Source organism: Mycetohabitans endofungorum (assembly GCF_002927045.1).
Taxonomy (GTDB): domain Bacteria; phylum Pseudomonadota; class Gammaproteobacteria; order Burkholderiales; family Burkholderiaceae; genus Mycetohabitans; species Mycetohabitans endofungorum.
The window spans coordinates 1-55827 of sequence record NZ_PRDW01000013.1 but is presented as its reverse complement, the minus strand read 5'-3'; the positions used below and the strand labels follow the sequence as shown (position 1 = coordinate 55827).

The following is a 55827-nucleotide window of genomic DNA, read 5'->3' as shown; positions in this document are numbered from 1 at the left end:
GCTGCGCAACCTGACGCGATTCCTTGAGGAGGGCGACAGGACGAAGATCACGTTGCGTTTCCGTGGGCGTGAGATGGCGCACCAGGAAATCGGCATGCGGATGCTGGATCGTCTGCGCCAAGATCTAGACGAATACGGTCAGGTCGAGCAAATGCCGAAGATGGAAGGCCGCCAGATGGTGATGGTGCTGGCGCCGAAAAAGAAGAAGTGATGGGCGTGCGTTGCGCGCGCGGCACGCTGCCGCTTGCGATGCGACGCGCGATGCAGGTTTCGAAGGCGGCCGGTACGGCGTCTTCCGAAAAGACGGCGCGTGACGCGATCGCAACGCGCGCCGATGACAAGTGGTCCCTGGGTTTCACAAGGGCGGAGCGTTCAGCCGCACACCCGTGGCCATAAAAAACTGGAGTGGTAGCAATGCCTAAGATGAAGACCAAGAAAAGCGCGTCCAAGCGCTTTGTCGTGCGTCCGGGCGGTACCGTCAAGCGCGGTCAGGCCTTCAAGCGTCACATCCTGACGAAGAAAACGACGAAGAACAAGCGCCAGCTGCGTGGCAGCACGGATGTCCACGCGTCGGACGTCAATTCCGTTCGCGCGATGATGCCTTTCGCGTAACCCTGAATCGAACTCATAGGAGAGAAACATGCCTCGAGTCAAACGTGGGGTTACCGCACGGGCCCGTCACAAGAAGATCATCAACCTTGCGAAGGGTTATCGCGGCCGTCGCAATAATGTGTTCCGCATCGCGAAGCAGGCGGTTATGCGTGCCGGTCAGTACGCATACCGCGATCGCCGCAACAAGAAGCGCGTGTTCCGCCGCTTGTGGATTGCGCGTATCAATGCAGCGGCGCGGCAACACGATATCACCTACAGCGTGTTCATGAACGGCTTGAAAAAGGCGTCGATCGAACTCGATCGCAAGGTGCTTGCCGACATGGCCGTGTTCGACAAGGCTGCTTTTGCCGCCATCGTGGCGCAGGTGAAAGCCGCCGTTGCCCGCTGAGCGCAAGGACAGTCGGTGCCGGGTCGGTCGTATCGCGCCCATGGGGCCGTACGCCGACCCGCAGACTTGAACGGGGGCTCTTGCTGGAGCCCCCGTTTTTTTGTTGGCCGCAAGCTTTTTTGATCCACTGACAGACGTTGAAATGATGGGATCTTCCGATCTTGAGCAGATCGTCGCCGACGCGCAGCGCGCCTTTGCGGATGCTGCGGACACCGTGACGCTCGAAAACGAAAAGGCGCGCTTCCTCGGCAAGGCCGGTGCGTTAACCGAATTGCTGAAGGGCTTAGGCAAGCTGGACCCGCAGGTGCGCAAGAGCGAGGGTGCTCGCATCAACGTCGCGAAACAGCAGGTCGAGGCGGCATTGAACGCGCGTCGACAGGCACTCGCCGATGCGTTGATGAATCAGCGGCTGGCGGCCGAGGCGATCGACGTGACGCTGCCCGGGCGCGGCACGGGCGTGGGCAGTCTGCATCCGGTGATGCAGACGTGGGAGCGCGTCGAGCAGATTTTTCATTCGATTGGCTTCGACGTGGCCGACGGTCCGGAGATCGAAACCGACTGGTACAACTTTACCGCGCTGAACAGCCCCGAGAACCATCCGGCGCGCTCGATGCAGGACACGTTTTATCTCGACGCGAAGGACGCGCAAGGCAGGCCGTTGTTGCTGCGCACGCATACGAGTCCGATGCAAGTGCGGTATGCGCGGATGAACAAGCCGCCGATCAAGGTCATCGTCCCCGGGCGCACCTATCGTGTCGACAGCGATGCGACGCATTCGCCGATGTTTAACCAGGTCGAGGGGCTGTGGATCGACGAGAACATTAGCTTTGCAGACTTGAAGGGCGTCTACACGGACTTCCTGAAGAAGTTTTTCGAGCGCAACGATATCCTCGTGCGTTTTCGTCCATCGTATTTCCCGTTTACCGAACCGTCCGCCGAGATCGACATGAGGTTCGAGCACGGCAGAAACGCCGGGCGCTGGCTCGAAATTTCCGGCTCGGGGCAGGTGCATCCGAACGTGGTACGCAACATGGGGCTCGACCCGCAGCGCTATATTGGCTTTGCTTTTGGCAGCGGACTTGAGCGACTGACGATGCTGCGCTACGGCGTGGACGACTTGCGCGCGTTTTTCGAGAACGATCTGCGTTTCCTGCGCCAGTTTGCGTGACCCGACTTTCCTTATCGATACCCCATGCAATTTGCTGAATCCTGGTTAAGAAGCTTTGTTGATCCGCAATTGTCGACTGAGGCGCTGTCGCATGCGCTGACGATGGCGGGTCTCGAGGTCGAGGCGTTGGCGCCGGTGGCGCCGCCGACATCGAAGATCGTTGTCGGCAAGGTGCTCGAGGTCGTCAAGCATCCGAATGCCGATAAGCTGAACGTGTGTCAGGTTGACGTGGGCATGGGACAGACGTTGACGATCGTGTGCGGTGCGCCGAATGTGGCACCCGGCATCAAGGTGCCGACCGCGCTGGTCGGCGCGACGCTGCCGCCCGCGGAAGCGGGCGGTGCGCCGTTCAAGATTAAGCTGTCGAAGCTGCGCGGCGTCGAAAGCCAGGGCATGCTGTGTTCGGCTCGCGAACTGAAGTTGTCAGACGACCACAGCGGACTGTTGGTGTTGCCGGACGATACGCTGATCGGACGCGACATCCGCGACGTGCTGCAGCTCGACGACATGATTTTCGACATCAAGCTGACGCCGAACAAGGCCGATTGCTTATCGGTGTTCGGTATCGCACGCGAGACGGCTGCAATTACCGGTGCGCCACTCAACGCGCCGTCCTACCACCCTGTTCCGGTCACCTGCGACGCGCGGTTGCCGGTGCGTATCGAGGCGCCGCAGCTTTGCGGACGGTTCTCCGGCCGCGTGATCCGCAATGTCGATGCGCGGGCCAGCACGCCTGCATGGATGGTTCAGCGGCTCGAGCGAGTGGGTCAGCGCAGCATTTCGGCGCTCGTCGACATTTCGAACTATGTGATGCTCGAGCTCGGGCGTCCATCACACATATTCGACCTGGATAAGATTAACGGCGGCTTGCACGTGCGCTGGGGCAAGCGCGGTGAGACGCTGAAGCTGCTCAACGGTAATACGATCGAGCTGGACGAAACGGTCGGCGTGATCGCGGATGATCAGGGACGTGTCGAAAGCCTGGCCGGTATCATGGGCGGTGACAGTACCGCGGTGACGCTCGATACGCGGCATATCTATTTGGAAGCGGCATTTTGGTGGCCGGACAGCATCCGTGGCCGCGCCCGCCAATACAACTTCTCGACCGATGCTGCGCATCGCTTCGAGCGAGGCGTGGACTACGCGACCACTGTTGAGCACATCGAGTACCTGACGCACTTGATCACGACGATTTGCGGTGGCGACGCTGGCCCGGTGGACGACCATATCGTCAACCTACCGCAGCGCAAGCCCGTCTCGATGCGGGTGTCGCGGGCAAACCGGATCATTGGCGTGCCGATCGATGCGAACGAGATTGCCAGCATCTTCACGCGTTTGAATCTGTCGTTCGAGCGTGCGGCGGACGGCGACACGTTCATTGTGACGCCGCCAACCTACCGTTTCGACATCGACATCGAGGAGGACTTGATCGAGGAGGTCGCTCGCATCCACGGATTCGAAAAGATCCCGGCGCGTCCGCCGATGGCGACGAGCGAGATGCGGGTGACGAACGAGACGCGGCGCTCGATCCATGCGTTGCGTCGTGCGCTAGCGGCACGCGACTACGCGGAAACGGTCAATTTCAGCTTTGTCGATGTCGAGTGGGAACGGGATTTCGCCGGTAACGAGCGGCCCGTCGCGCTACTCAACCCGATCGCGAGCCAGCTGTCGGTGATGCGTTCGACATTATTCGGCAGCTTGGTCGGCGTGTTGCAGCATAACCTGAATCGGCGTGCGGAGCGCGTGCGCGTGTTCGAGGCTGGGCGGGTCTTTCGCGCGGACCCGGCGGTGAAGGAAGGCGAATTGACGGTAGAAGGCTTTGCCCAACCTAAGATGATCGGTGCGCTGGCCTATGGTCCGGTCGTCGACGAACAATGGGGGGTATCGGCGCGACATGTTGATTTCTTTGATGTGAAGGGCGACGTGCAGGCGCTGTTTGCACCGACGGTGCCTCGCTTCACACGGGCCTCGCATCCGGCGTTGCACCCGGGGCGCAGTGCGCGGATCGAAATCGATGGTCGCATTGTCGGTTGGATCGGCGAGTTGCATCCGCGTTGGATGCGAAAATACGATCTTCCGCATGCACCAGTACTGTTCGAGGTCGAGGCTGATGCGGTGGCCGGGCGTGCATTGCCGGGCGTGACTGAGATCTCGAAATTCCCGCCGGTGCGTCGTGACATTGCGTTGGTCGTGCCGCAGCATGTCGAAGTCCAATCGATCATCGATGAGTTTGCGCAGGCTCGGGGCGACAACGATGCACTTCGGTTCATGCAAAAAATGGTGCTATTTGACGAATTTCGGCCGAAATTCGACGCGAAGCAAACCGGTTCTGGTGCTGTTTCGGGGGGGCTCTCGGCTGACGAGAAAAGCCTTGCGTTCCGAGTAACCTTGCAAGATACTGGCGGGACCCTTCAGGACGAGACGGTTGAGCTCGCCGTCAAAACCCTGGTGGAACGCTTGGCTCGAGTCTTTGGTGCGAGGTTGCGCGGCTAAATCGAATCCGATTTGCCCGAAAGAAATCAGAGGCTACTCTTATATGATAAGCATCCAATGAACTCGAGTGAATTCGAAGCACTTCTGTCTGCGCAACGCAGTGCGATGAGTCGCGATAATCCGGCCTACAGCAATCCGGTTTCATCCGAGACGCCGACGTTGACAAAAGCCGAGTTGGCCGAGTTGTTGTTCGATCAGGTCGGTCTGAACAAGCGCGAGGCAAAAGACATGGTCGAAGCGTTCTTTGAGGCAATCCGCGATGCGCTCGAAAACGGTGAGAGCGTCAAGCTATCGGGGTTCGGCAACTTCCAGTTGCGCGACAAGCCGCAACGTCCGGGACGCAATCCGAAGACCGGCGAGGCTATCCCAATCGCGGCACGGCGCGTGGTGACTTTCCATGCGAGCCAAAAGCTGAAGGCGCAGGTCGAGTCCGGCGCTGCGAACCTGCAGTCACGCTGAACGTAGCCACGTCAAGGTCCGCTCGTGCTTAGCCCCCCGACGCATTCAAGACCGACATGACGAGCGTGTGACGATGGACAAAGTCACGTTGCCCCCGATACCCGCGAAGCGGTATTTCACGATCGGTGAAGTCAGCGAACTGTGCGGCGTCAAACCGCACGTGCTCAGATATTGGGAGCAGGAATTCACGCAGTTGAGGCCGGTCAAGCGCCGCGGAAACCGGCGCTATTATCAGCATCATGAAGTACTGTTGATCAGGCGGATCCGGGAGCTGTTGTATGAGCAAGGATTCACGATCAACGGTGCGCGCAACCGGCTCGATTCACACGGTGCGCTGTTGCCGGACGAGCCGGGCGGTGCAGTCCCGCTGCCGGGCGAGGCGGGCGTGCCGCCAGCGGATCCTCGGCTTGTTGCCGTCGATGTGGATGCACTGCGCGACGAAATCCGACAGGTGATCGTTCTACTGACGGACGGTAAGCGATCGTGACCTGTCGTTCTTTGCTTACTGATTCACGCGATATGCGTGTCTCTGATTCGTCGTGGTTCGGGGCGGCTACCATGCCCTTAGATCGCTTCCGAAATTCATTCACGAAGCGCGCTAACCGTTCGTGACGCGGCTTGGCCAGGCGCTGAGACCTTCCGGCGTTTTAAAATGGGCGGAGAGCTTTAATAGCTTCGTGTGAAAGTGATCAAGCGCGTATCGCGCCTCGTCCAGTAGCCGGAATTGTGCGTGCGGATCGGCGTGTGCATGTGCATAACGCTGCGATCCAATGCGTCCAGCGACGTAGAGGCATCGTGCGATACTGAGTCGGCAGGACGCGTGCCTGCTCGAGCTTTTTCGCAGTTACTTTTGTACTGACTTGCGCGCTTGCAGCGGCTTCGTTGCGGTCTGTTGTGACGAGACTGCACGGCTGGTGTTGGCGGCAAGTTCGCCGTTCTTCAGCGGCGGTTAAATGCGGCGGATATCCTCGGGAACGCCGATGCGAAAGCGAAAATGAAAGGCCGAGCCCCTGCGATAGACTTTGGCGAGGTTGACAAGCGTGAGTGATGACATCTCCGCGTGCTCACACGGCAGATTGGCATACTCCAGGGACACAGCGTAAACGGAAAAGCCCGGAAATCCTTATCAGCATTGGCTTTCCAATACTGAAGCAGGTTTCCGGGCTTTGATTCCTGGTCGGGGCGAGAGGATTTGAACCTCCGACCACCTGCACCCCATGCAGGTACGCTACCAGGCTGCGCTACGCCCCGAAAGCGATGAAGTATAGCAGAGATGTGCACGATTGCGAACCGCATCCGGCTGACCGATGCGCAGTGTCGTCGGATGCATTGATCCGCTACGCGCATTGGGCGGTCGGGATACCGGATTTCGTCGCGCAACACCAGCATCCGTCGGGCGAAGGCGAACAGCCCTGCGCCGTCCTGGGGCGGCACGCCGCCGTGGGGCTTGCGTACGAACAGCGCGTCTTGCCGAGCGATACCTCCAGAGCCTTCAGCTCGATTAACGACGGTCTGTAGCGTCAGGCTTGGCTATGTGGGCAGTGTGGCTTGCATGGCCGGTTGGTTTGGCGCGCCAGTGGACTGGCGCAATAGTGGACTGGTGGCGTGATGGGACTGTTGGACCGGTGGGCGGCCGGCGCAGCGAGTGTGGGGGACTTGCAGCCCGCATGGCGGGAGCGGGGCTGTATCGGTTTCGGTCACGGCAACAGGTGCGAAGCATTAGAGCGTGTGGCGCACTTGCCGTCATGGCGGTCCGAACGGCGGGGCTATAGTCGCAACTGCGGCCATCCCTACCAATCGACTATCGCAGATTTCCTCTTTGCAAGGGATCCCTACCCATGTCTGTCAAACAAAGTCGGCGCCTGGTCGACAGGCGCCTTTATGTAATCGTGCTGGCTGCTTGCATAACCCAAGCGCACGCACAGAGCAGTGTAACGCTGTACGGTGAATTGGACACTAGCGTCGCATGGTTGAGCAATGTCGCCGACCATGCGCAGTACAAGGCGACCAGTGGCTTGATCGACGGCAGCTATTGGGGCGTGCAAGGCTCGGAAGACCTCGGTGGCGGAAACAAAGCGGTGTTCCGGCTCGAACGCGGCTTCGCGGTGACCAACGGGCAATCACTGAATGACCATCCGTATTACGTCGGTTTAGGCAACGAGCGATACGGCACGATCACGCTAGGTCACCAGTACGATGCAGTTCATGACTATTTTGCACCCTTCACGCTGACGGGCGAGGCGGGAGGCACTGCGTTCGCCCATCCGTTCGACAATGATAACGCGAACAACTCGTACCTCGCGCGCAATTCGATCAAATACACTAGTGCCCAATTCGCGGGTTTCAGCGCGGGCGGCATGTATGCGTTCTCGAACGCGGCGGGACAATTCGCAAATAACCGCGCGTACAGCGTTGGGGCGAACTACCAAAACGGCCCGTTCAATGCGGGCGCCGCATACCTTCACGTGGACGGCCGTGGCAGGACGGCAGCCGGCGCATACGATATTGCGGCGCTGCCCGGCTCGAACCGCGACGTGTTCAACGCCACCGTCGGCGTGCAGAATACCTACGGCGTCGGCGCGAACTATGCGCTGGGAGACCTGACGCTGGGTGCCGCGTGGTCCCGTGCGACCTATACGGGTGTCGCGGATGCCGACACGGGCGCTAGTGTCCGTTCGATCGGATTGAGTAACTACGAGGTCAATGGCGTATATCAACTCATGCCCACGTTGACGCTGGCCGGCCTATATACGTACACGAAGGCGTCCGATGCTCACTGGCACCAGGGTGCCGTGCAACTCGATTATGCACTTTCCAAGCGTACCGACACCTACGTGGAGGCAATTTACCAGCGAGCATCGGCCGGCGTGCCAGCCATGATCAATACCGCCGATCCCGCATCTGGTGGGAGCCAGCTATTGATCGCCGCAGGCGTTCGCCATCGTTTCTAATTTACCAGCATCACTCGTCAGTCGCCCAGTTGATCTGATGCGCCGATGTACAGACGTGCTGAGCGCTGGGCGCTCAGCACCGAGCACCGAAGCACGGTGCGCGGTACATTGAGACGCGAGGCGTCAGCGTTGCACGGAGTCCTTGCCGGCTTGCCGCATGCTGTGCTCGAGCAGCTTGTCCAATTGGGTCGGTTCGATCGGCTTGACCAAGTGCGCGTCGAAACCGCTGGCCAACGATCGAGCCCGGTCTCCCGGCTGGCCGAAGCCGGACATCGCAACAAGCGTCGAGCCGGACAGGTCCACGCTCGAACGCAGTACGCCCGCCAAGCCGAACCCGTCGACATTGGGCATGGCCAGGTCAGTCAGCACGAGATCCGGCAGAAACACGCGGGCGATCTCGATCGCGTGCGCGCCGTCGTAGGCTACGCGAGCCATGTGGCCCTTGAGTTCGAGCAGGATGGCGAGGCTGTCGGCGGAATCGCGATTGTCATCCACGACGAGCACCCGTAGGGGTATCGACGGCGTAGACATGACGACGCTGGACGATGCCGGCGGATCCGCGAGTGCCTGATGCCGGGCGATCGGCAAACGTATCGTGAACGTGCTGCCGCAGCCGAGCCCATCACTGGACGCGTCGATCATTCCGCCGTGAAGTTCGATCAGCGAACGGCACAGCGTTAGACCAATCCCCAGGCCAGTATCGGTTGGATTCTGTGCGTGGTTTTCTTGCACGAACAGGTTGAAGATCGACTTCAGCCCCTGCTGCGAGATGCCCCGACCCTGGTCGATCACACGCAGTAAGATCATGCGCTTTTCGATGGTGACCTCGATGCTGATCCGGGCGCCGCTGGGCGAGAACTTGGAGGCGTTGTCCAGCAAGTTCTGCACCGCCTGGACCAATCGCGTCATGTCGCCACGGACCCAGGCCGGCCGGTGCGGCAATTGCACATGCAAAGTCTGCCAACGCTCGTCGATGAAGGGGCGGGCCGCTTCCACGCTACGGGCGACGACTTCTGCCATGTCGACGCAGGCCAGACGCAGCTCCAGCTTGCCGGTGGTGATCCGCCCGATGTCCAGCAAATCGTCGACAAGCCGCGTCAAATGGCTGACCTGCCGATCGATCACGTCGCGGCAATGGCGCATCGTCGCATCGACGTTCGGGACCAGCTGCATGACGCTGACTGCATTACGCACGGGGGCGAGCGGATTGCGCAATTCATGTGCAAGCATCGCGAGAAACTCGCTCATGCGGCGGCTGGACAGCTCTAGTTCCTCCAGGCGCTTGCGCTCGGTCATATCGCGCGTCACCATGGTGAAGCCGAGCAGTGTGCCGGCGGCGTCGCGTACCGCCGTGATCACGACATTAGCCCAAAACAGTGTGCCGTCCTTGCGCACGCGCCATGCATTGTCTTCGACACGCTCTGTGTTCGCCGCGGCTTGCAACTGCCGCTCGGGCATGCCGTCGGTGTCATCGTCGTCGCGATAGAAGATAGACATATGGCGACCAATAACCTCTTCTGAACGATACCCGTTGATCTGCATGGCACCGGCGTTCCAGCTCGCCACGCGGCCTTGCGGATCCAGCATGACGATCGCGTAGTCCTTGACCGATTCAACCATCAGTCTGAATCGTTCTTCACTCTGGCGAAGCTTATCCTCCTCCGCACGTTGCTCGGACAAGTCGCGGGTGACTTTCGCGAAGCCGCACAGTTCGCCCGATGGCGCGCGCAGCGCTGTGATCACGACATTGGCCCAGAATCTCGATCCGTCCTGACGGACGCGCCACCCCTCATCCTCAACACGGCCGAACTCGGTGGCATGCTGCAATTCATACTCGGGCTTGCCATCCGCGATGTCCGCCGGACTGTAGAACACCGAAAAGTGGCGCCCGATGATTTCATCGGCACGGTATCCCTTAATGTACTGAGCACCGGTATTCCAACTCGCGACATGGCCTTGTGGGTCAAGCATGAAAATCGCGTAGTCCTTGATGTTCTGGACCATCATTTCGAAAGTGGCGGGATCATGCAGCACGGCTCGCCCTGGCATCGTGGTCACCCTTGTTTCCACAGGTTGGCTAGCAGCACTGGAGGTCTGTCTTGCATAGCGGTATGAATTCCCAATTTGGCGCTTTATTGATGAGCCTGTCGCCATTGCTGATACCAGTTCATCAACGGCGTAGCGGAAATGCCGTGGACCACAACCGATGCGGTGACGGTGAACAATACAATGGATACGATTGTCGTGCTGGCCTGTACACCGTGCTCGACCGCGCAGGCGGTGTAGTAGAACGAACCGATTCCACGGATGCCAAACCAGCTCATCAGGCGACGCTGCGCCGGTGATGCGCGGGAGCCGGCCAGCGAAATGCCCACTGCGAGTGGGCGAACAAGCAGGAACAGCGCGGCCGCCACCATCGCATTGCGCGGGCTGAACAACGTCGTCGGCAAGGTGGTCAGTACATTGCCGATGACGATCATTGTGGCCATTTCCGCGATCCTTTCCAGCTCGATTGTGAAGCCGAGAATGGACTCGGCCATGTAGGCGTGAGCCTTGTCTGGATGTGCTGCGGTAGCCTGAACATCCTGCGGGTTGAGTGTGCCGATCGCCGCTTGCGCCGTGCGCTCGCCACTGGCGCGATGCTCGACGCGGCGCATCGCGACACCGGCGGCAAATACTGCAAGGAATCCGTAGGTATGGGCAAGCTCTGCGGCGCCGTACGACAACCCGACCAGCCCGAGGGCAAAAAAGCCCTCCAGGTCCAGTGCCTGTGCATGCCGTGTACGCAGCCATGTCACTACGTGGGTCGTTGCCCATCCGAGGGCGGCACCGATGCCGATTGCACCGATGCAGCCCCAGAGCGCATGAGCAACGAAGACCGGGGACAGCGCCGCGGTGACCGACCTATCCGGTTGGGTGCACAATGCAATGCCTAGGAGCACGAACGGCATGGTCGCTCCGTCGTTCAATCCGCCTTCGCCGGACAGCGCAAAACGCATCCGGTCTTGATCGCGTGAGTCTTTTACCTGAACGTCGTGGGCCAGCACGGGATCGGTCGGAGCCAGAATGGCGGCTATCAACAGTGCGGGACCGACTGGCAGGTCGAGTACTACCACGCCGAACGCAGTCAGTAACGGTATCGTGACTAGCATCGCCAGCACGCCGAGCCTTAGCGGCAAGCCCCAAAGCGGATCGGCCAGCGGCACCCGCAACCGTAAGCCAATGGCGAACAGTGACACGAGCAGGGCCACTTCGGTCAGCATTCGCAGCAAATGTGCGTCGCGAAAAATATCTAGTGCGAGCATTCCGGCCCCGGGCGTGCCGAGCGCAGCGCCTATTGCCAGATACAGCATCGCGCTGCTGCAAGGCAGGCGCTTGAGCATCGAACCGGCGATGCCCATCACGACGAAGACGCCGCCCACGATGAGGAACCAGGTTGTTTCACGCATGATGCATAAGCACGCTCTGTCGGATAGACGCTCGGGCGCGCATCGTCACGATCCCCGGCGGCGGCCGAATGTGTGCCGCAATGCCTGCTTGGACCGTTCCAGGACCTGGCGGCGCGACGCAGGTAAGTGCTTTCCGGCGCGGTTGATGTAGAAATTCAGCATCGACATGGCCGATTGGAACGGTGTGCCGCGACGCCGCGTGCTGCGCATCGACGAGCGCTTAAGCGATTCAGCGATTTGCTGCGCCGTGCCCTGCGTGAAGATGTCCGACTCCAGGTCCAATGCGTGGCTGTGCTGAGTCACGTCACGTGACCAGCGCTTTGCACGGTTACCGCGATGGGTGGCGCGCGCTGTCGCGTGACGCTGGCGCGGCGGGCGGCCATTACGGTGCCGCGTAGACGGATGGGAACAGGTGCTGCTTGTCATGGCGACCTCTCGGTATGCGACAACGCGCTCTCGCAAGGTTCATGCCCATGTGCCACCGACTTGGCTGTCCCGGATTAGGGGCAGCAAACCAGCCAGGCATGATTGATGCAACGCTGAAAGAGGCTAGGACACCGGGTCCGCCACGGCCGGCGGTATGACTCACACTGCCTAAACTCGGGGTACGCCATGTCACGGATGGCGTCACTGAGGGACATACAGGCGATCCGCGCAAGCTTGTCGCCGAGCGGTTCGTGCAAGGTGCGGTGACTGTCGGTTACGGCGCCGACTGGCAAACGGTCGCCGAGTTGTTCAACGACGCGTTTGAGCAGAACCTAGTGGCGGCACGAGTGGTGGTCGAAAGCTACTGTGAGATCGTCGGGTACATTGGGCATGGCGACATCTGGGCGTGCCATGGGAGCGGCGTTGGCCATGCACGAAAGATAGGCGTCCCATTGTCTAACGGGTTCCATCTGCTTGTGCGACTGGCACGCGCGCAAGAGGTCTAGTCATGTGCCGATGGCCGTTGTCGGCCTTTGATCTGGGGGAGAAAGCCATGCTTCGTTACGCTGTTATTTTTTTCATCATTGCCATCATTGCCGCCGTGTTCGGCTTTGGCGGGATCGCTACGGGCGCAGCTGAAATCGCGAAAATACTGTTTTTCATCTTCCTCGTGATTTTTTTGGCGACGTTGTTGCTTGGCCTGATCAGGCGATGACCCCTACTGTATGAAAGTGAAAGACTTCGAGCAACGTAACCTGCGAGAGACGGTGGCGGGTGTGCGGATTTCGCATCCCAATCGGGTGATGGATCCGCACACTGGTACTCGCAAAATTGACCTGGTTCGCTATTTCGAATGGGTGGCCCCGGTGTTGCTGCCTCATCTGCGCGCACGGCCCGTTGGGTTATTGCGCGCGCCGGGCGGGATCGATGCGGAGTTGTTCTTCCAAAGGCATAGCGACCGGCTTGCGATACCGCATGTCACGCAGCACGAAGGTCTGGACCCCGGACACAAGCCACTGATTACCATCGACGATGCGGCGGCGCTGGTGGGGGCCGCCCAGATGGACGCGATCGAACTCCATACATGGAACGCACAGATCCCTGCCATCGAACATCCCGACCGGCTCGTCTTTGATCTCGATCCCGACCCAGCGTTGCCGTGGCGCGCTATGCTCGAGGCCGCCGAACGTTTGCGCACTGTGTTGGTTGACCTTGGCTTGCGGTGCTGGTGCAAGACCAGCGGCGGAAAGGGATTGCACGTAGTCGTTCCGTTGGACTCACACGTCGGTTGGGACGACGCCAAGGCGTTCTCGCAGCGCGTTGCCCGCCATATGGCCACCGTCTGGCCAGAGCAGTTTGGCGCGAAAATGGGCGAGCAGAACCGCTGTGGCAAGATCTTCATCGATTACCTGCGCAATAGCCGCGGTGCAACCACGATCGCCGCCTACGCGCCGCGCGCCCGCCCAGGGGTTGCTGTGTCGATGCCGCTCACGTGGGACGAGGTGCCTCGTACGAGCAGCGCGGTGCAATGGACGTTGCACAACATCGCCGAGCGGCTCGACCGATTAGGCGCGGACCCTTGGGCCGACTATTGGAAGACGCGCCAGCGCGTCACAGCGGCGATGCTTGAGCGCTTGGAGCCGGGCGGCGAGGGCGCCTGAGCACACTGAGCTGGCCCGGCATCCGACGGTGAATGTCTTCCCGAAGCGTTGTAAAAAGGGCACGGGCAGGCGTAGCTACCGCGCGCCGGGATCGGCATGTGCTCGCTGCATAGTGGGTCATCACGCAGCTGGTACGGGTGTTGCTTGTCAATGCAACAGCGGTCCACGTCGCATTGTGCGTGCGCGGTCGCGCTTGTTATTCAAAATCGAAGGATTACCGAAAAATGCCCCAACTACTGGAACAACGCATGCGACAGTCGCTGGCATTGACGCCGCGACTGCAGCAGTCGGTACGCCTTTTGCAGCTGTCTTCCGTCGAGTTCCAGCAAGAACTGCGCGCGGCGCTGGACTCCAATCCTTTTCTCGAGGACGACTCGTTGAGCGGAGCCGAAGACGCCGCACCGGATACGCTGGCCAGCGCCGACTGTGATAGTGAGGACGGTGCGTTGCCGTCCTGCGCTGAACCCATCACCAGCGGCGCGGAGGCCGCCGGTGTGGTTGCGGAGACACCCTATTCGGATACGGTCACAACGGATTTCGCTGGCGATCCGTATGATCACGGCCCAATTCGCGAACACAGTGGCGCGGACAACAGTGACCCGACCGCCTGGGTACGTACTCAGCCGTCGCTGCGCGAGCAATTGCAGGGCACGTTGTGTCTGTATCGCCTCGATGAGCGCGACCGGGAGCTGGCTCAATTGGTGATCGAGGCGCTGGATGACGATGGTTACCTGCGACAATCGCTGTCGGAATTGGCTGCGCTCGCCGAGCTTGGCACGCCACCCACGGACCAAGAGCTGTTGGTTGCGTTACGCTTTGTGCAATCGTTGGACAAGCCTGGTATCGGTGCCCGCTCATTGTCCGAGTGCCTGCTGTTGCAGTTGAACGCGATGCCGGATGACACGCCACGGCGCGACATTGCGCGTGAGATCATCTCGCATCACTTGGAGCGGCTGGCGCGTCGCGAACTCGGTGAATTGCAGAAGCATATTGGTTGCAGCACGCGCGCGTTGCACGAGGCCTGTGCGCTCATCCGCAAGCTTGATCCGAAGCCCGGCAATGCATATGGACGGCCTGAGGACAACTATGTCGTGCCGGACGTGATCGTGCGGCAGGTTCGGGACAAGTTCGTCGTCACCGTGAATCCCGCAGTGCTACCGCGCGCTCGGATCAACCGGATGTACGCGGATTTGTTTGCGCAAGCATCGGGCACTAACCGTTCGCCGCTGGGGCAGCAATTGCAGGAAGCGCGCTGGCTGTTGCGTAACGCGCAACAGCGCTTCGATACGATCCAGCGGGTCGCCGAATGCATCGTGGCCCACCAAAAGGCGTTCTTCCTGTACGGTGAAATCGCACTAAAGCCGTTCGTGCTGCGCGACGTCGCGGACGAGCTTGGCCTGCACGAGTCGACGATCTCGCGCGCCACGGGCAACAAATACATGGCGACGCCGCGCGGCATATTCGAGTTCAAGCATTTCTTCCCTCGTGAGCTGTGCACCCAGAGCGGCGGAACGTGTTCCGCGGCGGCCGTGCGGGCATTGCTTAAGGAAATGATCGATGCCGAGGATGCGCACGAGCCATTGTCCGACGTCACGCTTGCGCGGATGCTAACGCAGCAGGGCATCCAGGTGGCCCGGCGTACCGTGACTAAGTACCGGCAGCAAATGAAGGTGCCGCCGGCAGAGTTGCGCCGGCAGATGTAAAGTCGTCGTTGGCGGTCTGTGCAGCGCGGCGCTTGGAGCGGGCGTGGCCCCGCATCAACGTGGCCGCGCACCGCGTTGCTCAGCCCCCGTATATATCGAAATCGAAGTACTTCTGCTCAAGCTTTTTGTACGTACCATCGTTGAGCATGTCGGCGATGGCCTTGTTGATTTTCACCTTCAGGTCGGTGTCTTCCTTGCGCAGGCCGATGCCCGCACCAATACCCAGGGTTTTTTCGTCTTGCAGGCCGGGGCCGACGAATGCGTATCCTTTGCCGCGCGGCGTCTTAAGAAAGCCGACGTCGGCTTGTACCGTATCCTGCAGCGCCGCGTCAAGGCGGCCGGCGAGCAAGTCGGCATAGACCTGGTCCTGACTTTGGTAGGGAACGACTTGGACGCCCTTGGGTGCCCAGTACGTCTTTGCATATGTTTCTTGAATGGTGCCTTGTTCGACGCCCACGCGCTTACCTTTGAGCGATTCCGGCGTCGGCTGGATGCTCGAACCGACCTTGGCTACCAACCGCGTCGGCGTGTTGAACAGCTTGGTCGAGAACGCGACCCGCTCGGCGCGCTGCGGCGTCATCGTCATTGAGGACAGCACGCCGTCGAACTTACGCGCCCTGAGTGCGGGAATCATGCCGTCGAAGTCATTCTCGACCCATACGCACTTGGCGTGCAAGCGACGGCAGATCTCGTTGCCCAGATCGATGTCAAAGCCGACCAGCTTGCCGTTCGCGGCCTTCGATTCGAAAGGCGGATAGCTCGCGTCGACGCCGAAGCGGATAGTGGACCAGTCCTTGGCGTAAGCGCTGGCGGATACGCTGAAGGCGACAACCGCGACAGACACAGCGGCAAATAGTTTTTTCACTTTTAGTTCCCTTTGAGTCTTGGTGGGTTGTGGATTCTCAAGCATCCCTCCTGTGAGAGGAACGTCTCGGCGGGTGCATCACGCACGAACCGGTGAGCCGCGCGTGCTGCTTCTGCGCCGCGCAGAGTAGCAGTCTAGAAACGCCGCGTCGAGAGGGCGGCGCTCAAGTATTATTATAGGGATAGGCTTGTCGGATCTTGACCGTTGAAAGGCCGTGCGTTGGGCTGGATGACGGGGGACAATAGGGCGGGCAAGCCACTTGTCAGGCGCCCCGCTGTGCCGTCGGCGACTACGTTACGCAGCAGTGCTTGGACGCTGGCCGCCGATGCGATCAATTAAACCTGCTGCTAACCGACAGCGCCGCCAGCGTAGAGCCTCGTGCTGCGGCCCTTCAATCGTATCAGGCCAAGCAGCATGTCCAGGTATGGCGTCGGCACGCCGCTCATTCGGGCAAGCTCATACGGCGCACTGACGATCCCATCGATTTCCATCGGCCTGCCGGCTTCGGCATCCTGCAACATCGATGTCTTGAATGCACCGAGTTGGCGCGTTTGAGCATTGCGTTGCTCGACACTCATGCCCATGTCCAACCCCAGCTTCGCACCGATGGCTTGCGCTTCCCGCATCACTTCGGCAACCAGGCGTGCTGTGAGCGGATCGTCCAAGATTACGTCGGCGGTTGAACCGGTGAGCACGCTGATCGGGTTCATCGTCATGTTGCCCCACAGCTTCGCCCAAATCTCATGTTGGATCGAAGAGGCGAGCGACACGTCGAAACGGGCGTCTTGCAGCAGTCGGACAATCTCATGCTGGACCGCGTCGCCGGTGTCGTGCGGTGCCCGAGCGATCAGCAGATTCCCCTTGTTGCGCACGATCACGCCGGGTTCGCGCACCGATGCGGCCAGGTGCACGACCAGGCCATCGGCCTGCGCCACGGGCAGCGCCGCGGACACGACGCCGCCAGGGTCCACCGATTCGAGCCGCCGATCGGCGCACGCGCCACCGAATTGATGCAGGAACCACCACGGCACGCCGTTCATGACTGACACGATCCGCGTGTGTGGGCCGATCAATGGTGCCAGCGATGCTGCCGCATCGACCAGCGCATGGCCTTTCAGGCACACGAACACGATGTCTTGGGCGCCGAGCAGGGTGGGATCGTCTGTGGCGTGCGCGTGCACGATCGTGGACTCGCCATCCTCGATCAGCGTCAGTCCGCGTGAGCGAATCGCCTCGAGTTGCGCGCCGCGGGCCAGCACTTTGACCGGAACGCCGCTCTGCGCAAGCCTGCCGGCCAGCAGGCCGCCGACCGCGCCAGCGCCCACAATGGTGATATTCCTGGGCATCATCAGGTTACGTCTTATAGGATGGATCGATGCGTTCGATGCGGCGGATCAACGCGGCCAGCATATCCTCGCCGGCGCCGGTGTCCGCGAAGCGTGATGTGGTTGAAGATCAGTTCGGTCCAGCCGAGCAGGTGGAAGACCCGATAGGTGGCGGCGAGCTGCACGCGGGCGTGCCATTCGTCAGCGGCGCACCAGGACGGAGGCACCGTGTGCTGCGGTGTGGCCCTGTTCGCCTCCTTGTGGCTGGCACGGTCGTGCCGGATCAAGCATCGGTGACTATCGTAACGGCTTATCGATGTACGCGCAACCAATATGATGCGTGCGCACACATATTATAGGTTGGCGGGTTGATGGAGAAGTTGACGCAGAGCGCTGGCAGAGGGGGGTGATGGAGCAAATTGGTGGATCAGATTGGCAGAGGGTATTGCCGAAAAGTTTAATCAGGCAGCGTAAGCAGAGCGCCGAGGTAGCAATGGTATGCTGGATGCTCGTTTCGCCATCAATTGTCAATGTCCCGATCGTCCATGCGTACCCGACGTCCTGCTCCGAGCCCGATCGATCAGCTTTTCACCTACCGGCTGCATTGGCTCAAAAAGCTGACCGACAAGGCAATGAACGACGCATTCGTTGCCCGCTTGGGGTTGCCCCTGACCGAGGCGCGCGTGCTGCTCAGCGTCGGCTCGTTCGGTCCGTTGTCGGTATCGGATCTCGGGCGCGCGTCGAACCTGGATCGCAGCCAGGCGAGCCGCGCCACCGACGTGCTCGGCAAGAAGGGTTTGCTGACTAAAGAAGCGGACGAGGAAGACGGCCGTGGCGTGCGCATCACGCTTACGGCAAAAGGAGCCTTGTTGTTTCGCAAGGCCGCATCGATTTTCCGCGAACGCAACGATGCAATTCTCGCGGTGTTGTCCGAGGCTGAACGCGCGGCGCTGGCCCAGGCACTGGACAAGATTCTCGCGAGCGTGTTGCAAGCATAGCGTGTGGCATGGGCATCCGGGTTGGCACATATCTGGGACGCCAATGCCGCGTTCCCGCTGGGATGGATTGCCGCGATGATCGCATAAACGCCGTCCTTAGTATTGGAATGTTTGTTCGATCCATTTTAGGGTTTTTCCGCGTAAATTAGATAGACAGGTCTGCCTATTATCGGTTTGTTGTGACTCCGATGGACTACCCTTGGGCTTGCCCGCGCCGGTATCCGTCGTGGAGGATGGGATCGCGAAAATGGCGGACCTGGTTCGTGCAAGTGGCCGCGCGCTTCGGCCCTGGCGCGCCGCGGGTCCCGCTTTGCTTTACGGTATCGGCTATTCGTCGCCGGCGCGCTTGTAATTTTCAACGCATAAATAATATGGAGTCTGTCTTGAACCATTCGATTTCGAAGACGTTGACACGCATGTCTTGGGCTGTTGCCATGAGCCTTGGCCTGTTGACCGTCTCCGGCGTGGCACGCGCCGACGATGCGCAGCCGAACAGCGAACCCTGCGACGCGCCTTGGGACGCCAAGACGATCTACCAGGGCGGTGAGGTGGTCAGTTACGCCGGGCGAAACTACACTGCGGCCTATTGGACGCAGGGCAACGCGCCGGACCTGAATAGTGGCGACGGCAATACTGGCCAGCCGTGGCGTGTCGGGCAAACTTGTAACGTGGTTGCCAACGTGGCCAGCGGCAATCCGGACGCCAATTTCTCCCCTGCGACCCTGCAATTCTTGAAGAAGAACACGGGCTTGGACGGCGAGCAGTGGAACAACATCATGAAGTTGATCAACAAGCCGGAGCAGGACTCGCTGCAATGGACAAAGTACTATGGGTACTGTCAGAACATCCACGATGGTCGTGGCTATACGATCGGGATTTTTGGCGCGACTACGGGCGGTTCGAACGATACCGGACCTGACGGTCCCGAGCTGTTCAAGACGTTCGATGCGCTCAGCGGTGCCAAGATTCCGTCTGCGGAAGGCGGACTTGCCCGCATTGGCGCGCATGGCAAGATGTCCGGCTCAATCTTGAAGATCTCGGACAGCAGCAAGATCTTTTGCAGCAAAGTTGGTGCGCAACAGAATAACCCGACGTGGCGCGAGGCGATGTGGCGCACGTTCTACAACGTGGACATCCAATACAGTGTGCAACAGGCTCGTCAGCGCGGCTTTAACAGCGCGCTGACGATCGGCTCGTTCGTCGACACGGCGTTGAACCAGGGGGCGGACGGCGGCGGGGACTCGCTGAAGGCGCTGCTCGCGCGCTCCGGCGATAGCCCGAACGAGAAGACCTTCATGACGCGGTTCTATGCCGAACGGGCTAAGGTCGTCGACACGCACGACTACAATACGTCGCCCAACGGGAAGAACCGGGTCAAGCAATGGAGCAAGCTAATGGACCAAGGCGAGATGAACTTGAAGAATGCCGACGCGGCGATCGTCAAGGTCACGAACTGGCAATTGCGCTAGCCGTCGAGTGCCAAGGGGCCGTGAGCCGCGGTCGATGACGGCATCTGGGTCGCCAGGCTGTCAGTCGCGGCCGATGTATGGCAGGCCGATCGATGTATGGCAACTTGATCGCCATCACGGTCATGAACTGCACGTTCGCGTCCAGCGGCAAGACGGCTATGTAGAGCGCCGCGCTGGCGACGTGCGACACGTCTATCGCACACGCAATGTCGTGCGCGCGCTACGACACGGTGGACGAGGACGCCGGCGCGACGGCGGCCATGGCATGCACCATCAAGGGGATCCGCTTAGCCGGCGGAGGTGGCAGGGGCTCAGACGCTGAGCAATTCCACTTCAAACACGAGCGTTGCATTCGGCGGGATGACACCGCCTGCACCGCGTGCGCCATAGCCCAATTGCGGCGGAATCGTCAGCCGGCGTACGCCGCCCACACGCATTCCCTGTACGCCTTCGTCCCAACCTCGGATGACCATGCCGGCGCCCAACGCGAACGAAAACGGCTGGTTGCGGTCCTTGCTGGAATCGAACTTCTGTCCGTCGGTAAGCCAGCCGGTATAGTGCACGCTGACCGTCTGGCCTGCTTGAACCTGCGCGCCGGCGCCTTCGATCAAATCATCGTATTGCAGCCCGGAGGCGGTCGTTACAGTGGCCATGGCGGGATTCCTTGAGTTAAAAACTGACATCGTAGCGCAAACGGCCGGGCACCGGCGGGATCGAGCCTTGCTAGAAGGGTGAGCTTTGCTGAGGTCCGGCTCCCGCCTGACCAGCAGCGCGAGCCGGATCCTTCCCCGGCGCGGATCGTGACAGCGCCGGCGCGATGCCTATAATACCCGTCACGGCTTGGCGTTCCGGTCCGTGCTTTGCCAAACGGAGAAATTGTATTGAGTCGCTCTATTCCTGCATCGGGTAACTTCGACGGTGAGCCCGACGATGCGTTGGTCGCCCGCGCGGCCTACCTGCAGACCGTTGCCGCCTTGTTTGCGCGCGATCGCGTGTTGTCGGTGGCGTCGCATGACTTGCGCAGTCCGCTCAACGGCATTCACAGTTGGATCTACGTCCTGGAGAGCAAGGTGGGGCAGGCCGAGCCCACCATTGCGCGGGCATTGGCCGGCTTGCGCACGGGCGTGGAGCAGCAGGTACGCATTATCGAGGATGTCATCGACGCTACCCGCGAGCAAAGCAAGGCGCTGCCGCTAGACAAGACGATGCTCGACGTCGAACGTGTCGTCGCACACGTTGTGCAGTGCCTGGATGCGACTTTCGCGCGCGAACGCGCCACGGCGATCGAGGTGCGCTGGCCGCCGTCACGTATCTCGATTGTGGCGGACGGCGCGCGCATTGCGCAGGCGCTGTGGGCGGCGTTGGCGTATGCCGTGGACGCGTCGCGCCCTGGCGGGACGGTTAGCATGGAAAACGTCTTTGAGGACGGTGTATGGCGGTCGGTCATCCGGTTCCAACCGTCCGATGCGCTGACCAACCCGGACTTGCCCCATGCGTTCGAACCATTCTTGCGCGGGACGACACCGGTGCAGGGCGCCGACGGGATGCCGCTCGCGCTGTCCGTCACGCAGCGCGTCGTGCTGGCGCACGGCGGCAAATCGAGCGCGGCGAGCGGGACCGATGGTTTCACCTCGATCGCGCTGACGCTGCCCGAGCGCGGATGAGCAAGCCGCCGGCTTGCGCGCTGCGGTGCGCGTCGGCCAGCAGCCAACTAGCGTCTGTGGTACAGCATCGCCTCGGCCGCGGCGCCTAGCCGTCGGCTTGTCCGCTGGCAACAGCGCGACGCTGCGGCGTATTGAGCTTGGACCAACTACGCCACGCGGCCAGCCATTCGTCGGTCAACTCGGACAGCACGGCCAGCCTGGCGCACGTCCTCGCCGCGCTTGTGGTCGTGGGTGGGCGGTGCTCAGCAGCGAATTGGGAAAATGCTGCGCCTGTGAGTGTGCCGATGGCGATGGCCAGCAGCAACTGGGGTGGAACGGCAGCAGGTGAGGAAGTGGTTTCCAACTCATCGCGATGTCGTTCCAACGGTTGAGGTGGCGCGTGATGCCGTGCAGCCGGGCTGCCGGCGTCCGATACGTTACACCAGACGCATACGGAGACGGCGCGACGGGGCTATCATCGACATCATGAACGATGCTGCTTACCGTTTTGTCGCGTTTCATCCGTGGAATGACACAGGGCGCGATTTCGTCGTCGGTGACCTGCACGGCTGCACCGATGCGCTGCGCTATCTGCTAGCGCAAGTGAGGTTCCATGCAGCGCACGACCGTCTGTTTTCGGTCGGAGACTTGGTCGATCGCGGCGACCATCCCGTCGAGGCGCTCGCGTTGTTGAAGATGCCATGGTTCTTCGCGGTCCAGGGCAATCACGAGGAAGTGATGTGCGACGTGGCCGACGGCGTGTTGCCACAGACGGCCTGGGACCCGATAGGCGGTGCGTGGGCACGCGCGCTGCCGGCCGGGATGCTGGGCCACTACGCGGCGCGCGTTAGGCGCTTGCCGCTGGCGCGTGTCGTAGGCGCCGGCGCGCGGCGCTTCAACGTGCTGCATGCCGAGTTCTTCGGCGACGACCTCACACTGGATGCCGCGCAATTCGACGAGCGCACGCGCGCGCGCCTGCTGTGGGGGCGGCAGTTGATCGCGGGCGGAGGCGACCCGCGCGTGCAGCGGGGACTGTCGCATACTTACTGCGGGCATACGCCGGTGCCCGAGGTCCGCACGGTCGGCGCGCAGACGTTCGTCGATACGGGCGCGTTCTTGCCGCATGGTGCGCTGTCGATAGTGGACGTGCATAGCGGCCGCATCCATGCGATCTCGACTCGCGAGGCGCTACGGCGGGGCGCCGCGTCGTTGGACTGGCCAACGCACGGTTAGCCGACCTGGGTCAATTCGAACACGACGTCGATGCGGCTGCCGTTCCAGTTGTATTCCAGGTAGGCGGCATGGTGGCATTGCCGCAGCAGCGTGGTCCGAAACGCCGCCAGGCACTCGCCATGCGGGTCGCGCACGGAAGGATACGCGATGCCCGCGTGGCCTGCATGGCGGGCGGCTGTACCGAGCGCCTGGCCGAACGTGTAATCGTGCGGATGCAGGATGGTCGGCGCGAGGGTATCTCGTTGGTCACGCAGATCCAGCACGTTGCCTTGCGCGATAACGGTGTAGAGCCGCATGGGCTGACGCATCGGCGGCTCATGCGTCGCCGACAGGAACAACGCGGTGTGATAGCGGGTTTCGGCGATCGCAGTACGTGCGTCGCGTGCGCAATAGAACACGCCGAATGTACCCGGCGAGAAGCGACTGCCAGCGGGATTCAGATGGGTAAGCGCCGCCATGATTGGACCGTAGCCTGGACCGAAGCGGCGTTCCTCGGGCGGCACCAGGTCGATTTCGCCGACTTCGGTGCGCAGGCGATCGTTGGTGATCGCCTCGAGCGCGTACAGCGTGTCGAAGTCGCTGGCCGATGCGACGCGATCGAATAGGGTGATCGCCGGCAAGCGTGTCGGCACGACACGGTAGGCAGGCTGCCATTGGACCTTGGCGATGGGCCAGCAGCCCGGGTCGCGCAGTGCCGCAAGTGACGGCTCGCGGACCCCGCCTTGGATGTTGCTGGAAGGCTGGGCAGTGCTGTGCTCGTCGTTCAAGCCCAACCTCCGCGCATCGCGTCAAGATATTGCCGCACGGCGACCAGGTCGCTGAGATTGCCTGCCAGCATCCGGTCCAGCGCGCGTTTGCCGTTGAACGGTGGCGCACTGTTGGGTCGCTTCACCCAGCCGTCGGCGGCATCCGGCTGCGGCAGCAGGATCTGCAGCGCCTTGTAAATGCCGAGCAAATGCGAGAGTCGCTCGAGCGTATCGCGTGACAGCCGTGCCGCATCGGGCGCGGCTTTCCACTTGAAAAACGTCGAGCGCCCCGGGGAGCCCAACAGCACGAGTTGTTCATCAACCGACAGTTGCCAGTCGTGGGCAATGTTGAAGAATGCGCGCAGTCCAGCGGCGGACATTTCGGCCAGTGTTGGCTGGCGGGCAGGTGGTATTGGTGCGGCGGCTCCTTCAGCGATTCGGATCGGGCGGCTCATCGGGTACCTCATCTATACATGAACTATAAATCTAATATAGTCCAGATAAAGATTCTTACAAGTCGGCCAAACGGCTAATTTGCTTTTCCAGCGCTCCGCGCTCGGTTTGACGCGCGAACAGCAGGTGATCTGCCAGCCACACTGCGATCAACGAAAGCGCGGGATGGGGGCGCGGCCATTAACATGTGTTGTGGCCGCCGTACCGCGCGCCGGTCGCGATTATGCGATCGTATCGACCACACCACCGTCCACACGCAATGCGGCACCGGTTGTGGCGCTGGCTTGTGGCGAGCACACGTACACGACCATGTTTGCGACTTCCTCGGGCGTGGCTGCACGACGTAGGATCGAGCTGCCGCGATGGGTCACGACGAATTCGTCAGCGACTTGCTCGACGCTTTTACCTTGTTCAAGCGCCGGTTGTTCGACCATCGTGCGAAAGCCCGCCGACAGCGTTGGCCCCGGTAGTACGGAATTGACCGTGACGCCGCTGCCGGCTGCGTATTTCGCGATGCCGCGCGCGATCGACAACTGCGCGGTCTTGGATAAGCCGTACGCAAGCATGTCTGGTGGGATGTTGAGCGCCGATTCCGATGAGATGAACACCACGCGTCCCCAGCGGCGCTCCATCATGCTTTTCAAGTAGCTGCGTGTCAGCCGCACGCCGGACATTACGTTCGCTTCGAAATAGCGGTGCCAATCCTCATCGGGCGTCGAGAAGATGTCGCCGGGCCCGAACACGCCGAGGTTGTTCACCAAGATGTCGACGTCGGGGAACGCGGCGCTGAACGCATCGCAACCGTGCGCATGCGACAGGTCCGCGGCGAAGCCGCGCAGCGCGGCGTCCGGCACGGCCGCGCGGATCGTGCGCAATGCGTTGTCCACGGAATCCTGCTTGCGGCCGTTGACGATCGTGAGCGCGCCGGCTGCGGCCAATCCTGTTGCGATCGCGAGTCCAATGCCAGCGGTCGAGCCGCTGACGGCGGCGGTTTTTCCTGACAGATCGATTTTCATCGCGAATGCTCCACTTGTTGAAAGTGAAAGGAAGTCGTCAGGGAGCATCGTAGCGGAAGTTTGCCGGGCCGGCTTGGCGCGCTGACCGGCACGATGCCGTGCGTGTCGTTATGCGCTCAATCGTAGCGTATGCGTCGCCGGCATGAGAATCCGGTGGGGGTGTCACGCCACAAAAAAATGCCGCAACTCGGGGCACATTCCCCGGTTGCGGCACCCGCTCCATGTACGCGCCACGCGACGGGCGCGGCATGTGCGTTGCGTGCTTACGCTGCAGCGTCCTTGAGCTTCTTCAGCGCACGTGCCTTGATGCGAATCGTGGCCGGCTTTGCATCGAACCACCGTTCCTCGCCGGTAAACGGATCCTTGCCGAAACGGCGCTTCTTGGCCGGCACGGCTTGCACCGTGATTTTCAGCAGGCCGGGCAGCGTGAATTCGCCCGCCCCCCTCTTGTGCACGGCGCCGAGGACCGTCTGCTCCAGCGCGGCGAGCACGGCCTTGGCGGCTTTGGGCTCGACTTGTGCGCGTTCGGCGATATGGGCGCTGAGGCTGGCCTTCGTGAAAGTCTCCTTGATCGGTGCAGCGACGCCGTTGGCGACAGCCGCCTTTTTCGCCGGGGCTTTCTTTGCAAGGGCCTTCTTGGCAGGGGCCTTCGTCGCAGCGGCTTTTTTCGCTACAGGTTTTGCAGAGGTTTTCGTCGTTGGTTTTTTCGTGGCCATCGTATTGAAATGCCCAGTAGTTGAGAACCCTCGCCGGAGCCGCGTGTTACGCGTTCATCCGACGAGTGGCCTATTCTACGTTGGCTGATGGGCTTCTCGCTAGCTACGTTCCTTTAAGTGCAACATCGTTGACGTCTTTTGGCTCGGTGCGCATGCGGCGATGAGGCATGCGTACCCGCATGCTGCACGCTTAGAATCGGGATATTCCTTTATCCATCTAAGAGGGGACGGTCCCGACGGCGCGTCGGTCCGTCCGCGAGCGGCATGTACAGCGTATCCGAGTCAAGCGGTTCCGGTACGCGCTCGGCACCGGCAATGACGCGGTGATCGCGTTGCAGCTGGCTGCACGCATGCAACGCGGGTTCATCCGCGACTATGCGGCGGCGAGACAGTCGATCAATGCTGCCGCGGACCCGCAATTGTCCCGATTGGAATGGCCGAAGCCGGCTAGGCTAAGGCGGCTCGCAGCGCGAAAGCATCGCTATGAGCGCGGCCGCATGTCGATCGGCTGCACGTCGAGCGCCTGGCCCAGTATCGGCGGCCGGTAGGCTTTCCAGCGTACTCGCACGAATGGCCGCTCGTGGCCGGACAGGTACAGTGCAATCCGTGTGACCCACCGGTGAGTCGGTGCATGATAGCTGTGCAGTGATACGGCGAGCCCGAACAGGCTCGCGGCCACGACCCAGCGCGATACACGCGCGGCTGGGTTCGGCTCGCGCGTCGCCGCCCATGCGATCCAGCCCAGCGACACAGCCGCGCCAAGCGCGCAGCCGGCAACCACTTCGGACACCGAATGTGCATCTAGCGCGACCCGCGATACGCCGATCCCGGCACCCGAGACGAGTCCCGCGGCTAGCACTGCCAGTCGTAGCATGACCGGTGCGCCGCGCGTGCTCAGGAACGCTGCGGCCGGCAGTACCGCGGTCGCCAGCATCGAATGGCCGCTAATGCCGGTGAAATCCAGTGAGCGTATGCCAATGCCCCAGCCGAGGAAGGCCACCTTGGTGACCAGCACGAGCGCGATACCGGCAGCGAGAAAGCCGGACCACGCGAGCGCGCTGCGCCAGGTATGGCTCACGACGAGCCACAGCGCGATGGCCGCGGCGACGGGCAGCATGGCGCCCGCTCCGCCGAACGCAGTAATGAGGGCCCAGGTGGTCGGCGCAAGGTCTGGCATGGTGGGGACAATGACGCGAAATCGACAAGGGAAGGATTGTGGTATGGCACAAGTATAACTGCGCGCATGGCGTGCCTTGGCCACGACATTCGGCAGGGCGCCGACAGCGTTCGCGAAACAGCGGTATGGCGGCCGCGGCAAGCGCGGATCATGCCGACTGGCCGGCGCGTGGGCGTTCTAGGTTCGGCAGCAGGATGGTGACGATGCCGATCAACGGCAGGAATGCACACACGTGGTAGACGAACCGCACGCTGGTGGTATCGGCCAGCCAGCCGAGCACGGCGGCGCCCACGCCGCCCATGCCGAACGCAAAGCCGAAGAACAGGCCGGCGATCATGCCCACCTTGCCGGGGATCAGCTCCTGCGCATACACGAGGATCGCGGAGAAGGCCGACGCGATTACCACGCCGATGATGGCCAGCAGCACACTGGACCAGAATAGGTTGGCGTACGGCAGCGCCAATGTGAAGGGGGCGACGCCGAGAATCGATGCCCATATGACATACTTGCGACCGATCCGGTCACCGATGGGTCCGCCGATCACCGTGCCGGCGGCGACTGACGCGAGGAAGATGAACAAATGAACCTGTGCCGATTGCACCGACAGGTGGAATTTGTCGATCATGTAAAAGGTAAGGTAACTGTTGATGCTGGCCAAGTAGAAGTATTTCGAGAATATCAACAGCATCAGCACACCGATGGCGGTGGCGATGCGCGAGCGCGCCAACGCCACGCGGGCCGTGCTGGAGCGGGACTTCTTCGTAGACGGATGGCTACGGTACCAGCGTCCGACATTGAACAGGATCACGATGCCGACCAGCGCCGCGAGCGAGAACCAGGCGATGCTCGGCTGCCCGTGCGGGATCACGATCCAAGCGGCCAGCAACGGTCCGAGCGAGGTGCCGAAGTTGCCGCCGACCTGAAACAGAGACTGCGCGAGTCCGTGACGGCCGCCAGAGGCCATGCGCGCGACGCGCGAGGACTCGGGATGGAACACCGACGAGCCGCAACCGACTAGCGATGCGGCCAGCAACAGCATCGGGAAAGTGCCGGCCACGGACATTAGGAGCAATCCACACAATGTGAAACCCATGCCGATGGGCAGCGAGAACGGTTTCGGGTGCTTGTCGGTGTACAGGCCCACGAGCGGCTGCAGCAGCGAGGCAGTGACCTGATAGGTTAGCGTGATCAGCCCAATCTGGCCAAAGCTTAATTGGAAGTTGGCCTTGAGCATCGGATAGATTGCCAGGATCAACGACTGAATCATATCGTTGAGCAGGTGCGAGACGCTGATTGCGCCGAGCACCGGAAACACGGTTGCGCCGGCCTGCGTGGCGGCGGCGCTAAGTGTGGCGCCGCCGGAAATTTCTGCGGTGGCCGCGGTCTGCTTGTCGAGCGTGGACATCGATTTTCTCGTTTGTGGGTCGAGGGCTGAGGTAGCCGATGCGGGCGTACCATCATGGTGCGACGTTGAGTTTAATTTGGCTTAAACACGCTGTCAGGACAATTATCATCGAGAATCTGTCAAGCTCGCCGGGCCGCCTCGGCGCTGCGCGCACCCGTGACCAAAAAGCCACTGGCTCGCTCGAGATGCCCAATATTCAGGTGCGATACCTGGCGCCGAGCGCACCGATCCTCGCCAGTGCCCCGACGTTGATCGCACGCGCCATATCCGGATGGCGTTCGCAGACGTCAGGTCACCGTTCGGCGGCGCAGACCACCACGGCATCGGGCCGGTGCGCCGCGAAAAAATGCTCGAGTGCGCCGGTGTCTAGGATGTCCAGCGCCATCATCTCGGCCGTTTCCGCCGCTGGTGCCCTGGCCGCGCCATGGGCGGCGGGGCCGTGCACCGATCGAGCCGACGCCAGGTCGCGAGGGTGTTCCACTCCAGTTGGCCTGCGAATTCGGCGGCAAGCGCCCGGCCAAGCAGATCGGATGCACCGATGATGGCCACTTTGGCACCGCCGCGCGGCACAACAGGCTGACTCATCCTGCCTCGCTTATTCATTCACTGTATAGCCGGCATCCTCGATCGCCGCTTTCAGCGCGGCGCGGGGTTGGGTACTGTCGACCGTCACTTGGCCTCGTTCGAGGTGGACATCGACTCGGGCATGCACATCGAGCGCGTGGAGCGACTCGGTAACCGCTTTGACACAATGCTGGCAGTTCATGCCGGATATATTGAATTCGATCATGCGGGGCTCCTGTCAATAAAGCGCAAATTAATCAAATTAATCTAAATCAAAACCAAATTAATCCACATCAAGCGTATACTTTCCCATTGTGGCAAGGTGTAGCATTTTTTACTGTATCGAACCGCACGCGGTGCATCGACAATCATGAACATAGGCCAGGCCGCGCGCGCGTCAGGCGTCAGCGCAAAGATGATCCGCTATTACGAGAGCATTGGGCTCGTGACGCCGCGCAGCCGCACCGATGCTGGCTATCGCGTGTATGGCGACAAGGAGGTTCACGCGCTGCGGTTCGTGCGCCATGCGAGGCGGCTGGGCTTTTCGGTCGTCGATATCCGGCGACTACTGGCGTTGTGGGACGATCGCGAGCGAGCCAGCGCACAGGTCAAGTCAATCGCGCTGGATCACGTCGCCGAACTCGAGCAGCGCATCGCGGAGCTGTCGGCGATGCGTGACACACTGGCGCACCTGGCCGTGCATTGCCATGGCGATGCGCGGCCGGATTGCCCGATCATCGAACATCTGGCGTTGGCCGACAGCGGCCCATGTGCGCATTATGTATCGCCACCGCCCGACGCGGGCGCGGTCCGCGGCCGTCGTACGGCACGCGGGCAACGTGTTGAGGCCGCGCTCACTGACGCAGCAGCATTACCCCAAAGCGGGAGTTTGCGTTCGCGAGGCTGAACACCTATTGCCCAGCGCTTTTGTACGGCGAGTCGATCAGCGTGGCCGCGCCGCTCCATTGCATGCCCAGCATGCCCAGCTGACGACGGGCCGTGCAACGCGCTTTTTCACCGCAGTGCATGGCAGGGCAGACGGATCCGGCGGTTCACGCTGAATGGGCATGCCAAACGGGCATGCTCATTATTTGTGCAATTCTCTGGACTTTTTAGAGGCGGATTTCTATACTCGGGTTAACCCGATTAGGGGAAATCCCTGACGTCATTTCGGCGGGACGTCTCCCCGCTTCCTGGAGAATTGTGATGCTGACCTATCTGATGATGGCCTTGTCGAACTGGTTCGAGAACGCCGAACGTCGCCGTCGCGAGGCTTATTTGGCGCAGTCGGCTGATATTTTCGAACTCGAGCGGCGCATTCGCGCGCTGGAACACAACGGTTACCGCTCGTTCTAATCTACGCTGCGCGGCAGGGGGGGCCGCCGAGTCGGGCTAGGATTGGCCTGATATTTGGTAGTGAAACGGGCGGGGACGCCTGCACCGAAGCCGGTACGGGCCACATACCGCGGCCCTGATATTTTACGCGACCCAAGCTCGTCGCCGACGAATCCTTCCCTGTCCGACTTGCCGTCGAACGGCGCGCAATGCGACATTCCGCCGCCGCGCGCGGCCGGCGGCGTTCATCCGCTGCCGTCTCATCCCTCCCGAATGGGGCCGTCGATGGCGTCCGGCCTGCTGAAACTGACGAGGCTGTCAACCGCCGGGCTCTAGTGCGCGGCGGGGCGGTGACGGGAGACCGCGCTGCCGTCCGCATTCAAGCGAAACGATGTCCCATTGGCCTGGGACAACTTCGCATTGATTATACCGGTGCCGCAATGCACCGTGCGGTTTGCCGCTCCGCACCGCGTTAGTCCCCCGTTTTCAGTCGCCGCCCACCTCCAGTACGAAGCGGGCTTGCCGGTCGACGCCCAGTGCGTCGACGAGCCAGGGCAAGGTTTCGTGCAGCGCCGCAGTCAGCGTATACGGTGGATTGAGCACGAACATGCCGCTGCCGTACAGTCCCAGACCGTCTTTCGGCACCGTGCCGACGCTCAGTGCCACATGCAGCCAACGGTCTTGCCGCAAGCGCTTGAGTTGGGCGGGAAAGCGCTGCGCTTCGGGCCGTGTGACCTGCGGGTACCAGATCGCATAGACGCCCGTCGCAAAGCGCTTTAGGCACTCTTGGACGCAACCCAGTGTGCGTGCATAGTCGCGCTTGTCCTCGTAGGAAGGATCGATCAGTGTCAGGGCACGCCGCGGTGGAGGCGGCAGCAATGCCTTGATTGCCTCGAAACCGTCGCCGCCGGCGATGATCGCGCGCCGCCCGGCATCGCGAAAATTGCTGCGCAGCACGTCGATCTCTGTCGTATGCATCTCGAACAGCCGCATCCGGTCCTGCTCGCGCAGCGTCTGCCAAGCGAGATAGGGGGAGCCGGGGTAGAAACGGAGTTCGCCATCCGGATTCAATGCACGTACGGCATCCACGTAATCGGCCAGCGGCGCCGGTAGATCGGTGCGTTCCCACAGCCGCGCAATACCTGTTTCGAATTCGAGTCGCTTCTGCGCGTAACCTTCGTGCAGCGCGTACGCACCGGCGCCCGCGTGCGTGTCGATATACCAGAACGCCTTGTCCTTCTGCGCAAGATAGCGCAGAAGGTGCACGACGACGCAATGCTTGAGTACGTCGGCATGATTGCCGGCGTGAAAGGCGTGACGGTAACTGAGCATGATGCTGGATAGGCGGGCGCGGAAAGCCCGATATTCTACGCCTGTGAGTCGGGTGCATTGCATCGCCGGGACGCGAGCGCGACACCTGTCGCTGGTGCGCGGTACCCACAATGTGCTCGATGCCGCAGAAGAATTTCGTCGATACGATATAGCTGGCACGCGGCCAGTGAAGCGCACGCAGTGCCTCGCCCATGAGCTGCTCGGAGTGGCCGCCCGCGTACACCTGGGCATTATCGAAAAAGTTCACACCAGCGTCGCGCGCGCGAGCCTGACGGCTATCGCATTGCAGCACGAGCCCCGGTTCCAGGCACAATAGCGCAATTCATTCGCCGCGCGGTGTCAGGCCGGGCCTAGGCATCTGGTCGCCGGTCGCGATAACGCGTCACGTTAACGTTACCCACTGGCTAGGAGAAAAATCGATGTCGACTTTGAATACGAATCTGAGCAGCAAGACAGCCATCGTCACCGGTGCGGCAAGCGGGATCGGACGCGAGATCGCCCGTGTCTACGCGCAAGCCGGCGCCGCGGTCGGCATCGCCGATCTGAACCTCGAAGGTGCGCAGGCGGTCGCACGGGAGATCACCGTGCAAGGCGGCCGGGCGCTCGGCGTTGCGATGGACGTGACGGACGAGCATGCGGTCAATGCCGGCATCGACCAGGTTGCCGAGGCGTTCGGCTCGATGGACATCTTGGTGTCCAATGCCGGCATCCAGATTGTCAATCCGATCGAAAGCTATGCGTACTCGGACTGGAAGAAGATGCAGGCGATTCACGTCGATGGTGCGTTTCTGACCACCAAGGCGGCGCTCAAATACATGTACGCCGGCGATCGCGGGGGCGTCGTGATCTATATGGGCTCAGTGCATTCACACGAGGCGTCGCCGCTGAAATCGGCGTATGTGGCCGCCAAGCACGCACTGCTTGGCCTGGCGCGTGTGCTCGCGAAGGAAGGGGCCGCGCATCACGTGCGCTCGCACGTGATCTGTCCAGGATTCGTGCGCACGCCGCTGGTGGACAAGCAGATTCCGGAGCAGGCCAAGGAACTGGGCATCAGCGAGGAAGAGGTGGTTAAGCGCATGATGCTTGGCGCCACCGTGGACGGCGAGTTCACCACCGCTGACGACGTCGCGCAACTGGCGCTGTTTCTGGCCGCGTATCCGAGTGCAGCGCTCACTGGCCAATCGTTCCTCGTCTCGCACGGTTGGTCAATGAAGTAGCCTGTCATGAACCCCCGACCCATCCGAGCGATAGGCCCGTGCTCGCGCCACCGCCGCCGTACGAGATGGTGGCATTGGTGTTGCAGGCGGCGGTGCGCTCGGCGCGATGGCACAGCGGGCGCCGCGCCATCGCTCGCCCCGGTCACTTCAATACTTGCGCGATGGCGTTGGCCACCACGTCAAGGTTGCGCGTATTGAGCGCGGCCACACAGATACGTCCGGTGCTGACCGCATAGATACCGAACTCCTCGCGCAGACGCTCGACTTGCGCGGCGTTGAGCCCCGAATACGAGAACATGCCACGCTGCCGGTTGACGAATTCGAAATCGCGTTGCACGCCGGCGTCCTTAAGCTTTTGTACCAGACCGCCGCGCATCGCGCGGATGCGCTCGCGCATTTGGCCAAGCTCCTGTTCCCAGAGCGCGCGCCATTCGGGATTGCCGAGCACCGCCGCCACGATCGCGCCGCCATGTGTCGGCGGATTCGAATAATTGGTGCGAATCACACGTTTCAATTGCGACAGCACGCGCGCGCTTTCCTCGCCGCCATGCGTGATGACCGTCAGCGCGCCGACCCGTTCGCCGTACAGCGAGAATGACTTGGAGAACGACGAGGAGACGAATACGTCGATACCCGCCGATGCGAACAGGCGTACCGCCGCGCTATCTTCGTCGATGCCTTGCGCGAAGCCCTGGTAGGCCATGTCCAGGAACGGCACCAGTTCGCGAGCCTTGACCACATCGACGATTTGCTGCCACTGCGCTTCGTCCAGATCGACACCTGTCGGGTTGTGGCAGCAGGCGTGCAGCACTACGATCGTGCCGGCCGGGTAGCTGTTCAGCGCGGCGAGCAGCGCGTCGAACTTCACACCGTGGGTCGCCGGATCGTAGTAAGGATACGCCACGACTTCGAAGCCGGCGCTTTCAAACAGTGCACGATGGTTTTCCCAGCTCGGGTCACTGATCGCCACCTTCGCGTTCGGCTCGATGCGCTTGAGGAAATCCGCGCCGATTTTCAGCGCACCGGTTCCGCCAAGCGCCTGCGCGGTAACGACGCGGCCCTCGGCGATCAGCGGCGAGTCGTTACCCAACAACAGTTTTTGTACTGCTGTGTCGTATGCGGCGATCCCGTCGATCGGCAGGTAGCCGCGCGGCAACGCTTGCTCCAGCCGGGCCCGTTCAGCCTCGCGTACCGCGTGCAGCAGCGGAATCTTGCCTTCCTCGTTCGTGTAGACGCCTACGCCCAGGTTGACCTTTGTCGGGCGGGTATCGGCATTGAAAGCTTCGTTCAAGCCCAGGATCGGGTCGCGCGGCGCGAGTTCGACGACGGAGAAAAGAGACATGATCGTATCGGCAGTGAGTTCGAAAAGACGGCGAGCGGCGGCCATGGCCTGGTTGGGATCGACGCCATGCAACCACCCTTTTCAGCATTGTAACCAATGCCGGCCGCATTGTTCCGCGTCGGCGGGCAGCAGAGAACTATGCCCCATCGATCCGCTTCGACGCGTGGCTTGTTCCGACGTATGGCTTGCTTCAGCGTATGGCTTACTCCGGCGTATGGCTTGCGCCTGTGTATGGCTTGCGCCTGTGTATGGCTGCGCCGCCGCCCCGGTCACGGTGCCGGTGTTGGGGATTCGAATGAGTGCCGGTGCGCGGCCGGGCGTGCCGGTTTCACGGGTGTGGCAATTTCACCCGAGATCCCGCTCGGCCTCGTGTCGTGCCAAAACGCTAGAATGTATGTTTGTTTTTCCCGGCCGGAAGGAACGACCCATGTCCGCATCGCACATCGAGAACGATAACGTGCTCGACGAGAGCAAATTCGTTGTCTTCGATGGATCGCCCTACCAGCTGTACCAGCCGTTTCCACCGGCAGGTGACCAGCCGGAAGCCATCCGCCAGTTGGTCGAGGGCATCCAGGACGGCCTCGCGTTCCAAACGCTGCTCGGCGCGACCGGCTCGGGCAAAACGTTCACGATGGCCAACGTGATCGCTCGACTCGGCCGCCCGGCGATCGTATTCGCCCCGAACAAGACGCTGGCCGCGCAACTGTATTCCGAGTTCCGCGAGTTTTTTCCGCGCAACGCAGTCGAATATTTCGTGTCGTATTACGACTACTACCAGCCCGAAGCGTACGTGCCGCAGCGCGACCTGTTCATCGAAAAGGATTCGGCGGTCAACGAGCACATCGAGCAGATGCGGCTGTCGGCTACCAAGAGTCTGTTGGAGCGGCGTGATGTCGTGATCGTCGCGACGGTCTCGGCAATCTACGGGATCGGCAACCCGGCGGAATACCATCAGATGATTCTCACGCTGCGCGACGGTGACCGCGTCGGCCAGCGCGATATCATCGGCCGGCTGATTGCCATGCAGTACATGCGCAATGATGTCGATTTCCAGCGTGGCACATTCCGCGTGCGGGGCGACACCATTGATGTGTTCCCGGCCGAGCATGCCGAAATGGCATTGCGCGTCGAGTTGTTCGACGACGAGGTCGAATCGTTGCATTTGTTCGACCCGCTGACCGGGCGGGTGCGGCAACGTATCCCGCGTTTCACCGTCTACCCGTCGTCACATTACGTGACGCCCCGCGACACGGTGTTGCGAGCGGTTGAGACGATCAAAGAGGAGTTGCGCGAGCGGCTCGCATTTTTCCACCAGGAGGGCAAGCTTGTCGAGGCGCAGCGGCTCGAGCAGCGCACCCGGTTTGATCTTGAAATGCTGCAGGAGCTCGGTTTTTGCAAAGGCATCGAGAACTACTCGCGGCATTTCTCGGGCGCCGTGCCCGGCGAGCCCCCGCCAACGCTGTGCGACTATCTGCCGGCCGACTCGCTGATGTTCTTGGACGAGTCGCACGTGCTGATCGGCCAGCTCAACGCTATGTACAACGGGGACCGGGCGCGCAAGGAAAACCTGGTCGAATACGGGTTCCGGCTGCCGTCCGCACTGGACAACCGCCCACTAAAGTTTCACGAATTCGAGCGCAAGATGCGCCAGGCGGTGTTTGTGTCGGCGACGCCGGCCGGCTACGAACAGCGCAGCGCGGGTCAGGTCGTCGAGCAGGTGGTGCGCCCCACCGGGCTGGTTGATCCGCAGATCGAGGTCCGTCCCGCTAGTTCGCAAGTCGATGACGTGCTGTCGGAAATCAACCAGCGCGTGGCGGCTGGCGAACGGGTTTTGGTCACCGTGCTAACCAAGCGCATGGCCGAGCAACTGACCGAGTTTCTTGCCGACCACGGCGTGAAGGTACGCTACCTGCATAGCGACATCGATACGGTTGAGCGGGTGGAGATCATCCGCGACCTACGGCTAGGCACCTTTGACGTGTTGGTCGGTATCAATCTGCTGCGCGAAGGGCTCGATATCCCGGAAGTGTCGCTGGTGGCGATCCTGGACGCGGACAAGGAGGGGTTTCTGCGCGCCGAGCGCTCGCTGATCCAGACGATCGGGCGGGCCGCGCGCAACGTCAACGGCTGTGCGATCTTGTATGGCGACACGATCACCGACTCGATGCGACGTGCGATCGACGAGACCGAGCGGCGCCGTCGCAAGCAGATCCAATACAACGAGCGCAACGGCATCGTGCCGCGTGGCGTCGTCAAGCGGATCAAGGACATTATCGACGGCGTCTACGACGTGGACGACGCGCGTGCCGAACTGCGCGCACAGCAGGAGCGCGCGAAGATCGAGGACATGTCGGACAAGCAGCTCGCGAAGGAAATCAAAAAGCTCGAAAAGCAGATGCTGGACTACGCAAAGAACCTCGAGTTCGAGAAGGCGGCGCAGACCCGCGACCAATTGGCGCGGCTCAAGCAGCGCGCGTTCGGCGCGAGCGTCGGCGACCACGTGCCGGACCTGCGCTAGGCCGCGACGCCGCGCGGGGCGCCTGTAGTGCCCGGAGCACCCGGAGCACGAGCCCACGTGGCGACGCGGCGACGCGGCGACGAGATGTGCCGGTGCGGTGCACATTCCCCCTTGGGACAACGCTCGGATCAGTGCTACACTGGTAGTGTATTGAGAATTGTTCTTATTCCAGTTTTCACACACATTACAACGAGGAATGTCGATGGCAGTTTTTCGTCTAGTTCGTACCGCCGCCGCGGTGGCGTCATTTGCACTGGCAATGGGCGCCGCAAGCGCGGCGTCGGCGGCCGAGTATCCGATTGGCAAGCCGCAGATCCAGGGCGGGATGGAAGTCGGCGCGGTGTATCTGCAGCCGATCACGATGGACCCGGAAGGCATGATGCGCAAGGCGTCCGACTCGGACATCCACCTGGAGGCGGACATCCATGCGGTCAAGAACAACCCGACCGGCTTTGCCGAAGGCGATTGGATGCCGTACCTGCAGGTGCGCTACGAATTGACCAAGCCCGGCTCAAACTACGTGCAACAGGGTGATCTGATGGCGATGGTGGCGAGCGATGGCCCGCACTACGGCGACAATGTGAAGCTCGCGGGACCGGGCAAGTACCACCTGAAGCTGTTCATCGCGCCGCCCGCGCAGACCGGGCATATGGCGTTCGGCCGCCACGTTGACAAGGAAACCGGCGTCGGTCCGTGGTTCAAGCCGTTCGAGTTGAACTATGACTTCCCGTTCGCCGGCATCGGTAAAAAAGGTGGGTACTGATCGATGAAGCGCACGCTCAAATTGCAGGGTGCGGCGTGGCTGCTCGCGTGGAGCGCCGCGTTCGGCGGCGTCGCCCGCGCTGCGGACCTGCCCACGTTCCGGCTCGAGATGGCGGACGGCAAACTCAATCCGGCGCGCATCGAAGTGCCGGCCGGCCAGCGCATCAAGATCGAGATTCACAACACTGGCAAGGGCGCTGTCGAGTTCGAGAGCGTACAACTGCGCAAGGAGAAGGTGCTGGCGCCGGGCGCCGAGTCGTTTGTCGTGATCGCGCCGCTGTCGCCGGGTGAGTACAAGTTCTTCGATGATTTCCATCAGAGCGCGCAAGGCGTGATAGTGGCAAAGTGACGGGCCGCGCAGCCGCGCGAAGGAAGATGTAATGGGTCAGATTCTGTTCATCGTATGGCGGGAGAGCGTCGAGGCGCTGCTCGTGGTCGGCATCCTGCATGCCTGGTTGACCAATGGCGACGCCGCCGCGCGTAAGGGATTGCCGTGGCTGTGGCTTGGCGTCGGCGCGGGATTGCTGGCGGCGGTCGGCCTGGGTGCCGCGCTGATCGGCTTCACCGAAGTGCTGTCCGGTGATGCGCAGGATTATTTCCAGACGGCGATGGTGCTGGTCGCGTGCGTGCTGATCGTGCAGATGGTGCTGTGGATGAAGCGGCACGGCCGCACGCTCAAGCGCGACATGGAAATGTCGTTGGCCGAGAGTCGGCGCAATGCAAACTGGTGGGGTATCGCAGTGCTCGCGGCACTGGCGATTGCGCGCGAAGGCAGTGAAACGGTGATCTTCCTGTATGGGCTGGGCTTCGGCCGGTCGGGCCACGTCGATGTGATGCAATGGCTGGCCGTGCTGATCGGTCTAGCGCTCGCGTTGCTCACGTTTTATCTGCTGCAACTGGGTGGCCGGATATTCTCGTGGCGCGCGTTTTTCCGCGTCACCGAGGTCATGCTGTTATTCCTCGGCGCGGGTCTATTCGAGGCGGGGATCGACAAGCTAATCGACAAGGAAATCGTGCCGACCGGCATCGATATGGTGTGGGACACGTCGCACATCCTGGACGACTCGGGTACAGTCGGCTCACTAGTGGCAACGCTGACCGGCTATCGGGCCCATCCGGCGCTGGCTAACGTCATTGCGTATGCGTTGTTCTGGCTGGTGGTCTGGGTGTTGCTGCGCTGGACCCGGCAGCGCCAATCCTCATGCGCGCAGAGGAAGCCCGCATGAGTGTGATGCTTGCTCCACGCTCCGGCTGGTTGGCCGAGGCTGGGCACTGGATGCAGCGCCATCACACGGTGATCCGCAACGTGCAGTGGGTTGTCGTGCTCATTTATGCGCTGTTGATCCTGGTGCCGGCGTTTATGCCACTGCCGGACGATACCGCGCATATCTGGTCGAACCTCACGGTATTCGCGCAGTTCGTGTTCTGGGGCATCTGGTGGCCGTTCGTGCTGCTGTCGATGGTGATGCTCGGGCGTGTATGGTGCGGCGTGCTGTGCCCGGAAGGCACATTGTCCGAGTTCGCGAGCAAGCATGGGCTGGGCCGTCCGATTCCGCGCTGGATACGCTGGGGCGGGTGGCCGTTCGTCGCGTTCGGGCTCACGACGATCTATGGGCAAATGGTCAGCGTGTACCAGTATCCGAAGGCGGTGCTGCTGGTGCTCGGGGGGTCGACCGTTGCTGCCATCGCGATTGGCCTGCTGTACGGCCGGGAAAAACGGGTGTGGTGCAAGTACCTGTGTCCGGTCAATGGCGTATTCGCGCTGCTGGCGCGGCTCGCCCCGCTGCGCTATCGGGTGGATGAGCAGGCGTGGCGCCGTTCATACACGCAGGGCGAGCATGGGCACCGTGTGATCCCGGTGAACTGTGCGCCGCTCGTGCCGTTGCGAAACATGAAGGGCGCGTCGGCCTGCCATATGTGTGGCCGTTGCAGCGGCCATCGCGATGCGATCGCGCTGACATGGCGCTCGCCGGCGCAGGAAGTCGTTGAGCTGGGCGAGGAGGGGGCGAACCGGTGGGACACCGCGTTGATTCTGTACGGGCTGCTCGGCATCGCGATCGGCGCGTTCCACTGGACCGTCAGCCCGCTGTTTGTCTCGATCAAGCAAGCGCTGGCCGCGTGGCTGATCGACCACGACATCATGTGGCCACTGCAGACCAACGCGCCATGGTTCATCTTTACGCACTATCCGGAGCAAAATGATGCGTTCTCGTGGCTCGACGGCGGCCTGGTGATCGGCTATATCGTCACCACCGGCTTGCTGTATGGCACGGCGCTGCTGGCGTGCGTCGCGATTGGCAACCTGCTGCTCGGCCGGTGGCGTACGTCGCGGCTGCATCACTTTGCGCAGGCATTGATCCCGCTGGCCGGCATGGGCGTGTTCCTCGGCTTGTCGGCCACCACCGTGTCGCTGCTGCGCGCCGAGCATCTGCCGCTTGGCTGGGTGCCAGACGTGCGGCTCGCGTTGCTGGCGATGGCCAACACGGCAAGCCTGTATCTCGCGGTGAAAATCGTCGTCAAGCACGTGCACGGCAGCAGCGCCGGTGTCGCACGAGGCGTAGGCGCACTACTGTGCTTTGTCGCGGCGTTGGCGGTCGTCGATAGCGCATGGTGGCTGATGTTCTGGGGCTGGGCCTGAGCACGGGCCTCGCAAAGGCCTGAATCGCACCGAAGTCCGAATGGATGGCGAAATCCGGCTGACGCAGAGGCCTGGTCTATGGCGAGGTCCGACCTGTGACAGAGTTTGACATGTGGCAAGGTCCGACATGTAGCAAGGTCTGTCGTTGCGACAACGTCTGCCTGCGGTACGGCCTGCCCTGCGCAAGGTTGCCCCCTGAGGGCCGAACCGCGGTGGCCCGGGGACGTCTGAACTTGTCTTGTGACGAAGCCCGAGTTGGCGCTGAGATCAGGGTTCGAAGATTGGGCGGGGAATCCCGCAAAAAAAACGGCTTCGCTGGCTATGGCGGCAGGCTTGTCAGGCGCGAAGGGGTCTAGGTCTCGCGATGATGCCGTCAAGGCTGGCTAGTGCCAAACACCTCGGTTCGAGGTGGTCCCCACAATAACTCGGTTGGAGCATGCTGCTCGGCAAATACCAGGCAGCATGCCGGTCATTTGGTCAGGATCAGCTTGCCCAGCCGCGTTGCGCGCAGCTGATACGTTTCACCGTTGTGCAGGATGCTCACGTGCGTGCGACCTTGCAGTAAGTCGTCGCTTTGCAACGCATGCGTGGCATGAGCCGTGCCTACCGGCTGCGGGGCTGACGTGGCGAGCGCTGGTGCGGCACGCCGGCCCTCGGGCTGGGCAGCGGAACTGCGCATCGGGCGGGTCGCCGGCCCCGAAGGCAGACGCAGGGTGCTGGAAAAGCGATTTGCGGTCGTCATCGAAGATGCGGTGTGTTGATCGTTGACGACGAGTTTAAATGATAATTATTCTTATTTGCAATTGCGTCTATTAATCACCGCAGCAAGTTGATAGCCGACGCAGCGGGTCAATGCACGTGTGTAGACAACCGGCCGTTGCCCGCGTATTCGCGGATCAGCCGTACGGTATCGAGATCCGCCTCGCGATAGGCCGACTTGACGATTTCAGTCATTTGCTCGTCATCGGAACCTTGCACGGCGCTTGGTAGCGTGGTGCGGTACTCGAAGCGCACGAACAACTGCACCGGGTCTGGCTGCTCGATCGTCATCGTCAGCGATCCGCCGACGTGGGCGTCGGTCGCCTCGATGTCATACCGGACCTGGTGCCCGGGGCTTAGCGTCACGCGATCACGCACCGTGGCCGGTCCGTAGTGCAACTCGCGTTCCAGTGTATCGCCGTGGCGCGACAGGATCGTGCAGCTGTCCAGGCCGAGCACGAACAACTGCGGCTGTTCCGCACGCAGCACGAGACCGGCCCACAGTTCGTCACGGGTCAGTGTAGTGGTCAACGGGTTCAGCGGGTCGTTGACCTGGATCAGATGTTCGAAGTTCAAAGCAGCAGTGTCCTCCAACGGGCAAGGCGCCGTGTGCCGCGATGATAGCGCGGATCGACGTCGGTTTACGCGGCCGCTGCCAGTCCGCTCTGAATGGCGATCGGATGCGTCAACAGCTGATGGACTGGGCACGCATTGGCGATTTGCAACAAGCGTTCCCGCTGCTCGTTGTCCAGCTCGCCGTGCAGCACGATTGTGCGGCGGATAGTGGACCCCTCGTCGTTCTTCTCGATATCAAGCGAAACATCGACGTCGGCTAGAGGCCATTGCTTGCGCTGCGCATACATCTTCAATGTGATCAACGTGCATGCACCCAGGCTGGACAGCAGCAGCGACAGGGGCGTGGGCCCGCGGTCGCCGCCGCCGGCTGACGCCGGCTCGTCCGCTAGCCAGCTATGGGCGCCATCGTCGAGCAGGACCCGATACGCGTGATGGCCGATGTGCGCGGTGACGATTGCTTCTTTCATTGTCGTCAGTCCTCCAAGTTGGCCAAAGTGGCTGAGCAACGGTCGGCGAGTAATCATTGTGACCGAAACGGCTGCCGCACGCATGCGTGCACGACTGCGCCGTTATCACGTCTTGGCCCGCCATACGTGAACTGTGCCGCAGGGCGCTCGCTGCCCACTGCTCAGGCAGCGATGTGTCCAAATTTGCCGCTGCGGTAGTCCGCGACGGCTTGGCGGATCTCGTCCTCGGTGTTCATCACAAATGGGCCGTAGCGCACGACAGGTTCATTGAGCGGCACGCCGCCGATCAACAGAAATTGCAGTGGTCGATCGGTGGCGCTGATCGTGATCGTATCGCCGACGTTGTCAAACATCACCATCTGCCGTGCGCCGGCCGCCGTCTGCTGGACGCCATAGCGGCCGCCATTGTCGAGCGTATAGGCGAATACACGAAAGCCATCCGGTACCGAATGCACCAGGGTTGCACCGGGCTGCATCCGGAAATGCTGGAACAGGATCGGGGTGCGTGTCTGAATCGCGGCGCTCACCCCGAGTGCTTCCCCGGCGATGATCTTGACGTCGATGCGCCCGTCCGGCGTGCGTGCAACTGGAATGTGCGCGCCGGGCAGTTCCTGGTAGCGCGGTGCCATCATTTTGTCGCGGCGCGGCAGATTGACCCACAACTGGAAGCCGTGCGAGCGTCCGCCGTGTTCGAACAGCGAAGCGGCTGGCATTTCGCTATGGACCACGCCGACGCCGGCCGTCATCCACTGGACGTCGCCTGGGCCGAGTGTACCGGCGTGACCTGCGGAGTCCCGATGAGCGAACTCACCTTCTAGCATGTACGTGACCGTCTCAAAGCCGCGATGGGGGTGTGCGGGTGCACCGACGGCCTGGCCCGGCGCGTAGTCAACCGGGCCCATCTCATCGAGCAGCAAGAACGGATCGAAGTCCGTTAGCGTTCGCGTCGGGAACGGCCGGTGTACAACAAATCCCGCACCCTCCACGGTGCGCTGCGCGGGAACCACTTGCCGGACTGCGCGGGCCACCACGTCCCGCGAGCGTGCCGCCGCGACAGTGTGGCTGATGTGATCGATCATCAGAATCTCCGTTTTCAACTGGGCTATTTGCATCATCTATGCAACGTGAGATGATTATAAGTGTGGTGTTATGGGCTGCCAGCGGGTCGTGCTGCAACGAATTGTTCTACTGATGGAACGGCGACGTGAACCTCGGTCATCATGATCTGAACGACCTGCTGTACTTTTCGCAGGTGGTCGAATACGGTGGTTTTTCTGCTGCCGAGCGCGCTCTGGGTATTTCCAAATCACGCTTGTCACGGCGGCTGTCCGACCTGGAGGCGGCGCTCGGGGTGCGGTTGTTGCAGCGCTCGACGCGCAAGCTTGCGCTGACCGAGGCGGGTGCGCTGTTCCATCGGCATTGTGTGGCGATGCTCGGCGAAGCGCGGGCCGCGCTGGATGCGGTTCACCAACTCGGCTCGACACCGCGCGGCACGGTGCGTGTCAGCGTGCCGATGACCGTCTCCCAAACGATGCTGGCGCATTGGATGCCGGAGTTCCTACGCCGCTATCCAGACGTGAAAGTGGTGGCGCACGTCACAAACCGTGTGATTGACCTGTTCGAGGACGAGATCGACGTCGCGTTGCGGGTGCGCTCGGAGCCGCACGCGAACTCGAATATCGTCGTGCGGCCGCTATGGCGCAGGGAGCAGATGCTGGTCGGCTCGCCGAGCCTGTTGGACACGAACCACCCGCCGATGGTGCCGGCTGACTTGGCGCGCTATGCGACGCTGTCGGTGCCCAGTGCCGACGGCCGGTACGTATTCAAGCTGATTGCGCCGGATGGCAAGCGTCATGACTACGAGCATGAACCGCGGCTGGTGACCGCCGACTTGTTGATGATCCACCAGGCGGTACTGGCCGGTGTGGGTATTGCGGTACTGCCGGACAATATCTACCAGGCGGCGATGAACGCCGGGCAATTGTCGCCGGTGATGCCCGGCTGGACATTGCCGCCGCCGCAGCTTTACGCGGTGTTCCTGTCCCGGCAGGGATTGCTGCCGGCGGTGCGCGCGTTCATCGATTTTCTGGTCGAAATGATTGAGAAGGGCACGGGGATGCCGCACGATGACCTGGCTGACGCGTCGCGCCCGGATTCGACGCGGCATGGCCGGGGGGACGCGGCCGACGGTTAGCGCGTCGGCATTGATGCTCGCATTTGCGATCGAGCGACGTCATGCTCCACTGCGCGAAGGCGCCGCGAGTGCAAGGCCCTCCTCGTGAGGGCCTTTTCATGAGCCGATCGACCGTTCAGCATTGTCGTATAGTCGTTATAGACGACTAATGTAGTGCCGGCCGTGTACCGCATCATCAATCTTTGATTAGGAAGCGATTGCGGTTCTTGCCGTTGATCCAGGCCGGCGCACGGCCACGGCCGCTCCATGTCGCGCCGGTCTGCGGATCCCGGTATTTGGGTTGCGCGCCCGGGTGCGCCCGTGGCCCGCCGCGCTTGGCTTGGCCGAATACTTCTTTTTCGGTCAATTCATAGGTGGCGACGAGATCGCGGGCTTGAGCGAGCGCCGCTTCCCGTTCTTGAAGTTTTGCCGCTTCGGCTTGCTCGATCAGTGTGGCGAGCTGTGCCTGAAGTTCCTTGTAAGTGGCCATCGTGTCGACTATCTCCAGTGAACAGTTAAGGTCGGAATGCATGATGCGCGATGCAACGATGCACAATGTTGGCCGACATTGCAACGCTAATACCACGGGGCAACGCATAAAAACCGTACGGCCGGTGCCGAAGGTTGGATGAATCGCCCGCTTCGGCGTGCAATGAAAGACTGGCTTGGGACGTGGTTCAAGAACCCGGCGGTTCTTGTTTCGCCGGGCACCTAGGCGCCACGCGTGCGGTTCGCGTGACTCAGCTTATTCGCCTGCGCTGGGCAACCCACCGGCCACCGCGTTGAAGCCGCTGTCGACATAGGTGATCTCGGCGGTAATCCCGGAGGACAGCTCCGAGAGCAGGAACGCGGCCACGTTGCCGACTTCCTCGATGGTCACATTCCGGCGCAGCGGCGCGTTATGCTCGACGAATTGCAGGATCTTACCGAAGTCCTTGATGCCGCTGGCCGCCAGCGTCTTGATCGGACCCGCCGAGATACCGTTGACGCGCACGCCGCGCGGCCCGAGCGAGGCCGCTAGGTAGCGCACACTGGCTTCCAGCGAGGCCTTGGCCAGTCCCATCGTGTTGTAGTGTGGCACCACGCGCTCGGCGCCCAAGTACGTCAACGTCAGCAACGACGCGGTGTCCGCCAGCATCGGCGCGGCAGCCTTGACCATGGCCGGGAAGCTGTAGGCGGAAATGTCGTGCGCGATGCGGAACCCTTCGCGCGACAGGCCGTCCAGGAAATCGCCCGCGATCGCCTCGCGCGGCGCGAAGCCGATGGAGTGCACAAGCCCGTCCAGGTTGTCCCAATGCTGCTTCAGCGATGCGAACAGCGCGTTGATCTGTGCGTCGTCGGCAACATCGCAAGGCAAGACCAACTCGCTGCCGAGCCCGGCGGCGAACTCGGTGATGCGTTCCTTGAAGCGTTCGTCCACGTAGGTGAACGCAAGCTCGGCGCCTTCGCGGTGCGCGGCCTGCGCGATACCGTACGCGATCGAGCGGTTCGACAGCAGACCCGTGATGAGGATGCGTTTGCCAGCCAGAAAACCCATGAATACTCCCTATGTCAGTCGTATGCCGGTCGGGGCCGTCGACGGCATGTCGCGCAACGGCGCGGGGTGCCCGATGCCGGTGCGGCGCCCGATTTTCTATAGAATTGTCGCACAGTGCAACCCTGGACCGTTTCCATGACCCCTGGCTTGCGATGGCTTCGTCGTCGACTGCAACCTTGTCTCATCGCCGCTTTACTGGTCACCTCCGAATTGGCTGCGTGCGCCGCGCATGGCGCCTATGCAATCGCACAGTACGGCGAGCCGAAGTATGCGCAGGGTTTTTCGCACTTTGACTACGTCAATCCCGACGCCCCGAAAGGCGGCACGCTGACGCTGGCTAACCCGAGCCGGCTCACGAGTTTCGACAAGTTCAATCCGTTCACGCTGCGCGGCAACGTCGCGCCCGGCGTCGACTTGATGTTCGAGACGCTGATGACCGGCAGCGCGGACGAACTGGCGTCAGCCTACGGCCTGCTTGCCGATGATGTGCAGATTGCGCCCGACCGGCTGTGCGCGACGTTTCATCTGAATCCAAAGGCACGCTTCTCGAATGGCGACCCGGTGCAGGCGGAGGATGTTAAATATTCGTTCGATACGCTCAAGAGCCCGTTGGCTGCCCCGCAGTTTGCTGCGGTGTTCGGCGATATCACGCGTGCGGTGGTGGTCGATGCCGCGACGGTCCGGTTCGAGTTCAAGCGTCCGAATCGGGAATTGCCGCTGCTGGCCGGCAGTGTGCCCGTGTTCTCCCGTAAGTGGGGGCTGCGCGCGGATGGCTCGCGTATCCCATTCGACCAACTGGCGTTCGAGACGCCGATCGCCAGCGGCCCGTATCTGATTGAGCGCTACGCCAATGGCCGCACCATCACGTTAAAGCGGGACCCGCACTATTGGGCAGCCGGGCTGCCGGTGCGGCGCGGCATGTATAACTTCGAGCGGATCACATACAAGCTCTATGCGGATAGCGTCGCCAAGCTCGAAGCCTTTAAGGCTGGAGAATTCGACGTGAACGTCGAGTACATTGCCCGCCAATGGGTGCGCGGCTATGTCGGCAAGCGGTTCCGCAGCGGTGAGCTAGTCAAGCGCGAGTTTCGCCACCACAATAGTGCGGGCATGCAGGGTTTCGTGGTCAACACGCGGCGCGCGCTGTTCCGCGATGTACGGGTGCGACACGCGCTCAATTTGGCGCTCGATTTCGAATGGCTGAACCGGCAACTGTTTTATGGACAGTACACCCGGTTAAACAGTTATTTTGCCAATGGCGCGCTGGCTGCGCGTGCCATACCGGATGCGGCTGAGCTTGCCATCCTCACGCCATTGCGCGCGCAACTCGATCCGGCCGTGTTCGGGCCTTTGCTGGCGCAGCCGGTCACCGCGCCGCCTCCCCATTCGCTACGGGCCAATCTGATTCAGGCGCGTGAACTACTCGCCCAGGCGGGCTGGACGTACCGCGACGGTGCATTGCGTGCACGCGACGGCACGCCGTTCGAGTTCGAGATCATCGACGATTCGGGCGGCGGCATGGCGCAGGTCGCGGCGCCGTATATCCGCAACTTGCAAAAGCTCGGCATCCGGGTCGCGTACCGGCAGCTGGACTATGCGGTGTTGCAGAAGCGGCTGGACGCATTCGATTTTGACATGACCTCGTTGCGGTATCCGGATGTCGAAGTGCCGGGCTCGGAGCAACTGGCGCGTTTTGGCAGCCATGCGGCTGATGAGCCGGGCTCGGACAACTTGTTCGGCCTGAAATCGCCTGCGGTTGATGCTATCCTGCACGCGCTGCTGGCCGCGCGCACGATGGACGAGCTGTTGGCGGCGAGTCGCGCGCTGGACCGCGTGCTGTTGCACGGCTATTACGTGGTGCCGCAGTGGTACAGTCCGGTGCACCGGATCGCCTATCGCTGCACGCTGGCGTATCCCCGGATCGAGCCACCTTACTACACCGCCGAAGAGTGGGTACGTTCGCTGTGGTGGCAAGCGCCGCAGGAGCGCCATCCTTGAATGACGCACACTGAACCGGCATGTGGAGCTACATCCTGAAGCGCCTGTTGTTGATGATCCCGACGCTGTTCGGCGTATTGACGCTGACCTTTGTCGTGATCCAGTTCGTGCCCGGCGGCCCGGTCGAGCAAACCGTGCGCGAGTTGCGCAAGGGGCAGGAGCAGGGCGGCGCGCCGTTCGGCATGAGGGCGCACGCCGGCGTGGACGCGCAACAGATCGCGCAATTGAAGAAGCTGTATGGTTTCGACAAGCCGCCTTTGGAGCGCTACGTGTTGATGCTGTCGCGTTATGCGCGATTCGATCTCGGTGACAGCTACTTTCGGCATCAGAGTGTCTGGTCGCTGGTGGTTTCCAAGCTGCCGGTGTCGATCAGCATCGGGCTATGGACGTTCTTGTTGACCTATCTGATATCGGTGCCGCTGGGCATTGCGAAGGCAGTGCGCAACGGATCGCGCTTTGATGTTTGGACCAGCATCGTCGTGCTGGTCGGCTACGCGATTCCTGGCTTCGTGCTTGGTGTGCTGCTGCTGGTGCTGTTCGGCGGGGGCACGTTCTTGCAACTGTTTCCGTTGCGCGGGCTGACATCGGATAACTGGTCGCAACTCAGCATGCTGGGTAAGATCGCCGACTACCTGTGGCATATTGCGCTGCCGGTGACCGCGTCGGTGGTCGGCAGCTTCGCGGTGGTCACGATGTTGACCAAGAATGCTTTTCTTGACCAGATCCGTCGCCAGTATGTGCTGACGGCGCGCGCCAAGGGCCTGCCCGAGCGCCGCGTGCTGTTCACGCACGTGCTGCGCAATGCGATGCTGCCGCTCGTTGTCGGCTTTCCCGCGGCATTCATCGGCGCATTCTTTACCGGAAGCTTGTTGATCGAGACGCTGTTCTCGCTCGATGGTCTGGGGTTGCTGTCCTATGAATCGGTGCTGCGGCGCGACTACCCGGTGGTGCTCGGCACGCTGTATCTCTTTACGCTGATCGGGCTGATCACGCAGCTGGTTTCCGACCTGTGCTACGTGCTGGTCGACCCGAGAATCCAATTCGACAACCTGGAGCGTTGACGTGAGATGGCGTGTCAAGTCCGGCCATGCGGCCGGCCCGGATGCGATAACGCGCGGCGTCGTGCCGGCGCTCGCGTCGCCGTCGCCGTACCAGCGACTGTGGCGCCGCTTCAAGCGCAACCGCGTCGGTTATTGGAGTCTGGTGGTCTTCGTCGCACTGTATGCGTTCAGCCTGTGCGGCTTCTTCGTGTCGAACGACCGGCCGTTCATCGTGCGCTATCAGCATGCACTGTATTTTCCGTTGTTTCAGACGTATCCGGAAACCACGTTTGGCGGGCAGTTTCCGACTCCGACCGATTACCTCGACCCGTATATCCGAGCGCGTTTCGAGCAACCCGGCAATTTCGCGATCTATCCACCGAACCCCTACTCGTACGATACGCTGAATTATTTTTCGCCATTGCCTAATCCCGCGCCGCCGTCGCGCGAGAACTGGCTCGGGACCGACAGCCAGGGACGCGATGTGTTCGCACGCCTGCTGTATGGTTTTGCTGTGTCGGTATCGTTCGGGCTAGCGCTGACGGCGATCGGCACACTGCTGGGCATCGTGATTGGAGCGCTGCAGGGGTACTTCGGCGGGTGCATCGATTTGGCGGGGCAACGGCTGACCGAGATTTGGGGTTCGCTGCCGGAACTGTATTTGCTGATCATCTTCGCGTCGATTTTCGAACCCAGCCTCACGCTGCTGCTGGTACTGCTGTCGCTGTTCGGATGGATGGGGCTGGCCGCCTACGTGCGCGCAGAGTTTCTGCGCAATCGCACGCTCGACTATGTGAAAGCGGCGCGCGCGATGGGGCTGTCGCACTGGCAAATCATCCGCCGGCACGTGATGCCCAACAGCATGACGCCGGTCATTACGTTCCTGCCGTTCCGCTTGAGCGCGTCGGTCTTGGCGTTGACGAGTTTGGACTTCCTCGGCCTTGGCGTGCCGCCACCCACGCCCAGCCTTGGTGAGTTGCTGGCGCAAGGCAAGGCGAACTTGGACGCATGGTGGATATCCATGTCGACGTTCGGTGTCCTGGTGCTGACGCTGACGCTGCTCACGTTCATGGGCGATGCGTTGCGCAACGCGCTCGATGCCCGGCTGGCCGATGCACTGGGCGTGGCAGGCGGGCAGTGACGTGGTGTCCGCCGGTGCCGCGCCGTCGCGCTGCCCGGGTAGCCGCCTGATGAAATGAACCCTACGATGACAATGACGCAAGCATTCCCGCCGACAGGTGAGGTGGCCGTTCAGTCGGTTCAGTCGCAGCCGCTGCTGTCGATCGAGCACTTGCAGGTGCGGTTCGGCGAGTCGATCGCCGTTCATGACCTCAGTCTGGCCATTGGCCGGGGGGAGCGGGTCGCGTTGGTCGGCGAATCCGGATCGGGCAAGACCGTGACCGCGCTGTCCGTGCTGCGTCTGCTGCGCGACGCGCAACTGGACGGCGCGATCCGTTTCGCTGGCGAAGATCTGCTCACGTTGAGCGAAAGGCGCATGCGCAGTGTGCGCGGTGCCCAGATCGCGATGATTTTTCAGGAGCCGATGAGCGCGCTCAATCCGTTGTATACGATCGGCAAGCAAATCATCGAATCGATCCGATGGCATGACGGCGTGGACGTGCGGCAGGCACGGCGCCGAGCGATCGCGTTGCTCGCCCGTACCGGCATTGACGACGCGCCTCGGCGGGTGGACGACTACCCGCACCAGCTTTCTGGCGGCCAGCGGCAACGGGCAATGATCGCGATGGCGCTCGCGTGTCGGCCGCGGTTGCTGCTCGCGGACGAGCCGACCACGGCACTGGATGTGACAATTCGGGGCCAGATCGTGAAGTTGCTGCTCGAGTTGCAACAGGCACGCGATATTCATCCACACGGCATGGCGGTGCTACTGATCACCCATGACCTGAATCTGGTGCGACGCTTTGCGCAGCGCGTTGTGGTAATGGAGCAGGGTAGACTCGTGGAGGTGGGCACTGTCGAGCAAATTTTCTCCGCGCCGCAGCATCCGTACACGCAACGGTTGCTGGCGAGCCGGCCAGTGCGCAACGTCCTGCCGGTGTTGCCGATCGCCCCGGTGCTGCTGGAGGCGCGCGACATTCGTGTGTCGTTCCCGAAGCGGCGGCGCACCCTCGCCGAGTGGTTCGCGCCGCGCCGCTTCGTGGCGCTAGATGGCGTCAGCGTTGCCGTGCGCCAAGGCGAAACGCTGGGCGTAGTGGGCGAATCCGGTTCCGGGAAATCGACGTTGGCGATGGCGTTGCTCGGCTTGCAGCACACCGATACCGGCACGATCGAGTTCCGCGGTCGGCCTCTAGGCTCGTTTCGTGGACGCCAGCGCCGCGCGTTGCGCGCGCAGATCCAGGTCGTCTTTCAAGATCCGTTCAGTTCGCTTTCGCCGCACCAGACGGTCGAGCAAATCGTCGGCGAAGGGCTGGCGTTGCATGCGCCGGGCCTGGACGAGGCTGCACGGCGCGCAAAGGTGATCGCCACACTGCGCGAGGTCGGCATCGATCGCACCGCATTGTTACGATATCCGCACGAATTTTCCGGCGGGCAGCGTCAGCGGATTGCTATTGCGCGCGCCCTAATCGTCGAGCCGCAGGTCCTGGTGCTGGACGAGCCGACCAGCGCTCTTGACGTGTCGATTCAACAGCAGGTGCTGCATTTGCTGTCGCGGTTGCAACAAAAGTACAACCTAGGTTATGTGTTCATCTCACACGATCTGGAGGTTATCGCGGCGATCGCACACCGGGTCGTCGTCATCCAGGGTGGCATGGTCGTCGAAACCGCGCCCACGGAGGCGCTGCTGCATGCGCCGACTCATCCTTACACCCGTAAATTATTGAAAGCTGCCAAGTTTGATGCGGAGTCGGACTAACGGAAACTAATAAACGTATGGGAATAATTGAAATTGCCTATTTTCTTTGACAGCGTAATAAACACTGGGTAGTATCGTCCAAACTTTCCGCATCCCCCTGATTTCTCAAGTTTTCCCAGAAAATACTACCGATCCGATGCAGCATATCAATCTGAAACAAGCTTGCGTTCGAATTGTTGCTAGCGTGTTCCTCGGCGCGCTGATGGCTGGAGTAAATGGGGCGTACGCCGACGAAACAGGAAGTTGGAGAAAAAGTGTCAACATGGGGCGGGATTCCCAGCCATCGGCGGCACAAGACGGCACGACGCAAAGCGGTGCCCAGGATTCTCAGCAAAGCGCGAGCCAGACCTTTTCGTCAAATACCCATTCGTTTCTTTCCGGCATGGCCACTAAGGCTGGCGACGTGGTCGTCGGTGCGCTCAACATGATCGGGGTGCGTTATCGGTGGGGGGGCGACTCGCCCAGTTCGGGTCTGGACTGCAGCGGCTTCGTCCGTTACGTGTTTCAAGACACGCTCGGCTTGACGCTGCCGCGTCGCGCGGAGGAAATGAGCCGCGTCGGCGAGAAGGTCAAGATGAGCGAATTGAAGCCGGGCGACTTGGTGTTCTTCAACACGATGCGTCGCACGTTCTCGCACGTGGGCATCTATATCGGCGATAACAAGTTCGTGCATTCGCCGTCGACCGGCAATACGATCCGCGTCGATGAACTGGATGGCGGGTACTGGGAGAAGCGGTTTACCGGCGCACGTCGGCTTGACCCCGCGTATCCGGCGAAGGGCGACGCGTTGCGGCAACGCGTCAGCGCATCGACAGCGGACTGAACGCTCCCGGCCGCGCGCCGGCCGAGTGTCACCTATCTGTGCGTTACTACGGGCGAGCCAGCACCAGCTTTTGCTGCAATTGCGGAAAAATCCGATTAACGGCCTCTTCTCCGGCGAGGATCGCTGCGTTCCGCTGACCGAAATCACTGCCGCTTATCGCGGTGAGGTTGGGATGGACCACGATATCGGCATATTTGTCGAGTTCGTAGGTTTTGATCGACTGCCCCATGATCGCGAAGGTCTGCATCAGCACGTCGAACGAGCTGCGTGTCAGACCGTTTTCCGGGCGCTGCGAGATGTCGACGGCGATCACCAAATCGGCTCCCATTTTGCGGGCGAAAGCGGCTGGCACTGGGCTGACCAGGCCACCGTCGACATATTCGTGATCGCCGATCCGGACCGGCTCGAATATCGACGGCACGCTGCATGAAGCACGTACCGCGATGCCAGTATTACCCCGCTGGAACAGGATCGGCTGACCGCTTTTCAGGTCGGTTGCCACGATGCCCAGTGGGCGGGCCATCTTTTCGATCGGCCGGTTGTGCAGCGTGGTGTTGATATAGTTTTGCAGCGCGACGCCCTTGAGGAAGCCGCGTGAGCGCAAGGGCAGCGCCCAGTCGCTGATCGCCGCCTCGTCCATCGTCAACGCAAGCTTGTTCATCTGCAGGCCGGTCATGCCGGACGCGTACAAAGCTGCGATGACTGAGCCGGCGCTGGTGCCGACAACGATATCGGCATCGATGCCGCGCGCCTCGAGCGCCTTGATGACACCGATGTGGGCGAAACCACGCGCCGCGCCTCCGCCGAGCGCTAGCCCGATCTTTAGCGGGCGGGCCGGCGTGGCGGGCGGCAGCGAGGGGGCGGCCATATCGGGGCGGGTCTTAGCGCCGGTGCATGCAGCAAGCAGCGTGGCCGTCGCGGCGCCTAGCAAGCGACGGCGGGCGGGCGAAACAGCGGACAGCTTCAACGAAATCTCCAGCACGATGGGCACAGGTCGGTGTTGCCGCGACATGGCAACGACGGTGCCCCGCGCGCATTATAGGCGCATTACCCTGGCTAGGCACATTGCCCCAACATCGCCCGGGGCGTGTCCCGACATCGCCCGAGCCGTCGCGATCGCATCGGTATAATGACGGCTTGCCCGGTCCGCGGGCCTAGCCTCGAACCATCCGATTTGCAATGACCACCTCCGTACGTACCCGCTTTGCGCCGAGCCCGACCGGCTTCATCCATCTTGGCAACATTCGCTCCGCACTCTATCCGTGGGCGTTCGCCCGCAAACATCACGGCACGTTCATTCTGCGCATCGAGGATACTGACGTCGAGCGCTCGACCGAGGCGGCCACGCAGGCGATTCTCGATGGCATGCAGTGGCTCGGGCTTGATTTCGACGAAGGGCCGTACTACCAGATGCAGCGGATGGAGCGCTATCGCGACGTGATCAAGCAACTGCTCGATCAGGGTCTCGCGTATCCGTGCTACATGTCGCCCGAGGAACTGGATGCACTGCGCGAACGGCAGCGCGAGGCGGGCTTAAAGCCGCGCTATGATGGCACCTGGCGGCCCGAACCAGGCAAGGTGCTGCCGACGCCGCCCGCCGGCGTGCAGCCCGTCGTGCGATTTAAGAATCCGCTGAGCGGCACGGTGGCATGGGACGACGCGGTCAAGGGGCACATTGAGATCTCGAACGATGAGCTTGACGACCTGGTCATCGCTCGGCCCGACGGTACGCCCACGTATAACTTTTGCGTGGTCGTCGACGACCTGGACATGGCAATCACACACGTGATCCGTGGCGATGACCATGTGAACAACACGCCGCGCCAGATTAATATCCTGCGTGCGCTGGGCGGTACGCCTCCCGTGTATGCGCATTTGCCCACGGTGCTCAACGAGCAAGGCGAAAAGATGAGCAAGCGCAACGGTGCGATGAGCGTAACCGGGTATCGCGATGAGGGCTACCTGCCTGAGGCGGTGTTGAATTATCTTGCTCGGCTTGGTTGGGCGCACGGCGATGCGGAAATCTTCTCGCGCGAGCAGTTCGTCGAATGGTTCGACCTCGAGCACCTGGGCAAGTCGCCGGCACAGTACGACGCCAATAAGCTGAAGTGGTTGAACAACCATTATCTGAAGGAAGCCGACAACGCGCGGCTGGCATCACTCGTGTTGCCGATGCTTGCCGCGCTTGGTGTCGATGCGCCGCAGGGGGTGCCGCTGGACGGCGTCGTCGCGCTGTTCAAGGACCGTGCGAATACCGTCAAGGAGATCGCCGAGAGCGCGGTGATGTTTTACCGGACGCCGGTGCCGGCAGCGCAGGAGCTTGAGCGACATCTGACGGATGCCGTGCGTCCCGCGCTTGCCGAGTTCATCGAAACGCTTGTGGGGATCGACTGGACGAAGGAGGCGATCGGGGCGGCGTTGAAGGCGGTGCTGGCAGCGCATAAGCTGAAGATGCCTCAGTTGGCGATGCCGGTGCGTCTGCTGGTGGCTGGGACGACGCATACGCCATCGATCGATGCGGTGCTGCATCTGTTCGGCCGTGAGACGGTACTTGAGCGGCTGAGGGCGGTGCTGTCTTAAGCGCGGTGACAGAATTTTGTGTCGGAGGGCTTTACAAACGGTAGGTTTATCCCTAGAATCTCGTTCTCTGTCGGGGGTATAGCTCAGCTGGGAGAGCGCTTGCATGGCATGCAAGAGGTCAGCGGTTCGATCCCGCTTACCTCCACCAAGACATAGTCTACAAAAAGCCGAATTAGTCCGAAAACCCTTGGGAAATCAAGGCTTTTTCTAATTTTACGGTCCCTGTATTCCGCGGCGCGCCCGCGTTTGGGCCTCCCCCAAGTCGAGGGTTGGACCAAGCAGCGCGTTTCCGGGGCTATCTCAAAGCGCTGTGAACCGAGCATGGATCGAAGTTGCCGAGCCGGGCGCTCGACCAACGGACGTACGCTAACGGCGTGAGTTAGCGCAAGTCGGTGACTGACTATGACCGTGGTTCATTGTTCGACAAGTTTGAGAGTGAGCCGCATGATGTCTGCTTCCGACTCTGGATCGAGGGCCGATGTAGGTGGACCAGTCCCCTGAAAGTCCGGACACAGTCTGTCATGGTCTAATTCCCTCGGACATGTCGATAGGAGAATGCTGAATCGACGAGGAAATTAGACCATAGCAATATGAGAGGTTAAGGACAGCGCTAAAGCTAAAAACAACACGACACGACTTGTTAGGATGTGCATAGGACTTCCTCGAAAAGGCGGGAAAATGGAGCAATGACGTGTGCCTGCTCACAGCTGCGCGCTCAGTCGAAAGCCGACCGTGACGCGGGCCGTCGATAACGCCGTTGGACGATACAGGGGCGTGCCAGCGAACAACTCGTACGTGTAGATGGCCAAGCGCGTGGGCACCGTGCCACAGAGCCCAAGAGCCGTGCCAACGAGCCGCGTGCCGCCCTGGTCTCGTGTCAGTGGACCGAAGACTTGGCCATAATCAAGCGCCGCGTAGGCGTGCTGCCCGGTGTG

General features: G+C 61.7%; 54 protein-coding genes, 2 tRNA genes and 6 pseudogenes (1 of these 62 only partly in view). 33 read left to right on the top strand and 29 right to left on the bottom strand.

Going from position 1 to position 55827, the window contains the following annotated elements:
* From infC to B0O95_RS12640, 7 genes are all read left to right on the top strand, one after another.
* A protein-coding gene (gene infC, locus B0O95_RS12675; RefSeq protein ID WP_076785117.1) for a translation initiation factor IF-3 crosses the window boundary here: on the top strand, window positions 1-211 show its end. It extends 314 nt beyond the left edge of the window; 211 of the gene's 525 nt are visible here — the last part of the coding sequence; the start codon falls outside the window, past its left edge; it ends in the stop codon at window positions 209-211.
* A 203-nt stretch (window positions 212-414) separates the two neighbouring features.
* Complete coding sequence (rpmI, locus tag B0O95_RS12665) at window positions 415-612, top strand: 50S ribosomal protein L35 (RefSeq protein ID WP_041753359.1); 198 nt, start codon at window positions 415-417, stop codon at window positions 610-612.
* A 28-nt stretch (window positions 613-640) separates the two neighbouring features.
* A complete protein-coding gene (rplT, locus tag B0O95_RS12660) occupies window positions 641-1000 on the top strand; it encodes a 50S ribosomal protein L20 (protein WP_013434982.1) in 360 nt (119 codons plus the stop codon).
* Window positions 1001-1145: 145 nt separating this feature from the next.
* Entirely contained in the window at window positions 1146-2168 is a 1023-nt protein-coding gene (gene pheS, locus B0O95_RS12655; protein ID WP_104078233.1) for a phenylalanine--tRNA ligase subunit alpha, read from the top strand.
* Between the two features lie 24 nt (window positions 2169-2192).
* Complete coding sequence (gene pheT, locus B0O95_RS12650; RefSeq protein ID WP_104078194.1) at window positions 2193-4661, top strand: phenylalanine--tRNA ligase subunit beta; 2469 nt, start codon at window positions 2193-2195, stop codon at window positions 4659-4661.
* A gap of 57 nt (window positions 4662-4718) precedes the next feature.
* On the top strand, window positions 4719-5120 hold the full coding sequence (locus B0O95_RS12645) for an integration host factor subunit alpha (RefSeq protein WP_041753362.1): 402 nt from the start codon (window positions 4719-4721) through the stop codon (window positions 5118-5120).
* 73 nt (window positions 5121-5193) lie between these two features.
* Window positions 5194-5607, top strand: coding sequence for a MerR family transcriptional regulator (locus tag B0O95_RS12640; protein ID WP_104078193.1), 414 nt, complete (start codon window positions 5194-5196; stop codon window positions 5605-5607).
* Window positions 5608-6294: 687 nt separating this feature from the next.
* Here B0O95_RS12640 and B0O95_RS12630 read toward each other — a convergent pair.
* A tRNA-Pro gene (locus B0O95_RS12630) sits at window positions 6295-6371 on the bottom strand.
* 6 nt (window positions 6372-6377) lie between these two features.
* Here B0O95_RS12630 and B0O95_RS16655 point away from each other — a divergent pair.
* Entirely contained in the window at window positions 6378-6638 is a 261-nt protein-coding gene (locus B0O95_RS16655) for a hypothetical protein (RefSeq protein WP_233203349.1), read from the top strand.
* 320 nt (window positions 6639-6958) lie between these two features.
* Window positions 6959-8071 carry a porin gene (locus B0O95_RS12620; protein WP_104078191.1) on the top strand — a complete coding sequence of 371 codons (1113 nt, stop codon included), beginning with the start codon at window positions 6959-6961 and terminating at the stop codon, window positions 8069-8071.
* Between the two features lie 123 nt (window positions 8072-8194).
* On the opposite strand, the gene B0O95_RS12615 is transcribed toward B0O95_RS12620, so the two are convergent.
* From B0O95_RS12615 to B0O95_RS12605, 3 genes are all read right to left on the bottom strand, one after another.
* Window positions 8195-10120: a PAS domain-containing hybrid sensor histidine kinase/response regulator gene (locus tag B0O95_RS12615; protein ID WP_233203350.1), complete on the bottom strand. Its 1926-nt coding sequence runs from the start codon at window positions 10118-10120 to the stop codon at window positions 8195-8197.
* Between the two features lie 83 nt (window positions 10121-10203).
* Entirely contained in the window at window positions 10204-11520 is a 1317-nt protein-coding gene (locus B0O95_RS12610) for a cation:proton antiporter (RefSeq protein WP_104078189.1), read from the bottom strand.
* Window positions 11521-11565: 45 nt separating this feature from the next.
* On the bottom strand, window positions 11566-11946 hold the full coding sequence (locus B0O95_RS12605) for a DUF3175 domain-containing protein (RefSeq protein WP_104078188.1): 381 nt from the start codon (window positions 11944-11946) through the stop codon (window positions 11566-11568).
* A 263-nt stretch (window positions 11947-12209) separates the two neighbouring features.
* Here B0O95_RS12605 and B0O95_RS12600 point away from each other — a divergent pair, with 263 nt between their 5' ends.
* The 4 genes and pseudogenes from B0O95_RS12600 to B0O95_RS12585 all read left to right on the top strand — a co-directional run bounded on the left by B0O95_RS12600 (window position 12210) and on the right by B0O95_RS12585 (window position 15310).
* The gene (locus B0O95_RS12600; RefSeq protein ID WP_146064072.1) at window positions 12210-12452 is read left to right on the top strand and encodes a hypothetical protein; all 243 of its coding nucleotides are present in this window, start codon (window positions 12210-12212) and stop codon (window positions 12450-12452) included.
* A 47-nt stretch (window positions 12453-12499) separates the two neighbouring features.
* Window positions 12500-12661 carry a DUF1328 domain-containing protein gene (locus B0O95_RS12595; RefSeq protein ID WP_076785108.1) on the top strand — a complete coding sequence of 54 codons (162 nt, stop codon included), beginning with the start codon at window positions 12500-12502 and terminating at the stop codon, window positions 12659-12661.
* Between the two features lie 52 nt (window positions 12662-12713).
* Window positions 12714-13607: pseudogene (gene ligD, locus B0O95_RS12590) on the top strand (non-homologous end-joining DNA ligase); the annotation flags it as partial.
* Window positions 13608-13831: 224 nt separating this feature from the next.
* Complete coding sequence (locus tag B0O95_RS12585; RefSeq protein WP_104078186.1) at window positions 13832-15310, top strand: RNA polymerase factor sigma-54; 1479 nt, start codon at window positions 13832-13834, stop codon at window positions 15308-15310.
* Window positions 15311-15389: 79 nt separating this feature from the next.
* Here the strand turns inward: B0O95_RS12585 and B0O95_RS12580 are convergent, their stop codons facing one another.
* The 3 genes and pseudogenes from B0O95_RS12580 to B0O95_RS16650 form a co-directional block, all read right to left on the bottom strand.
* Window positions 15390-16175 (bottom strand): ABC transporter substrate-binding protein, encoded by a 786-nt coding sequence (locus B0O95_RS12580; RefSeq protein ID WP_104078185.1) that lies wholly within the window; start codon window positions 16173-16175, stop codon window positions 15390-15392.
* 347 nt (window positions 16176-16522) lie between these two features.
* Window positions 16523-17524, bottom strand: a complete 1002-nt coding sequence (locus B0O95_RS12575) for a 2-dehydropantoate 2-reductase (RefSeq protein ID WP_104078184.1) — start codon at window positions 17522-17524, stop codon at window positions 16523-16525.
* A gap of 83 nt (window positions 17525-17607) precedes the next feature.
* Window positions 17608-17784, bottom strand: a pseudogene (locus B0O95_RS16650) (class II aldolase/adducin family protein); the annotation flags it as partial.
* A 261-nt stretch (window positions 17785-18045) separates the two neighbouring features.
* On the opposite strand from B0O95_RS16650, the gene B0O95_RS12565 reads away from it, so the two are divergent.
* Entirely contained in the window at window positions 18046-18498 is a 453-nt protein-coding gene (locus B0O95_RS12565) for a MarR family winged helix-turn-helix transcriptional regulator (protein WP_233203348.1), read from the top strand.
* 383 nt (window positions 18499-18881) lie between these two features.
* A complete protein-coding gene (locus B0O95_RS12560) occupies window positions 18882-19967 on the top strand; it encodes a chitosanase (RefSeq protein WP_233203347.1) in 1086 nt (361 codons plus the stop codon).
* An 85-nt stretch (window positions 19968-20052) separates the two neighbouring features.
* On the opposite strand, the pseudogene B0O95_RS17290 reads toward B0O95_RS12560, so the two are convergent.
* Together B0O95_RS17290 and B0O95_RS12550 are read right to left on the bottom strand one after the other, a co-directional pair.
* Window positions 20053-20163, bottom strand: a pseudogene (locus B0O95_RS17290) (3-oxoacyl-ACP reductase); the annotation flags it as partial.
* A 115-nt stretch (window positions 20164-20278) separates the two neighbouring features.
* Window positions 20279-20620 carry an FKBP-type peptidyl-prolyl cis-trans isomerase gene (locus B0O95_RS12550; RefSeq protein WP_104078181.1) on the bottom strand — a complete coding sequence of 114 codons (342 nt, stop codon included), beginning with the start codon at window positions 20618-20620 and terminating at the stop codon, window positions 20279-20281.
* Between the two features lie 228 nt (window positions 20621-20848).
* Here B0O95_RS12550 and B0O95_RS12545 point away from each other — a divergent pair, with 228 nt between their 5' ends.
* Window positions 20849-21631: a sensor histidine kinase gene (locus tag B0O95_RS12545; protein ID WP_104078180.1), complete on the top strand. Its 783-nt coding sequence runs from the start codon at window positions 20849-20851 to the stop codon at window positions 21629-21631.
* An 85-nt stretch (window positions 21632-21716) separates the two neighbouring features.
* On the opposite strand, the gene B0O95_RS16160 is transcribed toward B0O95_RS12545, so the two are convergent.
* Window positions 21717-21974 (bottom strand): hypothetical protein, encoded by a 258-nt coding sequence (locus B0O95_RS16160; RefSeq protein ID WP_199180513.1) that lies wholly within the window; start codon window positions 21972-21974, stop codon window positions 21717-21719.
* Window positions 21975-22096: 122 nt separating this feature from the next.
* Here B0O95_RS16160 and B0O95_RS12540 point away from each other — a divergent pair, with 122 nt between their 5' ends.
* Window positions 22097-22843 carry a metallophosphoesterase gene (locus B0O95_RS12540; protein ID WP_104078179.1) on the top strand — a complete coding sequence of 249 codons (747 nt, stop codon included), beginning with the start codon at window positions 22097-22099 and terminating at the stop codon, window positions 22841-22843.
* Here the strand turns inward: B0O95_RS12540 and B0O95_RS12535 are convergent.
* The 8 genes from B0O95_RS12535 to B0O95_RS12495 all read right to left on the bottom strand — a co-directional run bounded on the left by B0O95_RS12535 (window position 22840) and on the right by B0O95_RS12495 (window position 29146).
* Entirely contained in the window at window positions 22840-23535 is a 696-nt protein-coding gene (locus B0O95_RS12535) for an RES family NAD+ phosphorylase (protein ID WP_104078231.1), read from the bottom strand. The genes B0O95_RS12540 and B0O95_RS12535 overlap by 4 nt on opposite strands.
* Window positions 23536-23606: 71 nt before the next feature.
* Window positions 23607-24044, bottom strand: coding sequence for an MbcA/ParS/Xre antitoxin family protein (locus tag B0O95_RS12530; RefSeq protein WP_076785101.1), 438 nt, complete (start codon window positions 24042-24044; stop codon window positions 23607-23609).
* Window positions 24045-24263: 219 nt separating this feature from the next.
* Window positions 24264-25058 (bottom strand): SDR family NAD(P)-dependent oxidoreductase, encoded by a 795-nt coding sequence (locus B0O95_RS12525; protein WP_104078178.1) that lies wholly within the window; start codon window positions 25056-25058, stop codon window positions 24264-24266.
* 263 nt (window positions 25059-25321) lie between these two features.
* On the bottom strand, window positions 25322-25774 hold the full coding sequence (locus B0O95_RS12520; RefSeq protein WP_104078177.1) for an HU family DNA-binding protein: 453 nt from the start codon (window positions 25772-25774) through the stop codon (window positions 25322-25324).
* A 481-nt stretch (window positions 25775-26255) separates the two neighbouring features.
* Window positions 26256-26951, bottom strand: coding sequence for a phosphatase PAP2 family protein (locus tag B0O95_RS12510; protein ID WP_104078175.1), 696 nt, complete (start codon window positions 26949-26951; stop codon window positions 26256-26258).
* A 148-nt stretch (window positions 26952-27099) separates the two neighbouring features.
* Window positions 27100-28356: an MFS transporter gene (locus B0O95_RS12505; protein ID WP_104078174.1), complete on the bottom strand. Its 1257-nt coding sequence runs from the start codon at window positions 28354-28356 to the stop codon at window positions 27100-27102.
* Between the two features lie 292 nt (window positions 28357-28648).
* The gene (locus B0O95_RS15900; protein ID WP_104078173.1) at window positions 28649-28837 is read right to left on the bottom strand and encodes an NAD-dependent epimerase/dehydratase family protein; all 189 of its coding nucleotides are present in this window, start codon (window positions 28835-28837) and stop codon (window positions 28649-28651) included.
* Between the two features lie 114 nt (window positions 28838-28951).
* The gene (locus tag B0O95_RS12495; RefSeq protein WP_104078172.1) at window positions 28952-29146 is read right to left on the bottom strand and encodes a heavy-metal-associated domain-containing protein; all 195 of its coding nucleotides are present in this window, start codon (window positions 29144-29146) and stop codon (window positions 28952-28954) included.
* A 144-nt stretch (window positions 29147-29290) separates the two neighbouring features.
* On the opposite strand from B0O95_RS12495, the pseudogene cueR reads away from it, so the two are divergent.
* Window positions 29291-29683 (top strand): annotated as a pseudogene (gene cueR / locus B0O95_RS12490) (Cu(I)-responsive transcriptional regulator); the annotation flags it as partial.
* A 443-nt stretch (window positions 29684-30126) separates the two neighbouring features.
* Window positions 30127-30276 (top strand): DUF3563 family protein, encoded by a 150-nt coding sequence (locus tag B0O95_RS12485; RefSeq protein WP_076785094.1) that lies wholly within the window; start codon window positions 30127-30129, stop codon window positions 30274-30276.
* Between the two features lie 465 nt (window positions 30277-30741).
* On the opposite strand, the gene B0O95_RS12480 is transcribed toward B0O95_RS12485, so the two are convergent.
* Window positions 30742-31587, bottom strand: a complete 846-nt coding sequence (locus tag B0O95_RS12480; RefSeq protein WP_104078170.1) for a 23S rRNA (adenine(2030)-N(6))-methyltransferase RlmJ — start codon at window positions 31585-31587, stop codon at window positions 30742-30744.
* Window positions 31588-31681: 94 nt separating this feature from the next.
* Window positions 31682-31909: pseudogene (locus B0O95_RS17285) on the bottom strand (aldo/keto reductase); the annotation flags it as partial.
* Window positions 31910-32006: 97 nt separating this feature from the next.
* Here B0O95_RS17285 and B0O95_RS12470 point away from each other — a divergent pair.
* On the top strand, window positions 32007-32804 hold the full coding sequence (locus B0O95_RS12470) for a 3-hydroxybutyrate dehydrogenase (RefSeq protein ID WP_104078169.1): 798 nt from the start codon (window positions 32007-32009) through the stop codon (window positions 32802-32804).
* A 142-nt stretch (window positions 32805-32946) separates the two neighbouring features.
* On the opposite strand, the gene B0O95_RS12465 is transcribed toward B0O95_RS12470, so the two are convergent.
* Window positions 32947-34146 carry an amino acid aminotransferase gene (locus B0O95_RS12465; protein ID WP_104078230.1) on the bottom strand — a complete coding sequence of 400 codons (1200 nt, stop codon included), beginning with the start codon at window positions 34144-34146 and terminating at the stop codon, window positions 32947-32949.
* Window positions 34147-34573: 427 nt separating this feature from the next.
* On the opposite strand from B0O95_RS12465, the gene uvrB reads away from it, so the two are divergent.
* The 5 genes from uvrB to B0O95_RS12440 all read left to right on the top strand — a co-directional run bounded on the left by uvrB (window position 34574) and on the right by B0O95_RS12440 (window position 40064).
* Window positions 34574-36664: an excinuclease ABC subunit UvrB gene (gene uvrB / locus B0O95_RS12460; RefSeq protein WP_104078168.1), complete on the top strand. Its 2091-nt coding sequence runs from the start codon at window positions 34574-34576 to the stop codon at window positions 36662-36664.
* 196 nt (window positions 36665-36860) lie between these two features.
* Entirely contained in the window at window positions 36861-37427 is a 567-nt protein-coding gene (locus B0O95_RS12455) for an iron transporter (RefSeq protein ID WP_370641743.1), read from the top strand.
* A gap of 3 nt (window positions 37428-37430) precedes the next feature.
* A complete protein-coding gene (locus B0O95_RS12450; protein WP_199180510.1) occupies window positions 37431-37775 on the top strand; it encodes a cupredoxin domain-containing protein in 345 nt (114 codons plus the stop codon).
* Between the two features lie 31 nt (window positions 37776-37806).
* Window positions 37807-38652: an FTR1 family iron permease gene (locus tag B0O95_RS12445; protein ID WP_104078167.1), complete on the top strand. Its 846-nt coding sequence runs from the start codon at window positions 37807-37809 to the stop codon at window positions 38650-38652.
* Window positions 38649-40064 carry a 4Fe-4S binding protein gene (locus B0O95_RS12440; protein WP_104078227.1) on the top strand — a complete coding sequence of 472 codons (1416 nt, stop codon included), beginning with the start codon at window positions 38649-38651 and terminating at the stop codon, window positions 40062-40064. The genes B0O95_RS12445 and B0O95_RS12440 overlap by 4 nt, the downstream gene beginning before the upstream one ends.
* Window positions 40065-40533: 469 nt before the next feature.
* Here B0O95_RS12440 and B0O95_RS12435 read toward each other — a convergent pair whose 3' ends face one another.
* From B0O95_RS12435 to B0O95_RS12420, 4 genes are all read right to left on the bottom strand, one after another.
* Complete coding sequence (locus B0O95_RS12435) at window positions 40534-40806, bottom strand: hemin uptake protein HemP (protein ID WP_199180509.1); 273 nt, start codon at window positions 40804-40806, stop codon at window positions 40534-40536.
* A gap of 107 nt (window positions 40807-40913) precedes the next feature.
* Window positions 40914-41399 (bottom strand): SRPBCC family protein, encoded by a 486-nt coding sequence (locus B0O95_RS12430; protein ID WP_104078225.1) that lies wholly within the window; start codon window positions 41397-41399, stop codon window positions 40914-40916.
* A gap of 65 nt (window positions 41400-41464) precedes the next feature.
* Window positions 41465-41866, bottom strand: a complete 402-nt coding sequence (locus tag B0O95_RS12425; RefSeq protein ID WP_104078166.1) for an OsmC family protein — start codon at window positions 41864-41866, stop codon at window positions 41465-41467.
* A 161-nt stretch (window positions 41867-42027) separates the two neighbouring features.
* Window positions 42028-42945, bottom strand: coding sequence for a pirin family protein (locus B0O95_RS12420; RefSeq protein ID WP_104078224.1), 918 nt, complete (start codon window positions 42943-42945; stop codon window positions 42028-42030).
* Between the two features lie 125 nt (window positions 42946-43070).
* Here B0O95_RS12420 and B0O95_RS12415 point away from each other — a divergent pair, with 125 nt between their 5' ends.
* The gene (locus tag B0O95_RS12415; protein ID WP_104078165.1) at window positions 43071-44060 is read left to right on the top strand and encodes a LysR family transcriptional regulator; all 990 of its coding nucleotides are present in this window, start codon (window positions 43071-43073) and stop codon (window positions 44058-44060) included.
* A gap of 175 nt (window positions 44061-44235) precedes the next feature.
* Here B0O95_RS12415 and B0O95_RS12410 read toward each other — a convergent pair whose 3' ends face one another.
* Both B0O95_RS12410 and fabI read right to left on the bottom strand, forming a co-directional pair.
* Window positions 44236-44529, bottom strand: coding sequence for an H-NS histone family protein (locus tag B0O95_RS12410; RefSeq protein WP_076785083.1), 294 nt, complete (start codon window positions 44527-44529; stop codon window positions 44236-44238).
* Between the two features lie 255 nt (window positions 44530-44784).
* Window positions 44785-45576: an enoyl-ACP reductase FabI gene (gene fabI / locus B0O95_RS12405; RefSeq protein ID WP_104078164.1), complete on the bottom strand. Its 792-nt coding sequence runs from the start codon at window positions 45574-45576 to the stop codon at window positions 44785-44787.
* A 135-nt stretch (window positions 45577-45711) separates the two neighbouring features.
* Between fabI and B0O95_RS12400 the strand changes: the two genes are divergently transcribed.
* The 5 genes from B0O95_RS12400 (at window position 45712) to B0O95_RS12380 (ending at window position 52312) form a co-directional block, all read left to right on the top strand.
* Window positions 45712-47574 (top strand): extracellular solute-binding protein, encoded by a 1863-nt coding sequence (locus tag B0O95_RS12400; RefSeq protein WP_104078163.1) that lies wholly within the window; start codon window positions 45712-45714, stop codon window positions 47572-47574.
* Between the two features lie 20 nt (window positions 47575-47594).
* Complete coding sequence (locus B0O95_RS12395) at window positions 47595-48635, top strand: microcin C ABC transporter permease YejB (RefSeq protein WP_104078162.1); 1041 nt, start codon at window positions 47595-47597, stop codon at window positions 48633-48635.
* 46 nt (window positions 48636-48681) lie between these two features.
* Entirely contained in the window at window positions 48682-49755 is a 1074-nt protein-coding gene (locus B0O95_RS12390) for an ABC transporter permease (RefSeq protein ID WP_104078223.1), read from the top strand.
* Window positions 49756-49827: 72 nt separating this feature from the next.
* Complete coding sequence (locus B0O95_RS12385; protein WP_104078161.1) at window positions 49828-51489, top strand: ABC transporter ATP-binding protein; 1662 nt, start codon at window positions 49828-49830, stop codon at window positions 51487-51489.
* A 136-nt stretch (window positions 51490-51625) separates the two neighbouring features.
* Window positions 51626-52312 carry a C40 family peptidase gene (locus tag B0O95_RS12380; RefSeq protein WP_104078160.1) on the top strand — a complete coding sequence of 229 codons (687 nt, stop codon included), beginning with the start codon at window positions 51626-51628 and terminating at the stop codon, window positions 52310-52312.
* 46 nt (window positions 52313-52358) lie between these two features.
* Here the strand turns inward: B0O95_RS12380 and B0O95_RS12375 are convergent, their stop codons facing one another.
* The gene (locus tag B0O95_RS12375) at window positions 52359-53279 is read right to left on the bottom strand and encodes a patatin-like phospholipase family protein (protein WP_370641744.1); all 921 of its coding nucleotides are present in this window, start codon (window positions 53277-53279) and stop codon (window positions 52359-52361) included.
* A 212-nt stretch (window positions 53280-53491) separates the two neighbouring features.
* On the opposite strand from B0O95_RS12375, the gene gltX reads away from it, so the two are divergent.
* Both gltX and B0O95_RS12365 read left to right on the top strand, forming a co-directional pair.
* Window positions 53492-54892, top strand: coding sequence for a glutamate--tRNA ligase (gltX, locus tag B0O95_RS12370; protein ID WP_104078158.1), 1401 nt, complete (start codon window positions 53492-53494; stop codon window positions 54890-54892).
* Between the two features lie 72 nt (window positions 54893-54964).
* Window positions 54965-55040: transfer RNA gene (locus tag B0O95_RS12365), tRNA-Ala, on the top strand.
* 553 nt (window positions 55041-55593) lie between these two features.
* Here the strand turns inward: B0O95_RS12365 and B0O95_RS12360 are convergent.
* Window positions 55594-55827: pseudogene (locus B0O95_RS12360) on the bottom strand (ShlB/FhaC/HecB family hemolysin secretion/activation protein); the annotation flags it as partial.

Excerpts from the sequence above, each read along its gene's own strand:
- B0O95_RS12435 (WP_199180509.1), bottom strand. The coding sequence starts at position 40,806 with ATGACGACCGCAAATCGCTTTTCCAGCACCCTGCGTCTGCCTTCGGGG.
- B0O95_RS12575 (WP_104078184.1), bottom strand. The coding sequence starts at position 17,524 with ATGATGCCCAGGAATATCACCATTGTGGGCGCTGGCGCGGTCGGCGGC.
- uvrB (WP_104078168.1), top strand. The coding sequence starts at position 34,574 with ATGTCCGCATCGCACATCGAGAACGATAACGTGCTCGACGAGAGCAAA.
- pheS (WP_104078233.1), top strand. The coding sequence starts at position 1,146 with ATGGGATCTTCCGATCTTGAGCAGATCGTCGCCGACGCGCAGCGCGCC.
- pheT (WP_104078194.1), top strand. The coding sequence starts at position 2,193 with ATGCAATTTGCTGAATCCTGGTTAAGAAGCTTTGTTGATCCGCAATTG.
- B0O95_RS12505 (WP_104078174.1), bottom strand. The coding sequence starts at position 28,356 with ATGTCCACGCTCGACAAGCAGACCGCGGCCACCGCAGAAATTTCCGGC.
- B0O95_RS12470 (WP_104078169.1), top strand. The coding sequence starts at position 32,007 with ATGTCGACTTTGAATACGAATCTGAGCAGCAAGACAGCCATCGTCACC.
- B0O95_RS12495 (WP_104078172.1), bottom strand. The coding sequence starts at position 29,146 with ATGATCGAATTCAATATATCCGGCATGAACTGCCAGCATTGTGTCAAA.
- rpmI (WP_041753359.1), top strand. The coding sequence starts at position 415 with ATGCCTAAGATGAAGACCAAGAAAAGCGCGTCCAAGCGCTTTGTCGTG.
- B0O95_RS12605 (WP_104078188.1), bottom strand. The coding sequence starts at position 11,946 with ATGACAAGCAGCACCTGTTCCCATCCGTCTACGCGGCACCGTAATGGC.
- B0O95_RS12420 (WP_104078224.1), bottom strand. The coding sequence starts at position 42,945 with ATGATCGATCACATCAGCCACACTGTCGCGGCGGCACGCTCGCGGGAC.
- B0O95_RS12485 (WP_076785094.1), top strand. The coding sequence starts at position 30,127 with ATGCTGACCTATCTGATGATGGCCTTGTCGAACTGGTTCGAGAACGCC.
- gltX (WP_104078158.1), top strand. The coding sequence starts at position 53,492 with ATGACCACCTCCGTACGTACCCGCTTTGCGCCGAGCCCGACCGGCTTC.
- B0O95_RS12450 (WP_199180510.1), top strand. The coding sequence starts at position 37,431 with ATGAAGCGCACGCTCAAATTGCAGGGTGCGGCGTGGCTGCTCGCGTGG.
- rplT (WP_013434982.1), top strand. The coding sequence starts at position 641 with ATGCCTCGAGTCAAACGTGGGGTTACCGCACGGGCCCGTCACAAGAAG.
- B0O95_RS12455 (WP_370641743.1), top strand. The coding sequence starts at position 36,861 with ATGTCGATGGCAGTTTTTCGTCTAGTTCGTACCGCCGCCGCGGTGGCG.
- fabI (WP_104078164.1), bottom strand. The coding sequence starts at position 45,576 with ATGGGTTTTCTGGCTGGCAAACGCATCCTCATCACGGGTCTGCTGTCG.
- B0O95_RS12525 (WP_104078178.1), bottom strand. The coding sequence starts at position 25,058 with ATGAAAATCGATCTGTCAGGAAAAACCGCCGCCGTCAGCGGCTCGACC.
- B0O95_RS12620 (WP_104078191.1), top strand. The coding sequence starts at position 6,959 with ATGTCTGTCAAACAAAGTCGGCGCCTGGTCGACAGGCGCCTTTATGTA.
- B0O95_RS12440 (WP_104078227.1), top strand. The coding sequence starts at position 38,649 with ATGAGTGTGATGCTTGCTCCACGCTCCGGCTGGTTGGCCGAGGCTGGG.
- B0O95_RS12445 (WP_104078167.1), top strand. The coding sequence starts at position 37,807 with ATGGGTCAGATTCTGTTCATCGTATGGCGGGAGAGCGTCGAGGCGCTG.
- B0O95_RS12480 (WP_104078170.1), bottom strand. The coding sequence starts at position 31,587 with ATGCTCAGTTACCGTCACGCCTTTCACGCCGGCAATCATGCCGACGTA.
- B0O95_RS12385 (WP_104078161.1), top strand. The coding sequence starts at position 49,828 with ATGACGCAAGCATTCCCGCCGACAGGTGAGGTGGCCGTTCAGTCGGTT.
- B0O95_RS12585 (WP_104078186.1), top strand. The coding sequence starts at position 13,832 with ATGCCCCAACTACTGGAACAACGCATGCGACAGTCGCTGGCATTGACG.
- B0O95_RS12425 (WP_104078166.1), bottom strand. The coding sequence starts at position 41,866 with ATGAAAGAAGCAATCGTCACCGCGCACATCGGCCATCACGCGTATCGG.
- B0O95_RS12400 (WP_104078163.1), top strand. The coding sequence starts at position 45,712 with ATGACCCCTGGCTTGCGATGGCTTCGTCGTCGACTGCAACCTTGTCTC.
- B0O95_RS12610 (WP_104078189.1), bottom strand. The coding sequence starts at position 11,520 with ATGCGTGAAACAACCTGGTTCCTCATCGTGGGCGGCGTCTTCGTCGTG.
- B0O95_RS12550 (WP_104078181.1), bottom strand. The coding sequence starts at position 20,620 with ATGGCCACTGTAACGACCGCCTCCGGGCTGCAATACGATGATTTGATC.
- B0O95_RS12565 (WP_233203348.1), top strand. The coding sequence starts at position 18,046 with ATGCGTACCCGACGTCCTGCTCCGAGCCCGATCGATCAGCTTTTCACC.
- B0O95_RS12510 (WP_104078175.1), bottom strand. The coding sequence starts at position 26,951 with ATGCCAGACCTTGCGCCGACCACCTGGGCCCTCATTACTGCGTTCGGC.
- B0O95_RS12645 (WP_041753362.1), top strand. The coding sequence starts at position 4,719 with ATGAACTCGAGTGAATTCGAAGCACTTCTGTCTGCGCAACGCAGTGCG.
- B0O95_RS12640 (WP_104078193.1), top strand. The coding sequence starts at position 5,194 with ATGGACAAAGTCACGTTGCCCCCGATACCCGCGAAGCGGTATTTCACG.
- B0O95_RS12465 (WP_104078230.1), bottom strand. The coding sequence starts at position 34,146 with ATGTCTCTTTTCTCCGTCGTCGAACTCGCGCCGCGCGACCCGATCCTG.
- B0O95_RS12540 (WP_104078179.1), top strand. The coding sequence starts at position 22,097 with ATGAACGATGCTGCTTACCGTTTTGTCGCGTTTCATCCGTGGAATGAC.
- B0O95_RS16655 (WP_233203349.1), top strand. The coding sequence starts at position 6,378 with ATGAAGTATAGCAGAGATGTGCACGATTGCGAACCGCATCCGGCTGAC.
- B0O95_RS12380 (WP_104078160.1), top strand. The coding sequence starts at position 51,626 with ATGCAGCATATCAATCTGAAACAAGCTTGCGTTCGAATTGTTGCTAGC.
- B0O95_RS12410 (WP_076785083.1), bottom strand. The coding sequence starts at position 44,529 with ATGGCCACTTACAAGGAACTTCAGGCACAGCTCGCCACACTGATCGAG.
- B0O95_RS12530 (WP_076785101.1), bottom strand. The coding sequence starts at position 24,044 with ATGAGCCGCCCGATCCGAATCGCTGAAGGAGCCGCCGCACCAATACCA.
- B0O95_RS12615 (WP_233203350.1), bottom strand. The coding sequence starts at position 10,120 with ATGCCAGGGCGAGCCGTGCTGCATGATCCCGCCACTTTCGAAATGATG.
- B0O95_RS12520 (WP_104078177.1), bottom strand. The coding sequence starts at position 25,774 with ATGGCCACGAAAAAACCAACGACGAAAACCTCTGCAAAACCTGTAGCG.
- B0O95_RS12395 (WP_104078162.1), top strand. The coding sequence starts at position 47,595 with ATGTGGAGCTACATCCTGAAGCGCCTGTTGTTGATGATCCCGACGCTG.
- B0O95_RS12595 (WP_076785108.1), top strand. The coding sequence starts at position 12,500 with ATGCTTCGTTACGCTGTTATTTTTTTCATCATTGCCATCATTGCCGCC.